The organism is uncultured Methanobrevibacter sp., assembly GCF_937881195.1.
Classification (GTDB): Archaea; Methanobacteriota; Methanobacteria; order Methanobacteriales; family Methanobacteriaceae; genus Methanobinarius.
Genome location: NZ_CALGFC010000012.1, coordinates 1 through 55,006 on the forward strand (window position 1 = coordinate 1; position 55,006 = coordinate 55,006).

Below are 55,006 nucleotides of genomic sequence, written 5' to 3' on the forward strand. Positions count from 1 at the left end.
AATACAAATTACTAGCTATTGACGGATCACTAACAGACCTACCCAACAATAAAAACACTACCCAAAAAGATAGTTCATGGGATCCTTATACTGGAAAAGGAACTCCTAGCTATGAAGATTATAAAAGTGCAGGAGCAGTTAAAGGAGATAATGATGTTTCTTATGAAGAATATCAGGATGCAATGAAAAATTGGAATCCAAATGAAGAGCATATTGGTTAAAAACAAGATATTATTAGGAAATCTACTTTTTCTTTATTTCAAAATATTATTTTTATATTTAGTAAATTTATTACTAAACCCCAACCTAAATCAAAACCTAAAAACTAAATATTAATCTAAAATTAATAAAAAATTTATCTTAAAATTCCAATTTTAAAAACTTTAAATTAAAATCCAAATAATTAAAACTAATTATATCCCATAAAAAACATTCATTAATAATCTTAAAGAATTTATCCATTATACTCCACAATATTTACTAAAAATAATAATTTTCAAAATAAAATTCATACTAATCCCCAAGTTAATCCAGAACCTAATCCCCAACCAATTATATTAAGATATAATTTAGATTCTATATTAAGATATAATGCACATTTCTACCTTTGCCTTTTCTTTCAATTATTCCTAATTTTTCTAATTTAGCTGATTCTTTTCTTGCTGTAACATCTGAAATAGAAAACATTTCCCTAATATCCATATTAGTTATTTTACCTACATCACTAATTTTTTCAATAATAGCTATTTGCCTTTCATCTAAATCAATTTGATCTTTTTCTTTTAAAATTTTAACATTTTTATTTAGACCTATGACTTTATCCTTAAAGGACTCAATATTGAAAACAATACCTTCAGTAAAATACTCTAACCATTTTGTTAGATCTAAAGTATTAGGATCAACTGTTTGAAGTGCATTATAATAATCTTTACGATTCATATCATAATAATCATCTAAGGCAAAAAATCGATTTATATCAAACCCAGATTTGTATAAAATTAAAGTTGCCAAAACACGAGCAGTTCTACCATTACCATCAATAAATGGATGGATTCTAACTAATTCATAATGTGCTAAACCTGCAACAATGACCGGATTAATGTCATCAAAATTAACAGAATTAAGCCAATCAAAAAATTCATTGATTAAAAATAAAACATCTTCTGTTTTAGGAGGTGTAAAAACGATTTTTCCACCAGAACCTACTACATATACTGGTTGATTTCTTAAAGAACCCTCATGTTCAAAATATTCTAAAGTATTTTTAGTCAAAGATTTATGAATTTCAAGTAAAATCTCAAGATTAAATGTATTTTTAGAAAATTCAGGAATTCGCCTTAAAGTAGAAAGATAATTTAAAACTTCTTGTTTATCCTTGTTTTGAGCAATTACATTCTTACCATCAGCTAAATCATTAACTTGATTAAAAGTTAGAGAATTTCCTTCAATTGCAGTTGAAAAATGTGCACTTCTCAAAATGGCTTCTTTCTTTAAATCCACTTCCCATTTAGGAATTAAAGGTGTGTTTAATATAATTACTTTTGATTCAGTGATATTAATTAAATTTTTCACAATTTTATCTGTATACTTAAAATTAGGTTTAAACATGGGAATACCACAGTAAATAAAAAAAATGGCTAGATTAACAGCCAGCACCTATGAAACCTAGCTTTCATAACTATTATTAATTTATATTCTTATTAATATAAATATTTTTTTAATTTAAAATACACAAATTATTTTTTATTATATAATAACTAAAATTCAAAAAAATAAGCAAAATAAAAAGATTAAAAAATAAAATATAAAATAATAGATTAAAAAATAAAAAATAAAATAATATATTAATAAATATATAAAAAAATCCAATTATTTAGCTAAATTCTTTCTTTTCTAAAATTACACTATGACTATAAAAAACCTTAGGCCCATTAAAAACATTGAAATATTGTTTCATTAATTCAATAGACTTTTCAAAATCTTTTTTAGAAACATGGCCTTTTGGTTCTACAATTAAAATCTTACCTTGATCATTTAATAAATCATATAGCTCTTTTAAGGTTTTATTTTGGTTAGGTACTTCATGTAACATGTAAAAAACTAGTATAAAATCAAATTTTTTAGATAAACCAATGCTATCTTTTTTAGTGTTATGAAGTTGTATAATATCTTCAAGATCAGTCCCCTGTATTTTATTTTTCACTTTAGATAACATTTCTTTTTGTAAGTCAGCTCCAACTACTTCTCCATTTGAACCTACTAATTTTGCCATTTCTATTGTGAAAAAACCAGGACCACAACCTAAATCCAGAACTGTCATTCTTTTATCAATATAAGGACCCACTATTTTTTCAGGATTTTGAAATATTTTGCGAATTTTAGAATCAAAGAACCCTGCCATTTTATGAGAACAAACATCATTATTAGCCATAATTAAAACCTTAAGAAAAAAATCATTTGATTAAACTATTTAATTTTGATTAAATTATTTATATATTTTATATTAGACATCCTATAGTTATTTGTTAAAAATATTACTTTTATAAATATCTATGTTAAAAATATTACTTTTATAAATATCTATGTTAAAAATAAAAAAATTAAATTATCAATACCAAATATTAATTTATATATTATAATATTTATTTCCTATTACTTCTACTTCTTTATTATTAAAGTGTTTATCAAATGTAGCTATTTTTTTAATGGCCATTTGATCCATAAGCTCAATATATAAACAATCAAAGAAAGGCAACCTATCAGGGAAATAGCTAATTTGTCTTATTAGTGCATCATCATAAACACTAATATCTTCAACGATACCAAAGGACCCATTATTCATTCTATTATAAATCTCTTCTAATTTTTCTTTAGAAACCTTTAGTTTAATGTTTAATACTGTCATTACTTCTAATATTATTGAATTAGATATTATAAGGTCTTGGTCTTTAATATCTTCGTATATTTTATTGGCTCTTTTATAATATTTATGATTATCAACAAATAAAGCTATTATATAATTTGCATCTAAAAAAATCATAAATATTCATTACTCCCCTTTTCTTACTTCATTAACTGCTTTTACTGGATCAAATCCTTTTGATGCTTTTATACTTCCTACTAAATCATCAATATTTTTAGTAGGATCTGGTTTTACTAGAAATTTAATCTTAGTTTTATTTTCTTTTGGTTCTTTTTCAATAGCTTCTTTTAAATACTCGTTAATTAGTTTTGTTTGTGTTGTTTCTTTATTATTAGCTATTATTTTAATAGTTTTGAATATATTTTCATCTAGATTAATTGTAGTTTTCACAGTTGTCATCTATAATCAACCCCATAATATTATATATGTTTACCATATCCCATATATAATTTTCTAAAAAAAATAAATAAATTAAAATAATTAAATTAAAATAATTAAACTAAAATAATTAATATAAAAGCCATAATAGCTAAATACACTTTATTTTAAAAATAAAGCACATAATTTATTATTATTATTATGTAAATTAATTAATCAATGATTAATACATGGAATATTAATATCCATAATTAAATATTAAAATATGGCATACTAACTCCCAGAACACTCCTATTTATAAATCAAAGTGAGGAGTTTTGTAATACTAATTAAGACAATAGATAATGTTTTTAAAAAGAGTATTTTAAAATTATCTGACATAGTATCACCTCCTTTTTAAATAGGAAAGCAGTCGAGATGTGTATGGACTTCTTCCAAAAATAAATAATTTAACAATCTAAAGAGTTAGTAATACCATAAATAATATTAGTAATAATATATATTTAAATATTACTATTTCCCAAATTTGTAATAAAAATAGAAAAAATTATATATTATTAATACCAAATATTAATTTGTGTATGGACATTAGATTCGATGAAAAAAATTAGTTATCGAATCTCTCTTCTAAATAAAAATACTTATTTTAATATTTATAAATAATAATGCTATAATCTTACTAATATTTTAAAAATAAATAAATAAATGTTAGATAAATATAGCCAAAAACTACACTCCTAAGATATAAATTTTAGCTAATTAATTATTCAAAATTTCAATTAAAAAAAAAAAAACCTAAATCCCATCTAAAATATTATTAGAAGCTCCACAGACTTCAACAAGATATTCTGCTTCAACTATATGTAGCTTAGATGGAATAGCTATACAATGCAAAGGTCCTCCAAAATCAAAATCAATTAATTTCCCAATTTTATCAGCTTTAACAACAACATCTTTAGAACCAACTCTAGCTATTCCTATAGCTAATGTATCTTCATCAATAATAACTTCATTATTTTTACCATCAGCTATTAAATCATCTTTAACTTTCATTAAATATTCTAATCCTTGATTTACAGTCATGTATCTATCATTGTGTGCTTGAATATCTAATAAAACAAGGGTATGAGCATCATTTGATAAGTTATTAGCTATTGCCATATAAGGAGAATGTGGGAAAAAGTTTTCATCTGGAAATGGGATTGTTGTAACTTTTCCAAATTTATAAGCTTGTAAACCTGAAATTCCAGGAGCTGAAGATAGAATAGATGATCCATGAATGACTTCTGTTTCAATTCCCTTTTTTTTAGCTTCTACTAGAAAATCTGTATGAGTAGTAGCTATGAGTGGATCTCCACCTGTTATCAAAGCTACATCATGACCTTCAATAGCTTCTTTCATGAAAACATTTTCTTCTTCTACTTGTTGACGATTTAATACTATTATTTCTTTTCCTATAAGTTCTTCAATAGCTTTAAAGCTAGAACCAAAAAGACGAGAAGTAAAAAATTCTGCATAAACCTTTTCTACAGATTTTAAAGCTCCTAATCCTTTAATTGAAATATCTTTTTCATCAAATAATCCTAATCCTACAAAATATAACATATTTATCTCCCTATAATGACTTATCAAATATGATTTTATTATATTAAAATTTATGAATAGATGAATTATCAAATAAAATCTATTATATTAAAAAATTATTAAATAAATTACTTGTTAAATATGATTTTATTATGTTTAAGTTTCGTAAAATAATATATTCTTTTTAATTATATTAATTTATTTTAGTTATAAGTTTTATTTTAATTATAAATGTTTTAATTAATTTCTATAGCTATTCTCATACATCTTATTTGAATATATATTCTTTTAATTATAATATATTTTATTTTAAATATCCTATTTTAACTCTAATATATCTTATTTGAATATATATTCTTTTAATTATAATATATTTTATTTTAAATATCCTATTTTAACTCTAATATATCTTATTTTAATATATTCTTCTAGTTTCAATATTGTTTCATTAATTATTTATTTTGAAACAATATAGTTAAATAAAAAATTTTTAAATAATTATTAATATAATAAAAATATTTTAAATATTTTTTATATTTTTATATAATAATATATAATTTTTTAAAAAAAATAAATATTTTTTAATTCATATTTATTATATTGTTTCATATAATCATAAAATTTAAATAAATTAAATTAGATATATTTTAACAACAATAGATTTAAGTTGATAATATGATTACAATTTAAATTGATAAAATTAGTAAAATTTAAGTTGATAATATGATTACAATTCAAATTTATAAGATGAGTAAATTTAAGTTGATAAGATGAGTAAATTAAAAATTTTTCTTAGCAGTAATCAAAATGAATTTAAAGTAGAGAGATTATTAATAAAGCAATTTATTGAAAATACTCCAATTTACAGTTCATTATTTGAAGTATTTCTCTTTGAAAACCTTCCTGCAGGTGGTAACTCTTCAAGAGAGACCTATTTATCTGAAGTTGAAAAAAGTGATATATTTATTGGTCTTATTGGAGAAGATTATGGAAGAGTAAATAAAAATGGATTATCTGCAACAGAAGAAGAATTTAACACTTTTCAGAAAACATCTAATAGAAAAAACACATTCATATTTATTAAAGAAGGAATAAAAAAGGATAAAAAAACTTTAAAATTCATAGAGAAAGTCCATAGAGTAACTTATGATAAGTTTAACCAGGAAAATATTTTAATTAAGATACAGAGGACTTTAGAAAAATTTCTTTTTGATAAGGAGTTGATTCAAAATAAAGATTTTGATGAAAGAATTGTTTTAGAATCAGATTTTAAGGATGTTAATCAAGAAAAAGTTAAATATTTCTTAAAAATAGCTAATACCTCAAATATTGGAAACATTACAACTAACATTAAAAACACTTTATTAAATAGATTACATGTTTTAAATAATGAAAAACATTTGACTAATACGGGAATACTATTTTTCTCTAACAATCCAAGTATTTTCATTTCTCAAAATGAAATTAGAATGGGTAGTTTTAAAACAAATGAAAAGGTAGATATTATAGATAAAAATTACATTAATACTACAATATGCCAAGCATTGAAAGAAGTTGAAATTTTTTTCCATAGAAACACTAGAATAGGAAGTGAAATAAAGGGTTTTAGAAGGAAAGATATTCCAGAATATCCTTATGAAGCTATTAGGGAAGCGGTTGTTAATGCAATTGCCCATAGAGATTATACTATAAGGACTTCCCCTATAACATTTTTTATTTTCCCAGATAGAATTGAGATAACAAGCCCTGGGGAACTACCAAACCCATTAACAATAGAGGATTTAGGTGAAAAAACAGCCCATAGAAATAAGAAGATTTGTGAACTTTTACAAATGACAAATTATATGGAAATTATTGGTTCAGGGATTCCAAGAATGAGAGCTAAAATGAGAAAACAGGATCTTCCAGAACCTGAATTTGTTCAAAGTCCTGGTTTTTTCACAGTGATATTTAGAAACTCAAAAAGAATTGATTTAGATACCTCAAAACTAAATAAAAGACAGCAGAAAATTGTAAATTTCTTAAAAGACGAAGGTGGCTCTATTAATATTAATAGTGTTATGGATGTTTTTGAAGTTTCAAAACCAACTGCATCAAGAGATCTAAAAGAACTTACAGAAGAAAAATATCTAAAAAAGATCCCAGTTAATAAAAAACAAAATAAATATATATTAAATCCTAAATCCTATGAATAGTTCTAAAAATTATCCATATTTTCATGATATATTTTATTAGTAGATATATTTTATTAATAGATATATTTCATTAGTAATTCGTATATCAAGATTTATATTAAAATGTTATATTCTATTTAATTTTATAATGAAATTGGAACAATACCTTCTTTTCCATCAAAGTGATTATCAAAAGAAACTATTTGATTTATATTAAGTTTTTTCCTAATTTGAGAAGGAACAACAGTTTGATATCCTTTATATAGTTTAGTTATTTCTCCCATAGTATCACTTGATATTATATTGATTTTTTATAATATACAAATATTAGGTAAAATTATTTTATCAGGTAATTTATAATTTACTAATAAATTTATTTCAACTGATAAAATTTATTTCATTATATAAAATTAATATAAAAAATAATTAAAAAAAATAATTAAAAAAATAATTTAAAATGGTTATAAAATAATTAAAAATAAAATTAATATAAAAAATAATTAAAAAAAATAATTAAAAAATAATTTAAAATAGTTATAAAATAATTAAAAATAAAATTAATATAAAAAATAATTAAAAAAAATAATTAAAAAAAATAATTTAAAAATAATTATAAAAATAAATAAAAGTTTTAAAATTATTAAACAAATTAAATTATCATACTCAATTGTATTCTTCTTCTTTCAACATCAACATCAATAACTTTTACTTCAACTATATCTCCAACACTTACAATATCCAATGGATGATTTACAAACTTATTTTCAACTAATTGAGATATATGAACTAATCCATCTTGATGTACACCAATATCAACAAAAGCACCGAAATCTACAACATTTCTAACTGTTCCTTCTAAAATCATTCCTTCTTCAAGGTCCTCTATCTCAAGAGTATCGCTTCTAAGTATTGGTTGTGGCATTTCTTCTCTTGGATCTCTTCCTGGTTTTTTAAGTTCACTTACAATATCTCTAAGAGTTATATCACCAATATCTAAATCAGTAGCTAATCGTTTAAAATCACTACCATGTAAATTATTTAATTTATCAAAGTGGATTTTTTTAAGGTTTTGAATTGTAGCTTTAAAATCCTTAAGATTATAACCTAAATTCTTAATTAGCTTTTCAGTAGCTTTATATGATTCTGGATGAACTGTGGTAATATCAAGTAAATTATCTGAACCATAAACTTTTAAAAACCCTGCACATTGTTCAAATGCTTTTGGTCCAAGTTTAGCTACTTTAAGAAGTTCTTTTCTACTTTTGAAAATTCCTTCTTCTTCCCTATATTTAACTATATTTTTAGCTACAGCTGAGCTAACCCCTGAAACATAGCTAAGAAGCGCTACTGATGCAGTATTTAAATCAACTCCAACATTATTAACTGCCTTTTCAACCACACTTTTTAAAGACTCTCCTAATTTCTTCTGATTCATATCATGTTGATATTGACCAACACCTATTGATTTTGGATCTATTTTAACAAGTTCTGCTAAAGGATCTTGTAAACGTCTAGCTATTGATACTGCACTTCTTTCGCCTACATTAAAATCTGGAAATTCTTCAGTAGCTAATTTACTGGCAGAATAAACAGATGCTCCTGCTTCATTTACTATAACATAATGAACATTAGTTCCTTTAATTATATCCACAATTATTTGTTCAGATTCTCTTGATGCTGTTCCATTTCCTAAAGCTATAATATCAATATTGTATTCACGAATAAGTTCTAGAACTCTCTTTTTTGACTCTGAAACTTTATTTTGAGGTTCAGTTGGATATATTACATCAGTATCTAATACTTTCCCAAATTCATCGATAACAGCTAATTTACAACCTGTACGAAAAGCTGGATCCCACCCAAGAACAACCTTATTTTGAATAGGTCCCTGCATAAGCAATTGTTCAAGATTCTTTGAAAATACTAAAACTGATTTTTCTTCAGCAATTTCTGTTAAAGAGGCCCTAATTTCCCTTTCAATAGATGGAGCTATAAGCCTTTTATATGAATCTGATACTGATTCCTCAATCAAATCTTTAGTAAATTCATTATACTCAGGTTCTATCTTTTCAAAATTATCTTTTGAATAATCAATAAGCATATGCCTATTTAAATATTCAATAATATCATCAACAGGAGCTTCAATTTTAACTTTTAATAATTTTTCTTTTTCACCACGATTAATAGCAAGAATCCTATGTATAGCTATATTAGATAATTTTTCATTATAATCATAGTACATTTCATATTCTGAGGAGTTTTCTTTATCTTTAGCGCCAATAGCTAAATTTCCAGTTTTAAATGTAATTCCCCTAATAGATCTTCTAAAATCAGCATTGTCAGATATAATTTCAGCTATAATATCTTTTGCACCTTGAATAGCTTCTTCTATTGTGAAAACTTCTTTTTCTTCTGATAAATATTCTTTAGCTATCTCAGAAATTGGAACATCTGTAGTTTGTTCTAATATTAGATTAGCTAATCCTTCAAGACCTTTTTCTTTAGCTATTGTAGCTCTTGTTCTTTTTTTAGGTTTATATGGGCGATATATATCCTCAACTTCAACAAGAGTTTCACACTTTTCTATAGCTATTTTAAGATCTTCAGTTAGCTTTCCTTGTTCTTTAATTGAATTTAGAATTTGTTCTTTTCTTTCCTCTAAATTTCTTAAATATCCTAACCGTTCTCCAAATTTTCTGAGTATTTCCTCATCAAGAGAACCAGTAGCTTCTTTACGATACCTAGCTATAAATGGTATTGTATTTCCTTCATCTATTAATTTTATTGTAGCTTCAGTTTGCCATGGTTTAATATTAAGTTCTTCTGCTAATGTTTTTGTTATCATAAGTATGATTTCTCCTTATTTAAAAAAAGATAGATTAATTCAGAAATAAAAATTATGTCGATTATCAAAAATAAAGATTATGTTTTATAACTAGAAATAATAATTATAACTATCAATAAAAATAAAGATTATGTTTTATAACTAGAAATAAAAGTAATAACTATAATTAGAAATAATAATTATATTACTAAAATAAATAAAAGTTATAGCTATTGATATAACATTTTATGATTTTATATGATCCTAAATGTTATTCTAGCTATTTTTAAACTTAATCTATTTTCTTACCAATATAAAAAACATAACCATAATAATCTTTATATTTATTATACATTTTAGCTTCATGACGTTCGCATGATATAAACTCTTCTACTAATTTATTTCCCTCGTGTTTTTGTAAAAATTTTTCCTGAACTTGAATTTGAGGGCTGTAATAATTTTCAATCCAACAATTCTCATGTAATCTAAAAGCAGCAACTGGTGTATATCCAGATTTTTGCATTATAGCTATATTATCCGACATTGTAGTTATTCCAGGATATTCAGATACCCAAAAATCCTCTATTTCAAAAGGACGATTATTTGTAAACCAAGTTGCATCTGTTACAGCTACATATCCCCCTTTTTTCAAGTATTTTGACCATTCTTTCAATCCACGTTCAAAGCCAATGTTATAAATTGCTCCTTCTGACCATATAAGATCAAATTCTTCCTTTTGAAATGGAAGATCATCCATTGAACCTACAATACCATTTACCCTATCATTTAAACCTAATTTATGAGCATTATTATTGAATATATCTATAAAATCAGGAAAAATATCCATTCCAGTAACATTTCCCATTGTATTTTGACCTAGAACCATTGTTTGCCCACCAGTTCCACACCCAATATCTATAATTTTTGAATTTTTATTAAGATTTCCAATAAAACTCAATGCTTTGATTGTCATTTCAGGACTTCCTGGCCCTTGTCTTTCTAAATTTGAGAAATATTCACAAATTAAAGATAAATCAAAATCATGAATTGAAGCATCTTCATTCTCCATTTTTTCTCTCCATTAACCTTTAATATCTTACCTATTTAATAATTATTAGCTAATTATTAAACACAATTAATACCTATTGTCGAATATTCTAGTTGATTTTTTCTCATTACGTGGCAAATCACCAACATCAACTGGTTTAACATTTACTGTTATTCCTATATCTAATTTGAATTGTTGTTTAATTTCTCTTTCTAATTCATATTTATTAAAATTATCCTTTACTTCAACAAAGAGAGTGCAAATATCTCTCTCATTTAAATGGTCAATCATTAGTTGATATTCACTAGAAGAACCTTTTATTTTAGCTAAAACTTCATCAATTTGACTAGGAAAAATATTTACTCCTTTTACTTTAACCATATCATCTGTTCTACCAACTAAAATATCGATTCGTGGATATTCACTCCCACATTTACATTCTCCAGGAATAATACGAGTAAGATCATGTGTTCTATATCTTATAAGAGGAGCACCTTCTTTTTTTAAAGTTGTTATAACTAATTCTCCTATTTCCCCATCTGGAAGAACTTCACATGTTTTAGGATCGATTATTTCAAAATAAATATAATCATCCCACAAATGCATTCCACACTCATATTCACAGCTAATACCAATACCTGGCCCATAAATTTCAGTTAAACCATATACATCATAAAGTTTAACTCCTAATTCATTAGCTATACGATGACGCATTTTTTCTCCCCATCTTTCAGAACCAATGATCCCTTTTTTAAGATGAATTTGATCATTAATTCCTCTTTTAGCTATTTCTTCAGCTAAAAGTAAAGCATAAGAGGAAGTTGCACATAAAATACTTGATTTTAAATCAATCATCATTTTTAGCTGTTTATCTGTGTTACCTGGACCCATAGGAATAGTCATTGCACCTAATTTCTCAGCCCCGTTTTGAAAACCAATACCTGCTGTCCATAATCCATATCCAGGAGTAATATGCATTATATCTTTATTTGTCACTCCTGCCATTTCATAACATCTTTTAAACATAATAGCCCAATCTTCAATATCTTTAGCAGTATATGGAATTATCACAGGAGTTCCAGTTGTTCCAGAAGAAGAATGGATCCTAACAATCTCTTCATCAGAAACTGCTTGTAAACCAAGAGGATATGCTTCCCTTAAATCATTTTTATCTGTAAAAGGTAATTTTTCAAAATCTTCTTGATTTTCAATTGAGCTAATTTTTCCTAATTTATTTTTATAAAAATTAAATGCATTAGTATTATTTTCTTTTAATCTAGTTATTTGATTATTCACTAATTTTAATTGTTTTTCATTCAATTTCATTATATTATCTCTTATATAGATTCTAAATAAAAGTTATCTGTTTTTTATATGTTATAATTTGTTTTATATATTATAAATAGAAATTAATCATAAATATTAATTAAATAAAATTAATTCTAAAATAAATTAATTCTAAAATAAATTAGTTCTAAAATAAATTAATTATAAAATAAATTAATTGTAGAATTTGAATTAAATAACATAATTATCTATTAAATATCTATTTTTAAGTATTTAATAAATATTATAATAAAAATTATAATTATAATAAAATTTGTAATTATAATAAGTAATTATAATAAAACTTGTAATTATAATAAAAATTTATGATAAAAAATTATAATAAAATTTTATAATAAAAAATTAATTATTATAATTATTTATTATATATATTATAATTAAAATAAATTAAATATAATTAATTAAAACTGATTAATAAAAATTGATTAATTAAAAATTAATTAACTACTAAAATTAATTAACTACTAAAATAAATTAATCAAAATAAATTAACTATTAAAAGTTTATAATTATATTAAAAATATTAATAATTGATTAATTATTAACTCATTAAAACAAAATAAAATTATTTTTAATTAAATAAGGGATAATAATGCTAGCTATAAAAATACAATTAAAGTATATTGAAGAAGTGCGTAAAGTATTGATAGATAAAGAGATTATAGCTAGAAATTACAAAATTCTTACTGAAAATAATTATGGATACATAGCTATAAATCCCAATATAGATCAAATGAAAATTCCAGATGTTGAAAAAAAAATTAGGGGCGAATTAGAATCAAATAACACTAATAATCAAATAGAAATCCAGATAGTTGAAAAAGATTTAGAAGAAGTTAAAAAGAAGCCTAAAAGTCTTAGTGAACAACTTAAAGGAAAATTATCAGAAAAAGAAATTGAAGATTTAAAAACTTCTTTTGATATCATAGGAGATATAGTTATTCTTGAGATACCTGAAGATTTAGAAAATCAAAAAAAAGTTATTGGAAATGCTGCACTTTCATTTACAGGTAGAAAAGCCATTTTCATGAAAAAAAGTGCTGTTGAAGGAGTAACAAGAACACGAAAATTAGAATTTATAGCTGGAGAAGACACTTCAAAAACAATACATAAGGAACATGGAGCTAGACTTAAGTTAGATGTTAAAAAAGTTTATTTCTCACCTAGATTAGCTACTGAAAGAAAAAGAATAGCTAAAGAAGTTAAAGATGGAGAAATTATTTTAGATATGTTTGCAGGAATTGGACCCTTCCCAATTTTAATAGCTAGAGAACATGAAGTAGATATTTATGCTTCAGATATTAATGAAGAAGCTATAAAATATATGAAAGATAATATAAAGCTTAATAAATTAAAAGGAAAAATACATCCTATTTTAGGAGATATAAACAAAATAGCTAAAGAAAAATTTATAAAAAATCAAATAGATTTTGATAGAATCATTATGAATTTACCTGGAACTGCAAAAGATTTTTTAGATTTAGCTATTTTACTTACTAAAAATAATGGAATTATTCATTATTATGAGTTTTCAGATGGATATGAATCAGCTATTAATAGAATAAATAAAATAGCTAAAAAACAAAACAAAAAAGTTGAGATTTTAAATACCCGTAAAGTAAAATCAAGTAGTCCAAAAGAATGGCACATTGTTGTTGATGCTAAAATAATAGAAAATAAATAAATAATAAATATTAGTAAAATTAGTAAAACTATTAAAATATTAAAATTAATAAAACTAGTAAAAATAGTAAAAAATTAATAAAAAAATGAATAGAAGGTTAATGAAAAATAAATAAAATGAATAAAATTTAGTATAGTTATACATTAATGAATTCTAATTACATTATCTTTATTATCAAAATCACTATCAAAAGATAAAATTTCATGAATATCTAATTCTTTCATGGTTTCAATCATTATGGTATCAACTAATGATAAATTCCCATCATATTTTAAATGTGTGATCATTCCTTTATCTAATAAATGATAAGTTTTATATATATTATAATTATCTTTAATATTATGGTATAATGCTGTAGCTATTTTTCCCCCAAATAAGCTTCCAGCTAATGTTATTGATTCCAATAAAACACCATCAGTGACAATTTTTTCCTTATTTTCAATTTTTTTCAAGAATTTTTTAGCTTTTTTGTGATGAATATCTTTTTTATCTAATAAGCTAATAAAAAAATTAGTGTCTATTAAAATCAAGTTTCTCACCTTTATCAATTTTCTTCTGTAATTTCACACTATCGATTGGTTTTTCACTTGATATAATTCCTACAATATCATTTAAATTACTTCTTTTTCTAAAATTAACCCTAATTTGACCATTTTCATCTTCAATCCATTCAACAATATCATTAACTTCTATATTAAATCTTTTTCTAAGTTTAGAGGGAATAGATGTTTGATTGTTATTGTAAACTTTAGTAGTCAACATTAATATCACCAATTTATTATTTATTAATAGTTAAATATAAATTTAACTACTAAAATTTATATTAAAAATTTTATAAAAAAACCTAAAAAAAATAAAATTAATAGAATATAATAAAAAAGAAGAAATTTTAAAAATAAAAATAAGCATGAAAAATAGAAATTAAATATAAATAAAAATTAGATAGAAATAAAATAGAAATAAAATAATATGAAATAATATAAATTAACGAAATTATTATTTCCACTTTAAAAGAAGTGAAGAATATATAACAACCAAAACTGAACCTATATTATGAACTAATGCGCCAGTAATTGGATCTAAAATACCTAATATTGCTAATATTATAGCTACAAAGTTTAAAGCAAGGGATATTGTTATATTAATGTTTATAGTTTGCATTACTTTTTTTGATATTCCTAAAAGATGAGGAATGAATTTAATATCATCTCCAATAAGAGCTATATCTGCAGCATCAACTGCGATGTCACTTCCAATTCCCCCCATAGCTATTCCAACATGGGCTTTTTTAAGTGAAGGAGCATCATTAACTCCATCACCAACCATTGCTACAGGATGATTTTTTATATTCTGATAAGAATCAATAACATTCATTTTTTTCTCAGGAAGGCAATTATAATATAATTCATCAATTCCAACTTTATCAGCCATATGTTTAGCTGGTTTTTCACTATCTCCAGTTAAAAGAACAGTTTCTAAATCAAGTTTTTCTATTGATTTAATAGTATCCTTGGCATCTTCCCTTAGAGAATCTCCCAAAACAACAGCCCCTTTAAAAATATTATTAATAGCTATATAAATGATAGTTGATCCTTTTTCAATAAAAGAAGATAATTTTTCTTTTTGCCATTTTTTATCAATTTTAAAGTTAGCTTCATTTTCTAAAAAATCCATATTTCCAGCTATAACATTATCATTGTTAATTATTCCTTTTACACCCTTTCCAACAATCATTTCAAAGTTATTTACATCATAAAAATCAATTGTAGATTTTTCATCATATTTTTGATTTTTATAATAATTAACAATAGCTTTTCCTAAAGGGTGTTCAGATTTACTTTCTAAAGATGCTACAGTCTTGATTAATGATTTTTTATTATTTATATCATTACTATTACTATTACTATTAGTATTAATATTAATAGTATCATTAAAAATAATAGAATCTTTTAAATTAACAGAATTATTAACAGTATCATCAATATCATTTGGATCATAAGATATTAAATCTAAAACTTTAGGTTTACCATAAGTTAATGTTCCAGTTTTATCAAAAAGAATTTTTTTAACCTCTGAAAGTCTTTCTAAAGCATCTCCTTCTTTAACCAAAATCCCATATCGAGTTAGATTTCCAATAGCTGCAACAATTGCAGTAGGAGTAGCTAATACAAGAGCACAAGGACAAAATACAACTAATACTGTAACAGACCTTATTATTTCACCAGTCAAAAAATAAGTAGCTATTGCTGCTGTTAATGCTATTACAACAATCCAAGTAGCCCATTTATCAGTTAATCTTACAATTTTTGATTTATCTGCATCAGCTGATTCAACCAAATCAATCATTCTTTGAAGAGAGCTATCTTTCCCCACTTTAGTAGCTTCCATTACAAATGAACCAAATTGATTAACTGTCCCACTAAAAACTTCATCCCCTTTTATTTTATCTACAGGAACTGGTTCACCAGTCATTACAGATTGATCTATGGAAGTTTCTCCATCAATAACTTTACCATCAACAGGAACTGTTTCACCAGGCAATATTTTAATTAAATCTCCAGTAACAACCTTTTTTGCATCCACAATTTTCTCATCTGTAGCACTATCTTTTCTTATTATTAGTCTTGCGGTTCTTGGTGTTAAATCAATTAATTTTTCAATTCCTGCTCTAGATCTAGCTACAGTAAACTCTTCTAATAGTCCACCTAATGCCATAATAACTGCAATTTCACCAGCTGCAAATACTTCACCAATGATTATAGCAGCTATAAGTGCTATTGAAACTAAAAGATCTGCTTTTATATCAAATTCAGTGATTAATCCAACAGCAGCATCTTTAATAATTGGAAATCCACATAATAAGACTGCTATCCATGCTAAATCAAAATTTCCAAATTTAAATACACCAAAAAAACTTAATATTAATGCAATTGCTGAAATAAAAAGGAAGATGACCGATATTTTTTCTTCCTTGATAAAACTATTTTCATTCATTTTATTAAACTCCTTATTTAATGGGATTTTATTTTATTGAAATCATATGTATAAAAATCACTTTTATTGAATACACTTTTATTAAATATCAATTACATACGAATAAATATAGGTATAGGGGTATAGGTATAATAAAATATTAAAAAAAATAAAAGACCTTAAAAATATATGATAAATATCTAATATAGATGATAAATATCTAATAATAAGAGATATCTAAGACCTGAAGGAAATCTAAGATATAAAAAAATATCTAGAAAATATTAAAGCCTTGAAAAATATTCTATTGCTTTTGTAAAGTCTTTTATTGTTTTTTCAGAATCACCAGCTTCAAAACCTTCTTTAACACAATGATTAAGGTGTCCTTCAAGAACAATTTGACCAACCTTGTGTAATGCAGATTTTGAAGCATTTATTTGCATGATAATATCTTCACATGGGATATCTTCATCAATCATTCGATCAATAGCATTTAACTGACCAATTATCTTTTTCAACCTTCGATGAAGATTATCAGAATCCATACATTTTTTCATTTTTATTCACCAAATATTTAATAACCAATCTATTTTAATAAACAATATATCTTAATAACCAACCTATTTTAATAAACAATATATCTTAAATTTTAATAAACACCATATCTTAATAACTAATTTATTCTAATAAAAGATATTTTAATTTACTTAATAAAATATTTCTTTTAATAATAATTAAATTTTATTTAAAAATTTTATATTAAATATTAAAACTATAATTAATTATACCCATAGGGGTATTGGTATTTATAATATTTAAATTTTTTCCTAATCTAAAAATTCTTTTAATATTTAAAAAATTTAATATAAAAATTTAATATAGAAATTTAATATAGAAATTTAATATAAAAATTTAATAATGGAAAAATAAATATAAAAAAATATGAATATGAAAATATTACAAGGCTTTGGAATGATAAGTGTTATCTTTTATTTTATACATGTATTCCTAGGACAGGCCCTTTGGAAAAGTTATAATCCAATAACAACAGATATAAGTACACTAACAGCTATAGGGTCACCTAATGCAGAAATAATCGGAATTTTCACATTGATATATGGTATTTGTGCAGTTATATTCGCAATAGGTCTTGTAATAGAATCATTTAATAAAAAATATAATATCATAACTAAATTAGGATTTATATTTTTATTAGCTATGACAATAGTATCCTTTATAGGATATACATTGTTCCCTTTAAATCCAAGTCAAACAGTATCAAGCTTCCAAAATATGATGCATATTATAATAACTGGAATGACAGTACTTCTAACAATCCTATTTTTATTCTTTATAGGAATTGGATTTATAAAAAAAGAAAAATTTAAAAAATTGGGAAAAATATCACTTATAGTAGCAATCTTAGTAATACTTTTTGGAATGCTAAATCCAATTAATTTAGCTTTAGGATTAAATATTTTGGGACTAACTGAAAGACTTGTTATTTTTACATTAGAAATATTTATATTCTTCTTATCAGCTGTATATACTTTTGATATAAGCTATTTTTTATCTATTAATGAGAATAAATAAATAATATTCTTATTTCTAATTTTATTCATATTTTAATTTTTGAAAAAATTCTTTAAAATTATCCAAATCAATTATTCCTTTTTCGGTGATTACTCCAGTAATTAGATCTTTTGGAACAATATCAAATGCAGGATTTCTAACTTCAGTTCCTTTTGGACAAATTCTACATCCACCATAATGAGTCACCTCATCACTTCCCCTTTCTTCTATTTCAGTATCATAAATAGAAATATCGTGGTCAAATGTACTAAGTGGTGCTGCAACATAAAATGGAACATGGAATCTTTTAGCTGCAAGTGCAACCATTAAAGACCCTATTTTATTAGCTATACCATCATGAGCTACTCTATCCGCCCCAATAACAACTTTATTAATCTCTCCTTGTTGCATTAAATATCCTGCAGCTACATCAGGTATTAATTTTACAGGTATTTCTTCTTGTTGCATTTCCCAAACACTTAAACGAGCTCCTTGACCAAGAGGGCGAGTTTCATCACAAATTATATTTATATCTTTTCCTTCATGAAATGCGGACCTAACAACTCCAAGAGCAGTACCATAATCAACACAAGCAAGAGCTCCAGCATTACAATGAGTTAAAATAGTATCCCCATGAGATATAATCTCAGCACCATTTCTACCAATAGCTAAGTTAGTCTCAATATCTTCTTTATACATTTCTAGTGCTTCTTTAAGAGCATTTTCACTTTTAAGAACTCTATCAACTGCCCAAAAAAGATTTATAGCTGTTGGACGAGAAGATTTTATTTCATCAGCTACTTTTTCTAAATTTTCCCCAGCTAAATCTCCAAGAACCATTCCAAAAGCAGCAGCTACTCCAATAGCTGGAGCTCCTCTAACAACCATTGTTTTGATAGCAGTTATTACATCTTCATAAGTCTCACATTCAAAATATGTTAATTCATCAGGTAACTTAGTTTGATCTATAAGTATTAATTTATTATCTTTCCATTCCATAGTTTTCATAGTTAATACCTTAACCTAAAAATGTTCATTGATATGATAAAATATAATAAAATATGATAAAATATAATAAAATATGATAAAATATAATAAAATATAATAAAATATAATAAAATATTAATTGATTTAATATTATTGTTTATATTTGTTATTGTTTATATTAATATAGAGTTTTTACATTATAACTTTTATTAATGATTTTATTATAAATATCTTAATGAGTATATTAATAAATATATCAATAAGGATATTAAGGCATTTAAGGATATTTAATGATGTCTAATGATATTTAATGATATTTAATGGTATTTAATTGTATTTAATGGTATTTATTGGCATTTAATAGACATATTAATTAATATACATAAATTATATAATAAAATATAATATATTATAAAATATATTATAAAATATATGATAAATTATATGTAAAATATATGATAAAATATATGACAAAAAGTAGCTAATTATGAATTAAAATACTATAAAAGACCTGTTTTATTTAATGCTTGTTTTATATCATTTATTAAATCATTTGAATCTTCTAAACCAACACTAAAACGGAGAAAACCATTTTTAAATTCTTTAGGATATAAATATTGTCTTTCATCATCTTCACCAATGAAAACTATCAAGCTTTCATCATGACCTAAAGAAACTGCAGATGTGATAATTTTCAGATTACTAACAAATTCATTATGTTTATCATGATTAGTATTTAGTCCAAAAGATAAAACACCTCCAAAACCATTTTTCATTTGTTTATTTGCAATTTCATGATTTTTATGGGATTCTATTCCAGGATAAGAAACAAAAGTTACAATTTCAAGACTTTCTAAAAATTTAGCCACTTTTAAAGCATTTTTATTATGTTGTTCCATTCTTAAAGGGAGGGTTACAGATCCCCTCATTATAAGCCATGCATTAAATGGACTTATTGTACCTCCAAGATTAATTTGGGAATCCTTCCTGATTGTATCTAAATGTTTGGATTTGCCTGAAATTGATCCTCCCATTGAATCTCCATGTCCATTGATATATTTTGTTAGACTTTCAATTGAAAAATCTGCTCCGAGTTCAATAGGCCGTTGATTATAAGGGGAAGCTAATGTATTATCTACTGAAACAAGGATATTTTTTTCATGAGCTATTTCAGATATTTTTGAAATATCTACAATAGATAGAGTAGGATTTCCAGGAGTTTCAATATGAATCAATTTAGTATTATCTTTTATTTCTGATTTAACATTTTCAATATTAGTAGTATCAACTATGCTTGTTTCAACTTTAAATTTTTTATTAAATAATTCATTTAAAAGTCTATAAACCGCAATATAAGTAACATTAGAAAATATAACATGATCCCCACTTTCAAGAAGTGAGAAAAACAAACCAGATAATGCTGCCACCCCACTTGAGAGTACTATACAATCTTCAGCATTTTCAAGTGAAGCTATCCTCTCTTCTAAGTATTTTTGATTAGAACCACCATTTCGAGTATAAATATTTTCATCAGCACCACTCCAATTTAAAACACTTGGATCATAAGGTAATTTATAGCTATTCGCCATAGTTATTGGTCTTTTTATAGCATTAGTACCTTTATCAATATTATTTCCAACATGGATAACTCTTGTTTGAAAGTCCATATGATTAAATTTTAATCCATTATTTATTATTTTGTCATTCATTTTATCATTCATTTCATAATTTATTATATTTTTAAAAATAATTTAAAAATAATTTTTATAATATAACAATAGTTATATTTTTTATTAAATATATTTTTTGTTTTTATAATACTTAAAAAATAAATTAAAAATACAATTTAAAAAAAAATGAAAAATTTTTAAAAAATATGAAAAAGATAAAAAAAATTTAAAAAAAAAGATAAAAAATAGAATAAAAATAAAAAATTAGAAAAAATAAACTAAAAAATATATAACTAATACATGAAAAATTCAGTATATTAATAATGACTTGCAGGAGTCATTCCTAAATGTTTATCCTCACTTTTTTTACCAGGAATTCCATAAGCATCTGCCCTACACTGAGTACAAGCTCTGAAAACAGGTAAAACTTCTTCAACTTCGTCTCTAACTTTTTCAATCTGAGCACAATTAGGACGAGGATAATCTTTCATTTTATTTAAAGGTATAAGAGGAAGAACATTCATAAGTGAAGCACCACGTTTTTTAACTTCTTTAGCAATTTCCACTATATGTTCATCATTTAATCCAGGAATTAAAACACTATTAACTTTAATAATGACACCAAGATTAGCTAATTTCTCAATTCCATCAAGCTGATTTTTAATTAAAATCTCAGCAGCTTCTTTACCCTTATAAATCTTACCATTATAATTAATAAAAGTATAAATATCTTTAGCTATTTCTGGATCAATAGCATTAACAGTGACAGTAACAGTATTTACACCAAGTTCAGCTACTCTTTCAGCATAATCAGGAAGTAAAAGCCCATTAGTACTCATACATTTTATTAAATCAGGGTTATTTTTACCTAATTTTTCAAAGAATTCAAATGTAGCTTCATTAGCTAAAGAGTCTCCAGGACCTGCAACACCAACAACAGAAATTGGACCTTCTTTAGTTACATTTTCTACATGTTCTATTGCAGAATCAGGATCCATAACACAAGAAGCGACTCCCGGCCTATTCTCATCTTGATTAATGTCCCTTGTACAGAAATTACAATAAATATTACATTTAGGAGCAATAGGAACATGTGCCCTACCTACCTTATCATGCATTTTCTCATTAAAACAAGGATGAGCCTTGGTTACATGAGCAAAACGACTACCTTTAAGTTCTTCCATATTGTCCACCTTATAAACTAATTAATAATAATTTCATGATAAAAAAAATAACATGAAAAATATTATTTAAATAAAATTATAATTTTAAAAATTTATTATAGAAATATAATTATAAATATAATTAATATAAATTAATGTAGATTAATATAAATTAATATAAATTAATTTAAATTGATATAAATTAATACAAATTTATGTAAATTAATATAAGTTAATAATTAATATAAACTAATTCAAACTAATTTAAACTAATTTAAACTAATTTAAACTAATTTAAACTAATTTAAGCATAAATATTAAAAATCATTTTCTACTATATAAACTCTCTCATAAAATAAAATTTCAAATCTATTAATAAAATAATTCATTATTACAATTAATCCAATATACTTATTGTATTAATTTGATAAAAATATATTAGTACAATAGTAACTTCTCAAAAACTATTGAATCAAAATATACAATGAATAAAATATTTTCAAGATTTATAAAAATTTATTATAAAATAATATATATCTTAAATTATTAATAAATATGTTGTAACTATATATTAAACTTTGTTGTAATGAGAACAAACAGACAAAAAATTAAAATTATTAATATAAACTACCCACTACAATACAAAAATAAAATATTAAAATAATAACATATTAGAATAATAAAATAATGAAAAGATAGGTTAATAAACCAATAAATCAAGGAGTTAATTTAAGAAGAAGTTAATTCTTCAACATAACCTAATCCTTTATCTAACCATTCGTCTTTAATAAGTTCATCAGTACAAACTATAGCAATAACATCATCCTTTGAAATGTCCCTAATTATTCTAAATCCTTCAGGAATAATTCTAAATGCTGCATCATATATTCTCTTTTTTAGATTTTCATATGGGTCATCTATAACAAGATTATTCAAATTATCTTCTTTACCTTCAAGAATAAAGCTAAAACGGTCTGGTTGATGAACATTTTCTCTTCCTTTTTCAAGCCACAACTTTTTTAAAATATTTGGAAGATAATTTTCATCACTTACACGAATTATAGTTTTATCTATTTCTTTATCATATTCAATATTAGTTACATCACCTAAAGTAGTAAAATTAGAAGTTTTATCCATTTTAATAGCTAAAATAAATACAACTTCCTTAGGATCAACAAAAACTCTCATATCCTTAACAGAAGGAGATAACTGAAGATCTTGAAATATTTGTTTTATTATCATCTCATAGACTTTTGCACCCTCTGTATCTGTAGATTCAACAAGCATAAACTCACCTAATAAAAAACATGAATAATTTAATTTTATCTATTTTCATAATTTCATTTCATTTCCAATTTTACCTATTTTCTTGTCTTTTACCCATTCCAGAAACTAAAAGTGCAGCACCAACAGCACCGATATGTTGTGAGTACTCAGGAACTATAACATCAATACCTCCAAGAGTATCACTAACTGCTTTAACTAATCCAGATATTAAAGAAGTTCCACCAACTTGTATTAAAGGTTCCCTAATATCAATTTCTTGTAATTGTTGTTCATAAACTTGTTCTGAAACAGAATGACATGCAGCTGCAGCTACATCTGCTTTAGAACCTCCAGCAGCAAGAGTTGTAACTAAATCTTGAATACCGAAAACAATACAATAACTATTCAGCATTGCCTTTTTATAATCTCCTTTCATAGCTAATGGACCAAGTTCAGTAATATCAACATCCAAACGACGTGCAGTCATCTCCAAAAATCTTCCAGAAGCACCAGCACAAATACCACCCATAGTAAAATTATCAGGAATTCCATCATTAACAGTGATTACTTTATTATCCATTCCACCAATATCTAATACTGTTGCATCTCCTTTTTGGTGTCCTGCAAGATAAACAGCCCCTTTAGCATTTACAGACAATTCTTCCTGGATTAACTCTGCCTTCATGTTTTTCCCAATTGTAAGTCGTCCATAACCAGTAGTTCCAATACCTTCAACATCATCAAGCTTATAACCAGTTCCTTCAAAAGCTTCATCAGCCCCTTTATACACTGATTCCATGATATCTTTTGTAGGAGTCCAACCAGTACCAATAACCTTATTATTCTCCATTAAAACCACTTTTGTAGTAGTGGAACCAGAATCAACCCCTAAAGTTAATCCTTCTTGTTTTTCACGAGCCAATATACTTCTTCTAGCAACCGAAGTAGTTAAAGCTTCCATACGGATAAATAACTCATCTGCCTTGGTTCTTTCAGTGAAAGAATAAGTCACAACAGGAATTCTAGTATTTTGCTGAATAAATCTCCTTACTTCATTTCTAACTAATGCCCCTTCTGCACATCTAAAACAAGTAGCTATGAAAACAGCATCCGCTTTACTTTTTCCCTCAACAATTGACATTGCTCTTGCAATCATAAGCTTCAAACTGGAACTTTCAGCAGAAAATCCAAATTTTTTATATGCTTCATCAATATAATCAAGATCAATCTCAGGAATAACAATTTCTGAACCAAAGGTAGTAGCTGCCTTTTCTATCTCTTTTTGAATACCACTATACTCTGTACCGCAAGATATTAAAGCTATTTTAACCATTATTCATCACCATTTAAATCTTTATTTATTGAAACATCAGAATTTTCAGAAGAAGAGAGATTTTCTGAAGAATTCGGAAGAGAATCTAAAAATGTATTTATTTTATTAACCATATTAGTAGTTTCATCTTTATTCTTAGGATATTTCAACTCAAGAGTAGGAATTCCTCTTTTTCTAAGGTTGAATATAGATAATTCATTTGTCCTAGCACAACCAATACATCCAAAACCAAAAGGAGCATCTTCAACAATTATAGCAGCTTCAGCTTCTTCAATTAAAGGCCCAAGAAGAGACATTCTTCCACGTACCCCTGATGGAACCTCAATAGCAGCATATTTTAATCCTTTAATAGGATCCTCTTCAGTAAGATTCATTGGAGGAGAATCAATATCAGGATCTTTAACTTTTTTTCTAACAGCTTTTTGAAGAGCTAATACTTCATGTCCTTTTCTTTCAATTAAATCTGCTAAAATTAATGAATTTGGTGGGAATATAGCTACCTTTACCATTTTATCACATTTTTAATATATTATAATTATCTAACAATTTTAGTTATCCTCATATAAAAATTTTAATTAATCCTTAAAATTTTATAAATTTTAATTAATCTTCATTATTTTATAAATCTTAATTAACCTTTATTATTTTATAAATCTTAATTAACCACTATTATTTTATAAATTTTAATTAATTATTATCATTTTATAATTAATTATAATCTATTTTATAATTACTCATGAACATTTTGATTTCTATTTTTATGTATATTTTTGTCCATATTATCTTCTTTATTCCTAACATTACTATTATTAAGATTTTCTTCTTCTAAACATTGTTCCATTATTTCTTCAAATTCTTCTAAAGGAATACAAGTTTCCTCTTCAAGTGAAACTTCTTTTGGATTTTTCAAAGCATCTGAAACAAAGCCAAGAAGTTTAAATTCCTTTTCCATTTGGTGAAATCCTTCTCTTGCGCCTTTTCTATGGCCCCTGCATCTTCTTGGATCTCCAGGAGGGAAACCCCTGTCTTTTGTAAAAATATTATAAGGATCTAATTTTCGAACTTCCCCAATAGCTCTTAAAACATCCTTTTCTTTACCACTAACCATTGCACCATAACAAGTTTGTTTTATTGTGAGAGGCAAACCTAAGAGATGGATGTGATTTACAACCTCGCTTTCACTAACATTGGCTTTTGGACCCAAAATAATCATTCTTGTGACGACCTCTGGATCAGAATCTTCCCTACCAAGATTTGGATTAATACATACATTTTCTACCATAATATCCCTCTAATCATTATTAATAGAAGATCCATCTTCAATTCTTTTGATATAAAGAGAATCTCCCTCTTTTAAGTCTTCAAGATTTTTTAAATTAGTTGTTATCTTTCCAACAATATTAGTTGCATTAAATGGTTCTGCAGTTGGACCAAATTCATCATTGCTCTCAAACCTAACACCTATCAATCCAACATTTTTCTTAGACATGTTAGTAACACCAATTCTTCCTGCTTCGATACAGCTATTTGGAATGTTTTCAGGAACGAGCCCTTTTGCTTCTTTAGCATCCCCCTCAAAGATAGATATTTTCATACCAGGAAATGCAAAATGTACTTTTAAAATACCAATTGGCTTTTCAATTAACCCAGTAACCTTTTTAAAATACCAAGAAGTTCTTGGAGCCTCATCTCCACCATCATAAACTTTTATCAAAGCTAAATCCTCTTTATTTATACCTTTTGTTTTTACATTTCCTTCTTTTAGTATATCTATAGAAAGATTAGGAGTCTGTTCTACAATTAGTGCATTATCATCAATAACACCAATTCTCTCATGTTTTATGCCAATAGATTTCAAATAATCTTCTGATTCTTTTTGAGTCATAGATAAAGTCATTATTCTTCCAGGTTCAGATTTAATAGTGATTTTATCATTATAACTAGCTATATCAAATAATTCCATACCCTTTTCAACTGAAGCAACATTAGTGTGATTAGGCGATTTAACCCTATCCTCCCTATATACAAATACTTTACCAATGCCTTTACCAGTATTTCTTATTGTAACAGTACCTCTTTTTCTCATAGTTAAATCTTCAGGAGGTTTTCCCAAACCTTGAAGAGAATAAAAACCAACAAAAGAGTTTGATTCATAATCAACAGTAAAATTACCCGATTCAATTAACGAAAATAAATGTTCAGCTGATTCTGGAGAATTTTCATTAGGTTTAAGTAAGACATAAGTGAAAAGCTGATTACCTTCTTCCAAAATAGTGTTTAAATCAGAAACAGAAGCACTATCTGTTACACTACTCCTTTCAATAAGAGGTTCAATAGAAATTAAATTATCATCGGAATTTAAAAGCCTTAAAGTTCGTTTACCCCCCACAATTCTAGCAAAAATCCCTTTATTATGATTAGGAACCCCATAAACAGCAGAATGATCTTCTTTAGCTAAAATTATATGTGTTGACTCATTACTAAATCCAGATAAACTTAATATAACGTCCCCATCTTTATATCTATTTTCATCCATTGTAGGTTCTAATTCCGTTGTAATTGGGCCAATTGCAACCTCATTTGATGAAGTCCATCTAACAGAACATTGCTGAAAATCTTTATATTGATTTTTCCAAACTTCAACAAGTGTTTTAGCTTCTTCTTTATCATCCATCTCAATTATTATGCTTCCTTTTGGAGTTTTTAATTTATATTTGTTTATATTTTTTTCAAATTCCTTTTTACCTTTGATGAGACATATTATACTTCCATCATCATAAGGAGCATTTGAAAAATCAATTGCCTCTTTTATAGTAGACCCAACAGGAAGATCTACATTTTCTCCATTAATTTTTACTAACATAGAAACAACTCAACATAAATTATGAATAGATTTAAACTATTTATTAATAATAATTTTAAATTTAAATCATTTAATTAAAGATTATCTTAGATTAGAGAGTTTAAAACCCCAATTCATATTCCTAATTTAACTTTTAAAACTTAAAAGTTTTCAATTTTAAAAATAGGGTTTTCAACTTGATCAAATAGCACTATTTCTTCATTTTCATCAGATAAAAACAACTTTTTATCTTTAATTACTTCCCCAACAACAGAAGCATTAATAGAAACTTCACCTAATAAATTTATTAATTCTTCAACATTTTTTTCTTTAGCAGTTAAAACAAAGCCAGCACCAGGATATGATTTTAACCATTCTTCCCATTCAACATTATCATTTTTTGGAATTTTATTTAAATCAACTTTTGCTCCAACACCAGATGATTCAAGCAACATCTCCAATGTTCCTAAAGTACCAGGATTACTTATATCTTTTCCACCAGTAACTAATCCTTTTTCTGCAATTTGTTCCATTGCAATTATCTGATCCTGTACAATTTTTTCATCTTTAAAATAGGTTGTATCCCAATTAAGGTTAAAACTAGGATGTTGTCTACCATCCAAATCAATAGCAACAATAATTTTATCCCCAACATCAGCTCCGAAACTAGTTATAATTTTATCTTTTTTAGCTATTCCAACAATCGCAACATCAAGAGCATTATAATCAGAATCGGGATGTAAATGTCCACCAACCATTGGAACATTAAATTTCTTACAACCATCTTTTATTCCATCTAAAAGACCATTAGCTATATCTTCATTATTAATAGAAAGTATATTAACCATTGCAATTGGTTTACCACCCATAGCAGCAATATCGTTGACATTGACTAAAATTGAACAATAACCTGCCCAATAAGGATCTGCATCCATTAATTTTCCCCAAATTCCATCAGCAGCAAGTAATATTACATTTCCATTCCCAATATCAATTGCTGATGCATCATCACCAAAATCAAGTAAAGTTTCGCCAGAAACATTATAAACTTCTTTTAATTTGCTAGTTATGTTCTCTATAGACTCTTTTCTAGAAACGCCTTCAAAATTTTGAAGAGATTTTGCAAGATCTGCTAATTCCAAAACTACACCTCATTATAATCCAATGAAAGAATAATAATTTAAATAAAATAATAATTCAACTATTATAATAATTTAGCTACTATAGTAATTTAGCTACTATAATTAATTTAATTATAATTATTTAAGATATAAAAATTTTTTTTATGAATATACCTTAAATTTTTTTTATGTATATACTTTATTTTCATGATTAAATTATTAAAAACTATTAGAAAATAATATGTTAACAATGCATAATAAAGATGTCGAAATAAAAAAATAAATAAAAAAATGAAAAATTATCCAAAAATAAGACAAACAAACATACTCTAAATAGAAATACCAAAAAGAATACTAAAAAATATGATATCTAAATAAAATATAAAAAACATTATTTTAAATAAGGAGTAAAAAATACTATTTAAAATAATAAAACAAAAAAATATTATTTGAAATAATAGATAAAAAAATATTATTTAAAATAATAGATAAAAAAAATATTATTTACAAATAAATGATAGTGAAAATATTATTTATAAAAATTAGTCATTATTTAATGGAAATTTAATATTATACTCAGGACTTATTTCATTAATAATTTCAAATATTTCATTTTTAAATTCTTTAATTCTATTAGATTTTAATTTATCTTTAAAATCATTATTTGATGTTTTAGTAGAACTAAATTCCAATTTAATGTAATTTTTTGATTTAAAAACATTTTGAAAAATGTATTTTCCAACAATATCATCCTGACCAGGCTTTAATTCAATGATGGTAGATCCCTCAGTAACATAGCCTTTTTGAACAACTTTATCTACATCCCCATCAGTAATACCAATAACAGGTATATTAAACCGGTATAAGATATCAGAAGCTACAAGAGTAGTATCATCTCCAATAGTAACTACAATATCAACATTTTTTAAGCTATAAATATCTTCCGCCGCATGGTCTAAAAAAGCTACTTTAATCCTATTATTTTCAGAACGATTAATATTAATATCTTTAGAATCTTTAATTATTCTAGGATTAGGATTAGTTTTTCTAAGAAGTCCAGTTTTTACAACCGCATTATTAATATCAACAACACCTAATTTTTCTATACCGTGTTTTTTAATTTCTCCACCAATAATATCAACTATTTTGCCATCTTTAGATACTAAAGACAAATTTTCAGAATTAGATTTACCAATTACAACTCCATTGACAAAAATATTCTCATTAGGACTTACCCCATGAATATATCGAACTTCGTCCCCTAATCCATAACAATTATTTAAATTATTATTTTGATCGTTGTTCTCATTATTACTTGGATCATCATCCGGATTATTATCTTGATTATCTTTTAAATTATTAATTAAGTTATTTTTTATATCAGTTTTTAGTTCTCGTTTCATATATTCTTCAATAACCAATTGAGAATCTAAGACATTTAGATTTAATAATTTAGATATTTTTAGATGTAAATCATCATTTGAACCATTCCATAGAATTATAGAACCATCATCTTCTCCAGGCCTTTCAATTTGAATAAATTTTTTATTTAAAGTATTTTCGTCCAAATTTCCAATTCCTGGATTAAAAGCCTTTTTAAAAACTTTATATCCGAAAGTATGACCAGTAACTGAAGATTTACCATAATTAATGAGGAATATAACATCCATACCTTCTTCTAAAAATAATCTAACCGATTCACTAGGAAGTCTTTTAGTAGAAATATCAATCAAATTTTCAAGAGAAGCATCTATAACTGCTGTTCGCCCCATAGTTCCGCCTAACCTACAATAAACCTCCCCAAAACTCTTTAAAATCTCAATAATTTTTAGAGCACATCCAGAATCAATTATATTCGGACCATGTACAACAATACCAATTTTCATTTTATAACCAAATTTACAATAAATTATAATTATTATTAATATTATTATTAGTATTATTAATATTACTATTAATATTATTAATATTACTATTATTATTCTAATTATTTAGATAATAATTAGATAATAATTAGATAATTAATTAATACATTCAAAAAATTAACAAAAACATAGTAGAAAAAATATATACCACAATGCAATATGCAATAAATCTAGTTTAGAATAAATTAACTTAATTTTATCCTTTTTTTAAATATTTTTGAACCACAAATTTCACAAATTTCATCATCATAATCATCAGGATACTCTTTCTTACAACCTTGACAAATTTTCTTCCAATTATATATTCCTTTAATTCCTTCAGTTAAAACACTCCTATAAGGAATATCTAAAATTTTGAGAACATTTTGAATAGAATAATCATCAGTTACAACCATTATATCCTTTTTTTGATTTGAAAAGTCAATAGCTAATGCTAAAAGTTTCTTATCTACATCAGAAAGCCTTAAAGTATCTCCAGATCCAGAAATAACATTGTTCAGCTGATTGATACTTGAGTTATCAGGCTCTTCGATAAAAAGAATATTATCATTTATAGCTTGATCAAAAATCATTTTAGACCTTAAGTCCTTAACTTCCTCACTTATTTCAGATATAGTAAAATTTAAAGAATTATTTAGTTCAAATCCCCCAATAAAAGCAGAAGCATCCAATATATAATAAATATCTTTATTTTCATCCATAATATAATTATGTAATTAAAAATAAATAAAGTTAATTAAAAATAAATAAAGTTAAAGAAAAAATAAATTTATTTAGAAATATAATATTTAATTAATAAATATAAACTAAATAATAAATTAAATAATGAATTAAATAATGAATTAAATAATAAATTAAAAGTAAACATGAAAATTGATAATAATCCATTAAATTAGAGAAATAATTAATAAAAAATGAGTGATAGAAAAAAAGATTATTTAATAAATAAAAAATGTTAGTAAATTAATATCCATTAATAAAAATTATTTTATATAACAATTATTACTAAAAAATAATAAAAATACATAATGTTAATAAAACCTGAATATTCAATATATTATTGTTATAATCCCATAAAATATTATAATAGAAAACATGAACATTAAAATAGTTATTGTTTTTATTTAAATATTTAAACATTATTTAATAAATACAAATATTTAATTGAATTATTAAAATTAATTATAATCATCAAAAGCTAAAAAAAAGATAGAATAAAGAATATAAAACTAAAATAAAGCCTATAATCAATTTTTGATAGTTTACATAACATTTATATGTGAGTAAATATATAATAATATCTTGAAGGGTAGGGTCTTATCTTAACTCTTATTATCATAACAAAAATTGGCATTGAATCCGCCTCCAATCCAATTTTGGTCCCTGCCCTCCTCACTATATCGTACTTTTTTTAAAATGGATTAAACAAGATTTAATAATCTTATTCTAATAAATATTTAAATAACAAAATTTTTTTAAGAAAATAAGAAGATTTTCGTTAATTAACTAACAATAAAACATTATTCATTCTTATAGATTATTTATTGTTAAGAGTGATTGATATTAACTATGTACATGATAATGAAGACACTATAATATTAAATAAGTAGTATATAAATTTATCAGAATAATAAAAAGTAATACTAAAACAAACATATAGTATTATAAAAATGAAAATTTATATAAGATTAAAAAATAATGTTTTTATAAATAGCTAAATTATTGTTAATAATATCAAATTAGAATATCCAAAGTTTTTAATATTAATAATAATTATCTTAACTCCCCTATATTTAATAAATATAACATTTTAATCAGAATATCTAACTTACACTTTTAAAAAAAAAGATATTACAAAAATTTAAAATTTAAATACGTGGAAACATCAACATGAAATTTTATGAAGTCTAAATAACAAGATTAAATAAAATAATATGCCTAAAAACATATGAAAGAATAATTATTTAAAAAATTACACAAAAAAATAATTATAAACAAAAAATAATTATAAACAAAATTAAATAATTTAAATAATATATTACTGATAAAAATAAAATTGATGTTTCATAACATATTTTAATAAGGAGAAATTTGAATGACAAGTGAAACAATGGAAGAACATAAAAAAAAATCACCGATTGAAGTTAATTGTGGAGTTATTACCCTAAGTGATACGAAAACCAAAGACAAAAAAGCAGGAAAAGATACTGATATTTCGGGTAAATTAATAGTTGATGAATTAAGCAAAAAATATAATGTAATTTCTTATGAAATAATCCCTGATGAAAAAGATCAACTATTAAACATTATAGAAAAAATGAAAAGCGAAAAAGTTGATTTTATAATTACTACTGGGGGTACAGGGATTGGGAGTAGAGATATAACAATTGAAACTGTAAAACCTCTTTTTGAAAAAAAAATAAATGGTTTTGGGGAAATATTTAGATTAAAAAGTTACGAAAAACTAGGATCTGGAGCTATGCTATCAAGAGCCGTTGCAGGAACATGCGGAAAATCAATAATATTCTCAATGCCAGGATCTCCGAATGCTGTTAAATTAGGAATATCACTAATTATAAATGAATTAGCTCATCTGAAAAAACATTTAAATGAGTGAATTTTAAATGAGTGAATTAAAAAAATCAAATGAATAGATAAGCGAATTAAAAAAATTCGCTAACAGATATTAAAGGTTCAATAATTATTCCTTCATTTTCTAAAGAAGAAATAGCTCCTTCTTCCCTATCTACAACCACAATAGCTTTTTTTACGATTCCTCCATTTTCTTGAATAGCTTTTATGGCTTTTAATAGAGATCCTCCAGTTGTAGTTACATCTTCAACAACAACTATATTGTCACCCTCATCTAATTCTCCTTCAATAAGTTTTGAAGTTCCATAACCTTTTTTTTCTTTTCTTATCATCAAAAGAGGAATTTCAGATCTTAATGAAACAGCAGTTGCAATCGGAACTGCTCCAAGTGCAGGTCCCGCTACTTTATCAATAGAATCATCTTTTATAGACATATTAATAAGTTCTGAAATAGTTTTAAGAATATTTGGATCGGTTATTGCTTTTTTCATATCAATATAATAATTACTTTCTTTTCCAGATGAAAGTACAAAATTTCCTGTTTTGAAAACATTATTATCTTTTAAAATACTAATTAAATATTCTTTAGAAGTCATTGAATCACCATAAAACAATTATATAAATTTAATCTTGTGAAAACTAAAATGTAATTTTAAAAAACTACCAAAATGGATAAAGATAGCTAAAAATTTCAATATAATTAAAAATTAAAAATATATTTAATATAAACAATTATTAATCTAAAAAATCATTTTAGAATAATATTAAATTCATTGAAATTAATAAAATATAAAATTAACTAAATAATAATTAATAAATTAGTAAATAATACAGCATATTATTTAAAAATTAAAAATAATAAATTAGTTTAGCTAAAAAACTATTTAGTATTAATTTTAATAGATAAAACTAATTTTTTATTCATAATATAAAAGAAATTTAAAGCAAATCTATTTTTATCAAAAAATGTATTTACAAATTAAAAATTATCCTATTACAAAATATCAAAAGCATCTTTTAAAAGAATTTTATCCCCAATTTTACTTATCATATCATAAGGAATTACATTTTCACTTTTAGAAATATTCAAAGTTTCAGAAATTCCTCCTTTTTTTAAGATTAAAGATTCTAATTCTTTTGTTTCATCATTATACTCAACATCAGATACTTTACCAATTAAAACAGCATCAGTATTAACTACTTCTTTTCCAATGATATCTTCAACAACTTTCATATTTATTCCTCTAAATCTTAAATAAATGCATATCTAATAAAAATAAATTATAATAAAATATAACTAGCATATTATTAATATTCTTCATCATAATCTATTTATTAATATAATTTGATATTAAATTATATTAGAATTATATAACTATTATGTTATTCTACTAATAAATAATATAATTATATATATATATTTAAATATTTAATATTTAGTATGAATAAAATATTAGAAATTTATTGATTAAACATAACTAATAAATTAAAAATACTCTAAATAAATAAAAATATTAGAAATAAATAAAAATATTCTAAATAGATAAAAATATTAAAAATTTATTTATTAAAAATATTATATCATAAATGAAAAAAATAATGGAAAATAAAACTATTCATCAGAATAGTTTTCATTATCGCCTTTATTCCAATTTATAATACCATATACTACACATAAAAGAGTAGAGAGTATTACAAGTAAATAACCACTTAAAACCCATGGGTCAGGTATTCCTAGAATCATTTTTACACCTTATTTTAATAAATACCTTATTTTAATAAATAATATTATCCTAAAATATACATTGTCCTAAAGAATAATATTATTTTAATAATCAACTTTAATTAATAATTAATTAGCTTAATTAAAAATTAATCCATTTAATTAAATATCACTTATTATTTAATTAAGAATTATCTTTTTTTAATATTTATAATTAATTTATAATTAAATATATTAATTATTTTTTATTTAATAATTAATATTTAATTTCTAATTAATAATTAATATTAGTTAATCTATTTTCCTTCAACTTTTTTATCTGATTCAAATCCTTTATAACATTTATCAAGTAATTCTTGGTCCATTGGTTTTGTAAGTAAGCTTACAACGATGGTAAAGATAAATGATACTGGAACTGCCACTATTATTGCATCAACTGATGCCCAAGGCATTGCCCCAATTAGCACTGCTTTTCCAGTTAAATATTGACAAATGCCAAGCCCTTCAGCAGTATTCTTAAAGAAGAATATTAACCAGATAAGGCTTGTTACAGTACCTGAAACAATTCCTGCAATAGCTCCTTCTCTTGTAGTTCTTTTCCAAAATAATGCACATATATAAACACTTAAGAATGCAGCTGCACAAATTCCATAGAAAAGTGCTGTTCCTTGAGCTACTACACTACCTGGAAGTATTAAACTAAGTGCAAATGCTAAAACTACAGCTATTAATATTCCAATACGAGTTAATGATATTGATTCAACATCTTTTTTCTTCTTTAATGTTTCATATATATCCCTTCCTAAGGAAGTTCCTTGAGCATGATATTGTGAACTTAAAGTAGACATAGCTGCAGCAAGTAAAGTTAACAAAAATACATATACAAACCATTCAGGAAGAGCAAAGTTAATAAATGTTGGGATGATTTTATCAACATTACCTCCAACAACAGCCACTGAAATTTGACCTAACCTATCAAAGAAATAAACATTAGATAAAGCACCAACAATAAATGCAGTTCCAGTAATAACTGCTATGAAAAGTCCACCCATTAGTACTGCCCTATTCAATTCTTTATCAGAGTCAACAGTCATAAACCTAACAATTAGTTGAGGTTGAGCAAGTACACCAATACCTACACCTAAAATAATTGTAGAAACAAGTGACCACCAGAAAGGACTTCCAAGGGTTGGGAACGTTGTCCAACCAGTACCCCCTATTGCTTGAGCAGCTGCTGGGAAGTGAGGCGCTAAGTTAGTAAGTGCTGTTTGGGATTGAGTGATTCCTCCAAGAGTCCAATAAGTAAATACAAGTAAAAAAATCATACCTACGAACATTATTGTTCCCTGTACGGCCTCTGTATACATTACTCCCCTTATTCCCCCAAATATAACATAAAAAGCAACAAAAATTGATAAAATCAAAAGAGATAAAGTAAAACTAATTGAAAGAGAAGTTTCCATAAACCTTGCAGCACCTATAAGAACCACAGATGCATATATAGGCATGGCAAAAAATATTATTCCTCCACTAAAGTATTGAATAAATCTACTATTAAAACGCCGAGAAAGAAATTCTGGAAAAGTTAAAGAACCTAAATTACGACCCATTTTTCGAGTTCTCTTTCCTAAAAATACAAAAGCTATGAATACTCCTACAAAGACATTTAAAAAAGTTAACCAAAGTAAACTCATACCAAATTGACCTGCAACACCACCAAAACCCACAATAGCGGCAGTACTAATAAAAGTAGCACCATAACTCAAAGCCATTATATATGGATGAGTTTTCCGTCCTGCGACCATGAACTCATCCGAAGATTTTGTGCTTTTCCAAGCCAAATATCCAACATAACCTACTATTAAGAAGTAGACTAAAAAAACTATAGATAAAATTATTAAATCCATATATAAACCTCAAAAATATTATAATCATTATTATAAATACGATAGATATTATAAATAAAAATTAGAACTAAAAAAAGATTTTAAAAGTTTAAATCTAATTTATATATATACAAAAATTCTTTTTGTACATTAGTATTATATAAGCTTTTATACATGAATTTTTGATTATAAATTTATAAAGAATTTCATAATTTAAGCAATTTTTATAATATTATACTTTTTATAATAATTAGCTAATTTATATTAAATAAATTTAAATAAACTTTCAAATATCAAAATATTATTACATAATTATAAATAATTCTTAAAAAAATAGGACATAAAGTAAACATAGAACATTATTAATAAATTAAAAAGTTATAAAATTTATATTAAAAAAGCCAATAATAAAACAAAGAATGTGTTAAACAAATAACAAAATATAAAATAAAATATAAAAAATGTTGACAAATTAATATGAAAAAATATGATAAAAAGATATTATAAAAAATTGTATTTATTAAAAATAATCATTTGTATTTATTATAAAAGGATTATATTTATTATAAAAAGATTATATTAAAATACAATATTACAAAATTAGAAATTATATTCTAAAAATTAATATTATAAAAAATATAATAAAAATATAATTAATTATATCAAGAATAATTGATAAAATACTTATAAAAAAGCATAGGGATACTATGGTATGGGATGAAAAATTAGAATGCATGGAAATAGAAGAAAAAAAAGAATTGCAGCTTGAAAGGTTAAAAGAAACTGTTAAAAAAGCTTATGAAAATGTTCCATTTTATAAAAATAAGCTTGATAAAGCTGGAATAAAACCAAAAGACATTCAAACACTTGAAGACATAAATAAATTACCATTTACAACAAAAACTGATCTTAGAGATGCTTACCCTTTCGGTATGTTCGCAGTTCCAGAAGAAGAAATTATAGAAATCCATACAACTTCTGGAACAACAGGGAAGCCTACAGTTTCAGGATATACTCAAAAAGATTTGGATATTTGGTCAGAAGTAATTGCAAGAGCAATAACAATGGCACTTGGAACACGAGGAGATCGGATTCAAAACTGTTATGGATATGGACTCTTTACTGGAGGCCTTGGAATTCATTATGGAGGACATAAAGTAGGGGCAACAGTCATACCTATTTCTGCAGGAAACACAAAAAGACAAATTGAGGTAATGAAAGATTTTGAAAGTACGATACTTACATGTACTCCATCTTATGCTCTTTATTTGGCAGAAATGCTTGAAAAAGAAGGATTAGCACCTGATGAAATTAGTTTAAAGTCTGGAATCTTTGGAGCAGAGATGTGGACTGAAGAAATGAGAGAAGAACTTGAAAAAAGATTAGGAATTCTTGCACTTAATATTTATGGTCTAACTGAAGTTATTGGTCCAGGAGTGGCTCAAGAATGTGAAGAAAAAGTTGGCCTTCATATATCAGATGATCATTTTTATCCAGAAATTATTGATTCACAAACAATGCAACCTGTAAATGATGGAGAAAAAGGAGAATTAGTTTTAACTACGCTTACTAGAGAAGGTATGCCAGTTATAAGATTCCGTACAAAAGATATAACTTCTATTACACATGAAAAATGTCCCTGTGGTAGAACACTCGCTAGAATGTCTAGAATCGTTGGTCGAAGCGATGATATGCTTAAAATAAGAGGAGTAATAGTATTTCCATCACAAATTGAAAGAGCATTGTTAAAAATTGATGGCCTTACACCAAACTATCAAATCGTAGTTACTAGACCCGGACATTTAGATGAACTTGAAGTTAAAGTGGAAACATCCAAAGAACTATTTTCTGATGAAATGAGAAAAATGGAAGCTATAGAAGAAAAAATATCTAAAATAATACAAAAAGAAATAGGTTTACGTGCAAGTGTAACTTTAGTTGAGCCAGAATCACTTCCAAGAAGCGAAGGAAAGGCAGTTAGAGTCATTGATAAAAGAAATTTTAGTTAAATAATATTAAATGAATGATTACTTATTTAAATAGGTTTATATAAACTAAAAATAAGTTAAAATAATTATATTAATCATATAAAGTTGATTAATTAATAATTACTTAAATTATTGAATTACTTAAATTATGGAGAAATTAACATGAAAAATAAACAAATATCTGTATTTATAGAAAACAAAGAGGGAAGACTTAAAAAGGCAATGGATGTGTTAGCAAAAGAAAATATAAACATTAGGGCCTTATCTATAGCAGATACGACCAAATTTGGAATATTAAGATTAATAGTCTCAGAAACTGAAAAAGCAAAGGAAATTCTCGAAAATAATAACTTTGTTGTAAAGGAAAATGATGTTATTATTGTTGAAGTCCCAGATAAACCAAATGGACTAAACACCATTTTAGGATATCTTGATGATAAAAATGTAAATGTGGAATATATTTATGCATTTGTTAGTAAAAAAAGTGAAGAAGCTATTGTTGTAGTAAGATTAGAAAATATAGATGAAGGAATAAAAATTTTAAAAGAAAATGATGCATATATACTAACTTCTGAAGACATAAAATCCATTTAATTATGTGTGATTATGTAAATTCAGATTTAAGTAATTATTTTTATAAAAAATAAACAAAACATGATAACAATTTACAAAAATAAACAAAATATAGTAGTAATTTACAAAAATAAACAAAATATAGTAGTAATTTACAAAAATAAATAAAATATAGTAGTAATTTACAAAAATATAACTAGTATATTAATAATAATTTATAAAAAATAGCCTTAATATGGCAATTTAGATTAATTCATATTATTCTAAACTTTTTATAAGTTCAGCTACTTCTTCTCTTTTGTAACCTAATTTAACAAAGAGATTAGCAATTGATTCTTTATCATCAAGTGAAGAAATTTCTTTCCATTTTTTAAAATCATTTCTTAATATTGATTTTATCAATAATTGTATTGTTATTAAAGTATCAGTATCAATAGCCACTAAAACATCTTTTTTATCAAAAAATCCATTTGGATCAATTAATTCAAAGCTCTCATCTAGAGCATCTCTTTGAATAATAGCATTTTTAATCTCATAACCCATTTAATCACCATAAATTATCAAAAAATATAGAAGCTCATTAATAATATACTAATAATTATGTTACTAATAATTAATGTTAATAATATAATAACTATAGTATTATATGATATTATATGATTGATACAATATAAATATATTATATTATAATCTCTTTATTAAGTGTTTATTTATAAAACTTTATTCAATAAATCATTATTTATTTTTTACAGCATTATATCCTTTTTCAATAGCATTTAAATTCATTTCATGGAATTTTTGATGCAAATTATTTTTCATTGCTGTAATGATAGATTTTTTCGAAAGAGGAAACGTTTCATTAGCTATAACTGCTCCTAAAAGAACCATATTTAAAGACATGAGACTTCCTGAATCTAAAGCTAATTTTTCTCCATCAATTGGGTAAACAAAATCATAATTTTCATTCAAAGCATTTATTATTTCATTAACATTAGGATAAGTCTGATTAAATTGAGTTAAAGTAGAAGGAACAATTGGAGAAGTGTTAAAAACTATTTTAGTCTGTTTATTCGATTTATCCAAAGCTCTCACAGCTTCTGATGGTTCAAAACTTAAAATCACATCAGCATTAAATTTTTCAATTATTGAACTTTTATAATCTCCAATTTTTAATTCAGTAGAAACAACTCCTCCTCTTTGAGACATTCCATGAATTTCACTCATTAGAACATCTAAACCTTCATTCATTGCAGCTTCGCCAATTATAACAGAAGTTTTGATAATGCCCTGTCCTCCAACACCACAAATATATATATTATAAGAATTTTCTTTGTTAAACATGATTTTCACCTATAAAATTTTGAAAGATAAATTTAAGCTATAAAATTTTGAAAGATAATTTTAAGCTATAAAAAATTTATAATGATGATTGATATTTTTAATCTTCCTTTTTAACCCCAATAGCTTTTTCATCACACATTTGCACACAAACAGTACAACCTTTACAAAGTAAATCATCAATTTCAACTTTATCATCAGTTACAGATATAGCTGGGCAAGCTAAAGTATCTATACAAACCCTACAATCATTACATTTATCCCTTTTTATTGTCATTGGCCTTTTATGTTTAACACCTTTAATAAGTGTACAAGGATATTTAGCTATTATAACAGAAACACCATCATATTCAAGGGCCCTTTTATATGTATCAACAGTCTTATTCAAATTCATCGGGTTAATAGTCTCAACAAACTCACAACCAGTAGCTTTAGCAATTTCCTCAATAGAAATTTCAGGAGCAATATCTCCCATTCCATCAACTGGAATGCCTGGATTTGGTTGACCTCCAGTCATAGCAGTTGTCCGATTATCAAGAACAGTTACAACAAACTTATGCTTATTATGAACACCATTTATAAGAGGAGGTATTCCTCCATGGAAAAAAGTGGAATCTCCAATAAAACTAACAATATGTTGATTAGTTGCAGCAGCAAAACCACAAGCATCACCAATACTAGATCCCATAGAAAGTAGATAATCAGTAGTTTCATAAGGAGGACTTACACCTAAAGTATAACACCCAATATCTGAGGAAAAGATTAAATCCTCATTAGAAATTCCTAATTCTTCAGCAGCTCTTCTAACACCAAAATATGTGGCCCTATGAGAACATCCAGGACATAAAGTAGGCGGACGTGATGGTAGATTATTTTTTATATTATACAATTTTTCATCAATGTCTAATAATGTATTCTCTGATTGATTATTAATAATTAATTCTTCATCATTTTGAGTAATTCCATTATTAATATTTTGATCAAAATCTTGATTAATAATCACATTCAGAGAATTTCTAACTATATCAGAATTAAATTCATATATAAGTGGAAATGTTCCATCTAATTTGCCAAAAACAGGAATATTCAGTCCAACTTCACCAATTGTAGCTAAAATCTGATTCTCCATGATTGGATCAACTTCTTCAACGACAAAAACACCATCCAAACCTTCTATAAAATCTAAAACAAGGTCTTTTGGGAAAGGGTAAGAAAATCCTAATTTCAATATATCAAATGGTAAATCATCTTCATTTACCACATCATATGCATAGTTAAATGCACTACCACTTGCTATTATGCCATAATTTTTATAATTCTTATTTTCATTATTCTTATTTTTAATATTTTCAACATTAGTATCCTTATTTTTAACATTATTTTTTTCAATATAATCAATATTTTCAATTGAAAATTTAAAAATAGAATTTAATTCAGAATTATTTGTTAGATCATTAATAGCAGCTATTTTCAATACAAGCTTTTCATGCATAAGCATTGCATTTTCTGGAACAGGAACAAATTTTTTTGGATTCTTTTTGAAAAATCCTTTTTCCCAATGAACATTATTCTTATTATTAGTATTATTATTAGTATTATTATTAATATTTTTATTATCACCATTATTAAATTCTTCATCCATAAGAACTTTTTCAACATCCCCAAATTCTACAATTCCCCTCATATGAGAAACTCGAGTAGTGGTACGAAGGAGAACAGGAATACTAAACTCTTTAGACACTTCATATCCATATTTCATCATATCTTTAACTTCTTGTGGATTAGAAGGTTCTAAAACAGGACAATTAGCTAATCTAGCATAATGACGATTATCTTGTTCATTTTGAGAAGAAAACATTGAAGGATCATCAGCAGATAAAATAACTAGTCCTCCAGGAGTTCCAGTATAAACAGAAGTTAAAAATGAGTCTGAAGCTACATTTAAACCAACATGCTTCATGAAAGTGAAAGATTTTAAACCACTAGCAGCACTACTGGCTGCCACTTCCATTGCAACTTTTTCATTAGCAGAAAACTCAAAAAACATTCCAGCATCCTTTGCAAGAAGAGACAAAATATTCCCAATTTCAGAAGAAGGAGTACCGGGATATGTAGCAGCAATTGAAACTCCTGCTTCAATAGCTCCTCTAACAGCAGCTTCATTACCCAATAAAAATTCCTTATCTCCTGATTTACCTTTCACTAATTGATTCAAATCCATTATTACGCACCATAAATAACATAAATAGTATAAATAAAATAATTTAAGAAATAAAAGGCCTAAAACTGATAGGAAACAGTTATTAAGCTAATATACATGATAATCAATAATATTTATATAATTAATATAATAAATATATTATAATAAATAAAACAGAAAATTATAATATTAAATTACTATATAGCAGAATTATTTTTAGATAGAATAATAAATATACTTTTTGAATTTATAAAATTAAATCATGAAAATATAATAGATTTAAATTATGACTATTAAATATCTAAATTAACATGAAGCTTATTTAAAAATTATAATTATTACCATATTATCATTTAAATAAAAAAAATGTTATATATAAAAAATATTATTTTATTAAATAAAGATTGTTCAATGAAAAAATTATTAATTTAAAAAACATTTTTAATATTTAAATATTATTAAGTAAAAATTTTTAGTAGAAATATAATTATTAAAATATTCTTACTAAAATATCCTTATTAAAATATTCTTACTAAAGATATCCTTATTAATTAATTTTTGTTATAATAATAGATATTATAATAAGATATATTTATAAAATAAAGGAGTATTTATAAAATAAAGAAGAAATTATAAAAGATTAACATCATATTAATTAATCCTCTTATTATATGAATAAATAGTATAATATTATAAATTAAAATATAAAAATAAAAAAAGGGAAAATGGAGATAAAATGATTGAAATTGAAGTATTACGGTTTGATAAAGAAAAAGACAAAGAGCCCTACTTTGAAAAATATGAAATCGAAAAAAAATATAAGATGAAGATATTAGATGCTTTGATTTCTATCAACGAAAAATATAATAACAATTTAAGTTTTAGAAGCTCTTGTAGAGCTGGACAATGTGGTTCTTGTGCTTTGAAAATGAATGGAAAAGTAGTACTTGCATGTAAAGCTGAAATAGAAGATAATTCCAAGATTGAACCATTAGATTTCCCCATAATAAAAGATTTGATTGTAGATAAATCTGAAGTAGATGAAAAAGTGAATAATATGGATTTATTTTTACAAAAAAATGAGAATGATGAAAAAAAAGAATATGGTGAAAAAAATAAAAATGGAATTAAGATAAATGATGTAGAAGAAAAATTAAGTGTAGATATTTTAAAAGAAGATAAATGTGATTGTCCTTCAATTATTGAAAATGAAGAGTGTATGGATACTAAAAAGGTCAGAAGTTGTATTGAATGTTACTCTTGTCTTTCAGCATGTCCTGTTATTAAAGAAACAGAAAAGTTTGCAGGTCCTTATTTCATGAGATATATATCCAAATTTGATTTTGATCCACGAGATAATGGTAAAAGAACTGAAGAAAGTATTAATGAAGGTTTATATTATTGTACCAGTTGTGGTAAATGTGGAGAAATATGTCCAAAAGAAATTAATAGTTTTGGAGATGCTATAGAAAAATTAAGAGCATTAGCAAATAAAAAAGATTTGGGTCCTCTTGAACAGCACAAAGAGGTAAAAGAAATGATTTTAAAAACTGGAAGATCTGTGGAAGAGCTAGAAGAAAGTTTTATTAAATCAATTTCCAAAGAAAAAAATAAATCAAAACAAAAAATAGCTGTTTTCACAGGATGTATGATTGATTATAGGCTTCAAAATGTTGGATTTGCACTCATAGATGTTTTGAAAAAAAATGGAATTGAAGTCGATGTTCCTGAAGATCAAGTCTGTTGTGGATCCCCAATGTTAAGAACTGGTCAAACCGATATTGTGGAAGGGCTTGTTGAAAAAAATAAAAAAGCTTTATCAGAATATGACACCATAATTACAATGTGTGCAGGTTGTGGAGCTACATTAAAAAATGACTATCCGAAATATGGAGTAAAACTAAATGTAATGGACATAAGTGAATTTTTAGTTAATAATCTTGATACTAGCAAAATGAAAGATTTAAAACTTAAAGTTACTTATCATGATCCTTGTCACCTTATTAGAGGGCAAGGAATAAAAAACGAACCTAGAGAAATACTTAATAAAATAAAAGGTGTTGAATTCGTAGAAATGGAAAGTCCAGACCAATGTTGTGGTGCAGGTGGAGGAGTTAGAGCAGCTAAACCAGAAATTGCATTTGGATTAGGTAAAAAAAAGGCAGAGATGGTTGAAAAGCTTGATGTTGATGCTGTAATAAGCATATGTCCATTTTGTCAATATAATATTCAAGATGCATTAAATAAAGAAGGAATGGATAATATTAAAGTAATGAATATTTTAGAACTTCTAAAAATGGCATATGATATTGAATAAAATAATGTATTAGATAATATAGAATATAAATAAAATATGATATTAGATAAAATAAGATATTAAATAAAATAGATATTAACTAAAAATATATGGAGAAAATTAATATTTATCCAATATGGAGATATAATATCAATTAAGGAGGTGATCAAGTAGGAGATACAGTTTCAGAAGAAGTGGTAGTTATTAAAGAAAATAACACTATTTTAGATAAAGAAAAAGAAAAAAATAATAGTGAATCAAAATCAGCCTCAAAATCAACAGCCAATTCAAAAAATAGAGGTAAAAAACTATCAACTGAAGAAGGAATGAGATTTTCAAAAAATTATGATAGACTTAAGGAAAATATATTCGTAGTTTTTGTAGAGTGTGAATCTTCAGGAAATGTTGGTTTTTTAGCAAGAGCTATGGCAAATTTTGGTTTAGAAAATTTGATACTTATTAACCCCTGTGATTTAAAAGAAGATGCATATTACCAATCTATGCATGCTAAGCATATTGTAAAAAATGCAGCAGCAAATATTTATCCTACTCTTGATGATTTTTTAAAAACAGAAAATATAGATTTTATTATTGGCTCTACGGGTACACCTGGAGGTAGCTATAATCTATCAAGAATCCCTATAAAACCACAAGAATTAGGAGAATCGATAGATTTAAACAAAAAAATTGCACTTATATTTGGAAGAGAGGGCAATGGACTTTATAATGAAGAAATAGAAATGTGTGATATTATAGTTAGTATCCCAACAGACCCAGGATACCCAATTATGAATATATCTCATGCAGCTGCCATTATATTCTATGAATTATTTAAAAACAGAAATGAATTTCCAGTAGAAGGCTTAGAAGAGGCAACAAGAGTTGAAAAAGAATATTTACTTAAAGATATGGAAAATATAATAAAAAAATTAGATATTCCTAAACATAAAGAAAAAACAGGAATCAAATCTTTTAAAAATATAATTAATAGAGCATTCATAACTGGAAGAGAAGCCCATACATTAAAAGGAATCTTTAGAAGAATTTTAATGAAATTTGAGTAGTTAAAATTATTATAAATTATATAAATAGACATTTTCAATAACATTAAAATTCAATATAATTAAGATAAAATAAATAAAAATTAAATAGGATGATTTTAACATATCTTATTATAATAAATTAATATATATGAATTAATTCAACGAAATAATCTATGAATCCCAAAATAAACAATTAAATAATAAAATCTTTTATATTAAATTAGAACTTAATGCATTAGGAGACTAATAAATGGCAATTTTAAGTGATAGAGAAATAAAAGAATATTTGAAAAAAGGAAAAATTACAATAGATCCTTTAGAAGATTTTGAAAGGCAAATACAACCATCATCAGTAGATTTAAGAATTGGAAATGAATTTAAAGGATTTAAAATCATTAAAAAACCATTTATTGATCCAAAAGACCCAGAAGATCTTGATTCATATATGGATTCAATGCATATAGAAAAAGAAGAAGCATTTATAATACATCCAAATGAATTTGCACTAGCTACCACCTATGAAACTGTTAAAATACCAGATAATTTAGTAGCTAGAGTTGAAGGGCGTTCTTCAATGGGAAGACTTGGAATAACTATGCATGTAACTGCAGGATATATTGATCCAGGATTTGAGGGTAAAATAACACTTGAAATTTCAAATATTGGTAAAATGCCCGTTGCATTATATCCTGGACAACGAGCTTGCCAAATAGTCTTTGAAACTATGACTTCTAGTGCACTTAAACCATATGGACACCCCGAAAGAGATAGTAAATACATGGGACAAACTCGTCCAGAAAGTAGTCGTATTAAACAAGACTATGAACTTAAACAAAACCTTTAAATTAATATTAACCCACATATCACAATTAAAAAATCAAATCATATTAGATAATTTATTATTAAATATTTATCTCAAATAATTAACTTAAATAATTATATTATTTAATTAGCTTATTTAATTAGCTTATTTAATTAGCTTATTTAATTAACTTATTTAATTAGTTTATTTAATTAAATTAATAATCTTAAAGATTAAATTAAATAATTTAACCCAAATTAAATCAAAAATATTATTAAAATTAAACTTAAATTCTAATTTTCAATATTGGAGCAATACTAATGAACCATGACAAAATGATAAATATCAGTACTAAAAGAGGATTCCTATGGCCATCATTTGAAATTTATTCTGGAGTTTCTGGATTTACTGATTATGGACCTCTTGGAGCTATTTTAAAAAATAACATTATGCAACTTTGGAGAAAGCAATATATAGCTGGAGAAGGATATTACGAAATAGAAAGTCCCACAGTAACTCCTGAAGAAGTTTTAAAGGCATCCGGACATGTTGATAATTTTACAGATCCTATGACACAATGTGTTGGGTGTAAAGAAGTTTTTAGAGCAGACCATATCATTGAAGAAGTATCTGGCCTAGAAGTGGAAGGTATGACCAATGAAGAGCTTGATGGAATTGTTGAAAAACATAAAGTTGATTGTCCAAATTGTGGAGACAAATTAAGTGAAATATGGAATTATAATCTCATGTTTAAAACTAATATTGGAGCTAAAGGGAATAAAACTGGATATATGCGTCCAGAAACTGCTCAGGGAATATTTATACTTTTCAAAAGACTTTCAAGATTTTTTAAAAATAAATTACCATTTGGAGCAGTACAACTAGGAAAAGCTTATAGAAATGAGATTTCACCTAGGCAGGGAGTTATTAGGCTCAGAGAATTTACACAAGCTGAAGCAGAAATATTTGTTGACCCTAAAAATAAAACACATCCAAAGTTTAAAATGATTGCTAATGAAAAATTAGTTTTAAACTCACAAAAAACCCAAATTGAAGGTAAAAATCCAATAACCATAACAGCCAAAGAAGCACTTGAAACAGGCATTGTAGCTAATGAAATATTGATTTATCAAATATATTTAGCTAAAAAATTTTTAAAAGACCTTGGAATTCCTGATGATGTTTTAAGATTTAGACAACACCTACCAAACGAAATGGCACATTATGCTATTGATTGCTGGGATGTAGAAGTTAAAACAGATCGTTATGGATGGGTAGAAATTATAGGAATAGCCGATAGAGGAGATTATGATTTAAAGTCACACTCAAAACATAGCAATGAAGAATTAAATCTATTCATTCAGTACGAAAATCCTAAAATAATATCTAAAACTATCATAAAACCAAATATGGCAAAATTTGGCCCAGCATTTAAGCAAGATGCAGGAAAAGTTAAATCATTTTTAGAAAATATAGATGAAGAACTTATTGAAGCAGTGCAAAATTCAATAGAAGAACAAGGATTATATAAAGCTTCAATTGATGACAGCTATTTTGAAATCAAAAAAGAACATGTGACTTTTGAAAATATTGAAGAGAAAGTTAAAGGAGAAAAAATTATTCCTCATGTAATTGAACCTTCATTTGGTATTGACAGAATATTATACTCCGTTCTTTTACATTCATTCCATAAAGCAGAAAATGAAGAAGATAAAGATTATTTTAAATTAGCAAATTCTATTGCCCCAATACAAATTGGTGTTTTTCCTTTAATGAATAAAGATAATTTAAACGAATTAGCTACAGAAATAACTTCTTCTCTTAGAAATTCGGGTTTTATGGTAGATTATGATACTTCTGGAACAATTGGGAAGAGATATGCTAGAGCCGATGAGATAGGTGTTCCGATAGCTATTACCATTGATTACGATAGTTTGGAAGACAGTAAAGTGACAATTAGAGATAGAGACACTGAAAAACAGGAAAGAGTCAATATAGAAGATTTAAAAAAGATTGTTGGAAATTACTTTAATTAAGGTATTTTAACTTAATATAATTTATAAATTAAATTATCATACCTTATAAAATTTATAAAATCTTCTAAATTAAATTAAAAATTTTTAAATATTATATATTTATATAATATTGTAAAATTTTAAGAATACAATATACGATTTCTAATTTACGATTTCTAATTTTTAAAATTATACTTAAGCCTTTAAATTAGATCAAATTATAGACTAAAGTATTTTAAAATATCAATTGGTTCCGAATAATTTTTATAATGCTCAAAAACTCCAATACCCCAACTTATTCCTTCTTCAGTCTCATCCAAAATCATTATTGAATCATCATAATAACCATCATGGGAAAATAGCCCTAATGATAAAAAATTATCACATGAGCTAAGAAAAATTTTTATTTCTTTAGATAATTTCCAAATTTTAATAGAATAATCATTATTAAGATTATCTTTATTTTTAGCACTATCTTTTATAAATGATAAAAGTTTTACCCCATACCCATTATCTTTTATAAATTCAAGAATATTTTCACTAACAATTAATTCTAAATTCTCAAAATCATTTAAGCTACTTAATATAGCATCTAAATGAATAGCAGAAAATATTGGCAACAAAACTTTTATATTTTTCGAATTTGAAATTAAGTCTGTATATTCCCTAGAAGTTTTAGCTAGGTCATTATCAGAAGATTTAATAGATTTTGCATTTTGAATTAAATGAATTTTCTTCAGAGAATCTTTAGGAATATCATCTATACAATGATATTTCCAAAAATGAGAATTTTTATTTATAGAATATATATTTTGAATTAATTTAATAACATTAATTGTTAATATTGTCCCATTCGAAGATAAACCATACATTTTTTTATTTTTTTTAATTAAATTCAATTTATCAAGTTCTTTTATTCCATGTAGTATGGAAGTAGAAGGTTTTCCTAAATCATTTCTAAGAGATTTAAGATCTTTTTCACTAGAAAAAAGAGAAATTAATAATCTTGTTCTCATAGTAGATGTTAAAATATGTTTTATATTTTTAAATATTTCAATACCTTCAATTTTCATTTCATTATCATCCAATTTAGTTAAATTAAAATCCATAATTTCAAAATTTTTATTATCAAATTGAGGTAATTTAAAATTAATTAAAGCATAATTATGATTAATGTTTTTGTTTTTATCATCTGAATTCTTTATGCCAACTTTATCTCTTAAATCCTCTTTATTTAATAAATTAATATTATTAGAAGAAATTTTATTATTAGATTCCATAAATACACCATTACCTATATTTCATTAAAATCTTAGTCTTAAAACTGATTATTAAATTAAAAGTTTATTAAAATACTACAAATATAAATTATTCCCTATAGAATTATAATATTCAAATAAGCCATTAGCCCATTTAATCGCCTCTAAATCATTAGAGATCAATAACCTATTTTGATCAAATAAACCATCTTCTTTAAATAATCCAAATGCCATTAAATCATCTGCAATAGTCAAGAAGATTTTAATATCATTATTAGAAGATTTAATTTTAAAATTTTGATTTTTAGATCCATTTTTTACTACTTCAAGATCCATTAATTCAATAAAATTTAGTGTTATTGTTTTTCCACAAAGTAATTCAATATTTGCTCCTTTATCTATCAAATCTTGAAATATTATTGGGTATTCTGGATGAACAAATGGAAAAATAGATTTTATATTGTTAGAACTTTTTAAAATTTTTTTAAATATTGTATGGGGCAAGTAAATATCTGTAGGAATAGATTCAATTAAATAACTAGATTTTAAAGAGTTTAAATCCGTTAATTTATCAAATAAAATAGAGCTGATATCATGATCTAACCACAAATCTAGATAAACATTAATAATACCTACAGATTCATTGAAATCATGAAAATTTAAAAGTTTCATTATAGCAATATTATTCAAACAAAATTTTCCATCATTTGATTTAACATATCCATTATCTTTTAACCGATGAATATTATTTGATATAGCACTATAATTTAGATTAGTATCCTCACACAAAATTTTCATGGTTACCGGTATTTCAGATAAACATTCAAGCAGACTTACCCTAATTTTAGAACTAGTTAAAAATTTAAGCTCATCTTTGACATTTTCATACATATTTAAATAGTTAATTTTATTTTTATTCATATTAACCCTAATCCTAGTTTTAAACTATTTTAATTTATTACTATTTTTTATTAGTTTCCCCCTTTATTCTTAATTAATGGCCTTAAAATTATTCTTAATCAAACAAAAATATATTATGGCCTGAACTAAACACATGAACCAAACAATTTTACAAAGATATTAATTTACACTTAATAGTATATTCTAAAAATAAAATAACAAATCATGTAAAATATACTAAAATTTTATTATATACTAAAAGTTTATAATATGTTTCTTAATTCCCAAATTATGAAAACAATGCAAAAATACTGAAAGTATAAATTAAGAAATTATAATTATTTTTTAGGTATTTAGTTGATTAAGATACAAATTTATTAATAGTAATTATTATTCTAATTTTTATTATTAAAAATTTATTAATAATAATTATTATTGTAATAAATTTATATTTATTTATTTGATACTATTTCTATATAAACTTTACTTTAAAATATTGATAAAAAGTATTAAATATTTAATACATACATATAATATGCCCTATTTTTTAAAAAAAATATATCAAATGTTTAACCTATTAAAACTATTTTACAAATAATTATAAAATTTAGAAATTAAATACAATTTAAATTTGATTTATAAATAATTTTAATCCATAATAATTTAAAATATTATAGATAAAGAATATTTAAAATAAACAAAATGATAAAACGAAAACAATTTTACTTTAAAAAAGTAATAAAATATAATGGTAGGGTTTAATTATTTTTCAAAATATATATCTAAAAAAATAAAAAAGTAATAAAAAATAGTAATAATATAATATAAAAATAATGATATTTTTAATGTTAATTTAATTTTATAAAAATAAAAAAAATAAAAAATATGAAAATTAAATATAGAAATTAGAACTATTAAAATAAAAAATATGAAAATTAAAAATTAAAGAATAGAATATACATACTAAACAAAAATATAAGTCTTAGTTAAAACATATTATATTTTATAATAAAATACTGAATAAATATTAGAAAATATAATAATTGAGGAATAAAATTGATAGACACTCATATACATGCAGATGCAAGAAGTAGTGAAGATTTTGAAAAAATGTTTATTAGTGGGATAAATAGTGCAATTACTTGTGCATTTTATCCATATAAATTAATGGACGAAATAGTTCTTTTAAATCACTTAGAAAGGATACTCAATTATGATACTGAAAGAGCAAAGAAATATGGTATTGATCTTAAAGTAGCTTTAGGAATACATCCTTCGAATATTATTAAATCACCAGAAACAATTTTTGAGAAATTAAAAGAATATATAGAAAACAAATCCATAGTAGCTATTGGAGAAATTGGCTTAGAAGACTTAAATAATGAAGAAAAAAACATATTTAAAAAACAACTAGAAATAGCTAATGAAACAAATACAAAAGTTATTATACATACTCCTAGGAAAAACAAGTTAGAAGTTTTAAAAGAGATAAAAAAAATAGCATTAGAAACAATAGACCCTGATTTAGTTATTATTGATCATATAAACTTGAATGTTATTGATGAAGTAATAAAAGAAGATTTTACACTAGGACTTACAGTTCAGCCAAATAAAATGGAAGTTGATGAAGCAGTTACAATTTTAAAGGAATATGGTTTTGATAATTTTCTGTTAAATAGTGATATAAGCAATATGCCATCTGACCCCCTATCTGTACCTAAAACTGTTAGAACTCTTAAAAAATTAGGATTTGAAAATAAAGATATCGATAAAGTGGCTTTTAAAAATGCTAAAAACTTATTCAATATATAATATTTAAAAAATATAATAAAAATAAATATAATAATTAAAAAATAATATAGGCTAAAAATTATAGAAAAAGATAGTAAATATAAGATTAATACCTTATTCTTTCTTGATTATTTTAATTCTTGGTGGAGTTAGAATAATCATGTTTTTATCTGGTCCTTTACACAGAGAAATTGCTTCTGCTTTATATTCTTTCCTGAGAATTTTAATTTTTTCTCCAGCCATTTGAAATGGATCGGGACCTTCATTTTCAAGAAAAGCTAAATCAACAATAACAGGATTATTTTCTTCTACTATTTGATCAAATACATAATCCATATCATCTACAGTTCTTGGCCTTATTAAAATAATCTCATAAAATGGTTGTTCTGGAGCAATGTAGAAATCATTCTCCAAAATATCATCAGCATATTCACTAGTAACCGGCTCTCTTGTTTCCTCATCAAAACCAAGACTTCTTTTTAAAGTATCAATAAAACTCATATATTATCCACCTTTAAATTTATTTTCCTCTAAGTATCTTAAAATAGAATCTAATAATTTTGAAGCACCCTCATTATAAACATCTGCAGAAGGCAAATTGAATTCTGACTCAAAATCCCCAACATCCATAGTTTCATCTGCATTTCTTAGATTAATTGAAAGACCTACGACTTTTGTTGGCTCAATAGCTTCAATTGCAGTTATTTCCTCTTCAATACCCCTTGGTTGACGATAAGGATGATTAGGCCTATGACAAACTATTGTAGCATTAGGAGAAGCACCTATTAAAATAGCTGCAGATAAACCTCTTGGGTGAGGATTTCCTTTTTCAGTTAAACTAGATTGACCTTCAACAAATATAATATCTGGGTTTTTCTTCTCTTCTAAGTATTTGATTGAACCTAAAATAGCAGATGGAATATCCATTGCAGACAAACTTCCTGCTCTAAAATTTAAGTCAGAAGGTTCTTCTAAGCCCATTTCATCAGTAGATATTACAAGAGAAGTTAATCCCCTACTATTTGCTTCTTTACCTAATAATCGAGTAGTGGTTCTTTTTCCACATTCTTGAGAAGTTCCACCAACAAAAACAACAGGAGCCTTTGGTTCATATGATATTTTTGGAAGTGTTTCACAACATTTCTTAGGAGAAATTCCAAATATATCGTCAATAACATCTAATCTAGGACTTATTTCTTTAATTTTAACTCCTTTTTCATTTGCAAAATTTAAAAGAGAAATGTTATCATTTAATGGTAATGATCTAAAAGAAGAAACTACATTTTTCCCACTGTCAATAGCTTGAACTGCATATTTAAGAGCTGAGCCTTCTGCACCAATTGGAAGCATTATAGCTACACTTTTAGCTTCAACCTCGTTGATTATATTAAGTAAACTTCCAGATACATCTGAACCACAAAAAGTTTTACCATGTTTGTTATTATCATCATCAACGAATCCTACAGTTTCGACACCTTCTAAATTAGAAAATTTTTCTCCACCTCCACCACAGCCAATAACTATAAATGGATTTAGACTTTGAAGTTCCTTAACTGAAACAATAGAATGCAAGAAATCACTCCTAAAATTCAATAAATTGTTATTTTCATAATTAATAATATCTAATTAATTTTTAATTTAAAATATTTTTTTAATTTATAATATTATTTAGTAATCGGTTAATTTATAATATTTTTAGTAAATTGTTGATTTATAATATTTTTAGTAAAATGTTGATTTATAATATTTTTAGTAAAATGTTGATTTATAATATTTTTAGTAAAAT

At 24.9% G+C, this 55,006-nt stretch carries 48 protein-coding genes; 12 read left to right on the top strand and 36 right to left on the bottom strand.

Features of this window, described 5'->3' with window-relative positions; translation table 11 throughout:
- Positions 1-221 (top strand): hypothetical protein (locus Q0087_RS01280; protein ID WP_297897619.1); only part of this gene is annotated, 221 nt, incomplete at its 5' end.
- 355 nt (positions 222-576) lie between these two features.
- On the opposite strand, the gene Q0087_RS01285 is transcribed toward Q0087_RS01280, so the two are convergent.
- From Q0087_RS01285 to dph5, 5 genes are all read right to left on the bottom strand, one after another.
- Entirely contained in the window at positions 577-1,608 is a 1,032-nt protein-coding gene (locus tag Q0087_RS01285) for a Fic family protein (protein WP_297897622.1), read from the bottom strand.
- 265 nt (positions 1,609-1,873) lie between these two features.
- Entirely contained in the window at positions 1,874-2,431 is a 558-nt protein-coding gene (locus Q0087_RS01290) for a class I SAM-dependent methyltransferase (RefSeq protein WP_297897625.1), read from the bottom strand.
- Between the two features lie 195 nt (positions 2,432-2,626).
- The gene (locus Q0087_RS01295; RefSeq protein ID WP_297897628.1) at positions 2,627-3,040 is read right to left on the bottom strand and encodes a type II toxin-antitoxin system VapC family toxin; all 414 of its coding nucleotides are present in this window, start codon (positions 3,038-3,040) and stop codon (positions 2,627-2,629) included.
- A 9-nt stretch (positions 3,041-3,049) separates the two neighbouring features.
- Complete coding sequence (locus tag Q0087_RS01300) at positions 3,050-3,322, bottom strand: DUF6364 family protein (protein ID WP_297897630.1); 273 nt, start codon at positions 3,320-3,322, stop codon at positions 3,050-3,052.
- Between the two features lie 774 nt (positions 3,323-4,096).
- The gene (gene dph5 / locus Q0087_RS01305; RefSeq protein WP_297897632.1) at positions 4,097-4,906 is read right to left on the bottom strand and encodes a diphthine synthase; all 810 of its coding nucleotides are present in this window, start codon (positions 4,904-4,906) and stop codon (positions 4,097-4,099) included.
- 749 nt (positions 4,907-5,655) lie between these two features.
- On the opposite strand from dph5, the gene Q0087_RS01310 reads away from it, so the two are divergent.
- On the top strand, positions 5,656-7,080 hold the full coding sequence (locus tag Q0087_RS01310; protein ID WP_297897633.1) for an ATP-binding protein: 1,425 nt from the start codon (positions 5,656-5,658) through the stop codon (positions 7,078-7,080).
- Between the two features lie 122 nt (positions 7,081-7,202).
- Here Q0087_RS01310 and Q0087_RS01315 read toward each other — a convergent pair whose 3' ends face one another.
- The 4 genes from Q0087_RS01315 to Q0087_RS01330 form a co-directional block, all read right to left on the bottom strand.
- Positions 7,203-7,343, bottom strand: a complete 141-nt coding sequence (locus tag Q0087_RS01315; protein WP_297897634.1) for an AbrB/MazE/SpoVT family DNA-binding domain-containing protein — start codon at positions 7,341-7,343, stop codon at positions 7,203-7,205.
- Between the two features lie 365 nt (positions 7,344-7,708).
- Positions 7,709-9,904, bottom strand: coding sequence for a Tex family protein (locus Q0087_RS01320; protein ID WP_297897636.1), 2,196 nt, complete (start codon positions 9,902-9,904; stop codon positions 7,709-7,711).
- A 271-nt stretch (positions 9,905-10,175) separates the two neighbouring features.
- Positions 10,176-10,952 carry a class I SAM-dependent methyltransferase gene (locus tag Q0087_RS01325; protein ID WP_297897638.1) on the bottom strand — a complete coding sequence of 259 codons (777 nt, stop codon included), beginning with the start codon at positions 10,950-10,952 and terminating at the stop codon, positions 10,176-10,178.
- A 66-nt stretch (positions 10,953-11,018) separates the two neighbouring features.
- Complete coding sequence (locus Q0087_RS01330; protein WP_297897640.1) at positions 11,019-12,257, bottom strand: phenylacetate--CoA ligase family protein; 1,239 nt, start codon at positions 12,255-12,257, stop codon at positions 11,019-11,021.
- A 613-nt stretch (positions 12,258-12,870) separates the two neighbouring features.
- On the opposite strand from Q0087_RS01330, the gene Q0087_RS01335 reads away from it, so the two are divergent.
- Positions 12,871-13,962 (top strand): class I SAM-dependent methyltransferase family protein, encoded by a 1,092-nt coding sequence (locus tag Q0087_RS01335; protein ID WP_297897641.1) that lies wholly within the window; start codon positions 12,871-12,873, stop codon positions 13,960-13,962.
- A gap of 143 nt (positions 13,963-14,105) precedes the next feature.
- Here the strand turns inward: Q0087_RS01335 and Q0087_RS01340 are convergent, their stop codons facing one another.
- The 4 genes from Q0087_RS01340 to Q0087_RS01355 all read right to left on the bottom strand — a co-directional run bounded on the left by Q0087_RS01340 (position 14,106) and on the right by Q0087_RS01355 (position 17,492).
- Complete coding sequence (locus Q0087_RS01340) at positions 14,106-14,492, bottom strand: type II toxin-antitoxin system VapC family toxin (RefSeq protein WP_297897644.1); 387 nt, start codon at positions 14,490-14,492, stop codon at positions 14,106-14,108.
- On the bottom strand, positions 14,473-14,724 hold the full coding sequence (locus Q0087_RS01345; protein ID WP_297897646.1) for an AbrB/MazE/SpoVT family DNA-binding domain-containing protein: 252 nt from the start codon (positions 14,722-14,724) through the stop codon (positions 14,473-14,475). Before Q0087_RS01345 ends, Q0087_RS01340 begins: the two co-directional genes overlap by 20 nt.
- 234 nt (positions 14,725-14,958) lie before the next feature.
- Positions 14,959-16,956: a cation-translocating P-type ATPase gene (locus Q0087_RS01350; RefSeq protein ID WP_297897648.1), complete on the bottom strand. Its 1,998-nt coding sequence runs from the start codon at positions 16,954-16,956 to the stop codon at positions 14,959-14,961.
- 263 nt (positions 16,957-17,219) lie between these two features.
- The gene (locus Q0087_RS01355; RefSeq protein WP_297897651.1) at positions 17,220-17,492 is read right to left on the bottom strand and encodes a metal-sensing transcriptional repressor; all 273 of its coding nucleotides are present in this window, start codon (positions 17,490-17,492) and stop codon (positions 17,220-17,222) included.
- 391 nt (positions 17,493-17,883) lie between these two features.
- On the opposite strand from Q0087_RS01355, the gene Q0087_RS01360 reads away from it, so the two are divergent.
- Complete coding sequence (locus tag Q0087_RS01360; protein WP_297897654.1) at positions 17,884-18,528, top strand: DUF998 domain-containing protein; 645 nt, start codon at positions 17,884-17,886, stop codon at positions 18,526-18,528.
- A gap of 21 nt (positions 18,529-18,549) precedes the next feature.
- On the opposite strand, the gene mtnA is transcribed toward Q0087_RS01360, so the two are convergent.
- The 12 genes from mtnA to Q0087_RS01420 form a co-directional block, all read right to left on the bottom strand.
- Positions 18,550-19,515 (bottom strand): S-methyl-5-thioribose-1-phosphate isomerase, encoded by a 966-nt coding sequence (gene mtnA / locus Q0087_RS01365; protein WP_297897657.1) that lies wholly within the window; start codon positions 19,513-19,515, stop codon positions 18,550-18,552.
- Positions 19,516-19,994: 479 nt separating this feature from the next.
- The gene (locus Q0087_RS01370) at positions 19,995-21,203 is read right to left on the bottom strand and encodes a PLP-dependent aspartate aminotransferase family protein (protein ID WP_297897659.1); all 1,209 of its coding nucleotides are present in this window, start codon (positions 21,201-21,203) and stop codon (positions 19,995-19,997) included.
- A 278-nt stretch (positions 21,204-21,481) separates the two neighbouring features.
- Entirely contained in the window at positions 21,482-22,348 is an 867-nt protein-coding gene (locus Q0087_RS01375) for a radical SAM protein (RefSeq protein WP_297897661.1), read from the bottom strand.
- Positions 22,349-23,056: 708 nt separating this feature from the next.
- Complete coding sequence (locus Q0087_RS01380; protein ID WP_297897662.1) at positions 23,057-23,614, bottom strand: methanogenesis marker 17 protein; 558 nt, start codon at positions 23,612-23,614, stop codon at positions 23,057-23,059.
- Positions 23,615-23,684: 70 nt separating this feature from the next.
- On the bottom strand, positions 23,685-24,926 hold the full coding sequence (locus Q0087_RS01385) for a methanogenesis marker 15 protein (RefSeq protein WP_297897664.1): 1,242 nt from the start codon (positions 24,924-24,926) through the stop codon (positions 23,685-23,687).
- On the bottom strand, positions 24,926-25,435 hold the full coding sequence (locus Q0087_RS01390) for a methanogenesis marker 5 protein (protein ID WP_297897667.1): 510 nt from the start codon (positions 25,433-25,435) through the stop codon (positions 24,926-24,928). The genes Q0087_RS01385 and Q0087_RS01390 overlap by 1 nt, the downstream gene beginning before the upstream one ends.
- 221 nt (positions 25,436-25,656) lie before the next feature.
- Positions 25,657-26,208 (bottom strand): methanogenesis marker 6 protein, encoded by a 552-nt coding sequence (locus tag Q0087_RS01395; protein ID WP_297897670.1) that lies wholly within the window; start codon positions 26,206-26,208, stop codon positions 25,657-25,659.
- A gap of 9 nt (positions 26,209-26,217) precedes the next feature.
- Positions 26,218-27,789 carry a methanogenesis marker 3 protein gene (locus Q0087_RS01400; RefSeq protein ID WP_297897673.1) on the bottom strand — a complete coding sequence of 524 codons (1,572 nt, stop codon included), beginning with the start codon at positions 27,787-27,789 and terminating at the stop codon, positions 26,218-26,220.
- A 140-nt stretch (positions 27,790-27,929) separates the two neighbouring features.
- Positions 27,930-28,910, bottom strand: coding sequence for a methanogenesis marker 2 protein (locus Q0087_RS01405; RefSeq protein WP_297897676.1), 981 nt, complete (start codon positions 28,908-28,910; stop codon positions 27,930-27,932).
- 521 nt (positions 28,911-29,431) lie between these two features.
- Positions 29,432-30,775 carry a DUF2117 domain-containing protein gene (locus tag Q0087_RS01410; protein WP_297897679.1) on the bottom strand — a complete coding sequence of 448 codons (1,344 nt, stop codon included), beginning with the start codon at positions 30,773-30,775 and terminating at the stop codon, positions 29,432-29,434.
- 224 nt (positions 30,776-30,999) lie between these two features.
- Positions 31,000-31,515, bottom strand: coding sequence for a ribonuclease VapC (locus Q0087_RS01415; protein WP_297897681.1), 516 nt, complete (start codon positions 31,513-31,515; stop codon positions 31,000-31,002).
- A 572-nt stretch (positions 31,516-32,087) separates the two neighbouring features.
- Positions 32,088-32,210 carry a hypothetical protein gene (locus tag Q0087_RS01420; RefSeq protein ID WP_297897684.1) on the bottom strand — a complete coding sequence of 41 codons (123 nt, stop codon included), beginning with the start codon at positions 32,208-32,210 and terminating at the stop codon, positions 32,088-32,090.
- Between the two features lie 699 nt (positions 32,211-32,909).
- Between Q0087_RS01420 and Q0087_RS01425 the strand changes: the two genes are divergently transcribed.
- Positions 32,910-33,431 carry a molybdenum cofactor biosynthesis protein B gene (locus Q0087_RS01425; protein ID WP_297897686.1) on the top strand — a complete coding sequence of 174 codons (522 nt, stop codon included), beginning with the start codon at positions 32,910-32,912 and terminating at the stop codon, positions 33,429-33,431.
- A gap of 46 nt (positions 33,432-33,477) precedes the next feature.
- Here Q0087_RS01425 and pyrE read toward each other — a convergent pair whose 3' ends face one another.
- The 4 genes from pyrE to Q0087_RS01445 form a co-directional block, all read right to left on the bottom strand.
- The gene (gene pyrE, locus Q0087_RS01430; RefSeq protein WP_297897689.1) at positions 33,478-34,002 is read right to left on the bottom strand and encodes an orotate phosphoribosyltransferase; all 525 of its coding nucleotides are present in this window, start codon (positions 34,000-34,002) and stop codon (positions 33,478-33,480) included.
- Positions 34,003-34,400: 398 nt separating this feature from the next.
- A complete protein-coding gene (locus Q0087_RS01435; protein WP_297897692.1) occupies positions 34,401-34,640 on the bottom strand; it encodes a PRC-barrel domain-containing protein in 240 nt (79 codons plus the stop codon).
- 378 nt (positions 34,641-35,018) lie between these two features.
- On the bottom strand, positions 35,019-35,150 hold the full coding sequence (locus Q0087_RS01440; RefSeq protein ID WP_297897695.1) for a symporter small accessory protein: 132 nt from the start codon (positions 35,148-35,150) through the stop codon (positions 35,019-35,021).
- Between the two features lie 275 nt (positions 35,151-35,425).
- On the bottom strand, positions 35,426-37,036 hold the full coding sequence (locus Q0087_RS01445; protein WP_297897698.1) for a sodium:solute symporter: 1,611 nt from the start codon (positions 37,034-37,036) through the stop codon (positions 35,426-35,428).
- Positions 37,037-37,722: 686 nt separating this feature from the next.
- Here Q0087_RS01445 and Q0087_RS01450 point away from each other — a divergent pair.
- A complete protein-coding gene (locus Q0087_RS01450) occupies positions 37,723-39,024 on the top strand; it encodes a phenylacetate--CoA ligase family protein (protein ID WP_297897701.1) in 1,302 nt (433 codons plus the stop codon).
- Between the two features lie 141 nt (positions 39,025-39,165).
- Positions 39,166-39,597, top strand: a complete 432-nt coding sequence (locus Q0087_RS01455) for an amino acid-binding protein (RefSeq protein WP_297897739.1) — start codon at positions 39,166-39,168, stop codon at positions 39,595-39,597.
- 237 nt (positions 39,598-39,834) lie between these two features.
- Here Q0087_RS01455 and Q0087_RS01460 read toward each other — a convergent pair whose 3' ends face one another.
- From Q0087_RS01460 to Q0087_RS01470, 3 genes are all read right to left on the bottom strand, one after another.
- Entirely contained in the window at positions 39,835-40,119 is a 285-nt protein-coding gene (locus Q0087_RS01460) for a hypothetical protein (protein ID WP_297897704.1), read from the bottom strand.
- 192 nt (positions 40,120-40,311) lie between these two features.
- Positions 40,312-40,917, bottom strand: a complete 606-nt coding sequence (locus Q0087_RS01465; protein ID WP_297897708.1) for an indolepyruvate oxidoreductase subunit beta — start codon at positions 40,915-40,917, stop codon at positions 40,312-40,314.
- A gap of 97 nt (positions 40,918-41,014) precedes the next feature.
- Positions 41,015-43,135: a thiamine pyrophosphate-dependent enzyme gene (locus tag Q0087_RS01470; RefSeq protein ID WP_297897711.1), complete on the bottom strand. Its 2,121-nt coding sequence runs from the start codon at positions 43,133-43,135 to the stop codon at positions 41,015-41,017.
- Between the two features lie 715 nt (positions 43,136-43,850).
- On the opposite strand from Q0087_RS01470, the gene tfrB reads away from it, so the two are divergent.
- The 4 genes from tfrB to glyS all read left to right on the top strand — a co-directional run bounded on the left by tfrB (position 43,851) and on the right by glyS (position 49,291).
- The gene (tfrB, locus tag Q0087_RS01475; protein WP_297897713.1) at positions 43,851-45,431 is read left to right on the top strand and encodes a fumarate reductase (CoM/CoB) subunit TfrB; all 1,581 of its coding nucleotides are present in this window, start codon (positions 43,851-43,853) and stop codon (positions 45,429-45,431) included.
- A gap of 173 nt (positions 45,432-45,604) precedes the next feature.
- A complete protein-coding gene (locus Q0087_RS01480; protein WP_297897716.1) occupies positions 45,605-46,474 on the top strand; it encodes a TrmJ/YjtD family RNA methyltransferase in 870 nt (289 codons plus the stop codon).
- Between the two features lie 229 nt (positions 46,475-46,703).
- On the top strand, positions 46,704-47,297 hold the full coding sequence (gene dcd, locus Q0087_RS01485; protein ID WP_297897719.1) for a dCTP deaminase: 594 nt from the start codon (positions 46,704-46,706) through the stop codon (positions 47,295-47,297).
- Positions 47,298-47,575: 278 nt separating this feature from the next.
- Positions 47,576-49,291: a glycine--tRNA ligase gene (gene glyS, locus Q0087_RS01490; RefSeq protein ID WP_297897722.1), complete on the top strand. Its 1,716-nt coding sequence runs from the start codon at positions 47,576-47,578 to the stop codon at positions 49,289-49,291.
- 197 nt (positions 49,292-49,488) lie between these two features.
- Here the strand turns inward: glyS and Q0087_RS01495 are convergent, their stop codons facing one another.
- Positions 49,489-50,550: a winged helix-turn-helix domain-containing protein gene (locus tag Q0087_RS01495; RefSeq protein WP_297897725.1), complete on the bottom strand. Its 1,062-nt coding sequence runs from the start codon at positions 50,548-50,550 to the stop codon at positions 49,489-49,491.
- 75 nt (positions 50,551-50,625) lie between these two features.
- Positions 50,626-51,450: a winged helix-turn-helix domain-containing protein gene (locus Q0087_RS01500; protein ID WP_297897727.1), complete on the bottom strand. Its 825-nt coding sequence runs from the start codon at positions 51,448-51,450 to the stop codon at positions 50,626-50,628.
- 1,035 nt (positions 51,451-52,485) lie between these two features.
- On the opposite strand from Q0087_RS01500, the gene Q0087_RS01505 reads away from it, so the two are divergent.
- On the top strand, positions 52,486-53,241 hold the full coding sequence (locus tag Q0087_RS01505; protein ID WP_297897730.1) for a TatD family hydrolase: 756 nt from the start codon (positions 52,486-52,488) through the stop codon (positions 53,239-53,241).
- Positions 53,242-53,334: 93 nt separating this feature from the next.
- Here the strand turns inward: Q0087_RS01505 and Q0087_RS01510 are convergent, their stop codons facing one another.
- Together Q0087_RS01510 and Q0087_RS01515 are read right to left on the bottom strand one after the other, a co-directional pair.
- Positions 53,335-53,721, bottom strand: a complete 387-nt coding sequence (locus tag Q0087_RS01510; protein WP_297897733.1) for a cell division protein SepF — start codon at positions 53,719-53,721, stop codon at positions 53,335-53,337.
- 3 nt (positions 53,722-53,724) lie between these two features.
- Positions 53,725-54,792 (bottom strand): DUF1611 domain-containing protein, encoded by a 1,068-nt coding sequence (locus Q0087_RS01515; protein ID WP_297897736.1) that lies wholly within the window; start codon positions 54,790-54,792, stop codon positions 53,725-53,727.
- Positions 54,793-55,006: the final 214 nt, after the last annotated feature.

Bases quoted from the DNA above. Each gene is read 5' to 3' on its own strand.
- dcd (WP_297897719.1), top strand. From the start codon at position 46,704: ATGGCAATTTTAAGTGATAGAGAAATAAAAGAATATTTGAAAAAAGGA.
- pyrE (WP_297897689.1), bottom strand. From the start codon at position 34,002: ATGACTTCTAAAGAATATTTAATTAGTATTTTAAAAGATAATAATGTT.
- Q0087_RS01500 (WP_297897727.1), bottom strand. From the start codon at position 51,450: ATGAATAAAAATAAAATTAACTATTTAAATATGTATGAAAATGTCAAA.
- Q0087_RS01435 (WP_297897692.1), bottom strand. From the start codon at position 34,640: ATGAAAGTTGTTGAAGATATCATTGGAAAAGAAGTAGTTAATACTGAT.
- Q0087_RS01285 (WP_297897622.1), bottom strand. From the start codon at position 1,608: ATGTTTAAACCTAATTTTAAGTATACAGATAAAATTGTGAAAAATTTA.
- Q0087_RS01375 (WP_297897661.1), bottom strand. From the start codon at position 22,348: ATGGAAGAACTTAAAGGTAGTCGTTTTGCTCATGTAACCAAGGCTCAT.
- Q0087_RS01310 (WP_297897633.1), top strand. From the start codon at position 5,656: ATGAGTAAATTAAAAATTTTTCTTAGCAGTAATCAAAATGAATTTAAA.
- Q0087_RS01330 (WP_297897640.1), bottom strand. From the start codon at position 12,257: ATGAAATTGAATGAAAAACAATTAAAATTAGTGAATAATCAAATAACT.
- Q0087_RS01350 (WP_297897648.1), bottom strand. From the start codon at position 16,956: ATGAATGAAAATAGTTTTATCAAGGAAGAAAAAATATCGGTCATCTTC.
- Q0087_RS01395 (WP_297897670.1), bottom strand. From the start codon at position 26,208: ATGGTAGAAAATGTATGTATTAATCCAAATCTTGGTAGGGAAGATTCT.
- tfrB (WP_297897713.1), top strand. From the start codon at position 43,851: ATGATTGAAATTGAAGTATTACGGTTTGATAAAGAAAAAGACAAAGAG.
- Q0087_RS01290 (WP_297897625.1), bottom strand. From the start codon at position 2,431: ATGGCTAATAATGATGTTTGTTCTCATAAAATGGCAGGGTTCTTTGAT.
- Q0087_RS01470 (WP_297897711.1), bottom strand. From the start codon at position 43,135: ATGGATTTGAATCAATTAGTGAAAGGTAAATCAGGAGATAAGGAATTT.
- Q0087_RS01410 (WP_297897679.1), bottom strand. From the start codon at position 30,775: ATGAAAATTGGTATTGTTGTACATGGTCCGAATATAATTGATTCTGGA.
- Q0087_RS01295 (WP_297897628.1), bottom strand. From the start codon at position 3,040: ATGATTTTTTTAGATGCAAATTATATAATAGCTTTATTTGTTGATAAT.
- Q0087_RS01400 (WP_297897673.1), bottom strand. From the start codon at position 27,789: ATGTTAGTAAAAATTAATGGAGAAAATGTAGATCTTCCTGTTGGGTCT.
- Q0087_RS01380 (WP_297897662.1), bottom strand. From the start codon at position 23,614: ATGCTTGTTGAATCTACAGATACAGAGGGTGCAAAAGTCTATGAGATG.
- Q0087_RS01450 (WP_297897701.1), top strand. From the start codon at position 37,723: ATGGTATGGGATGAAAAATTAGAATGCATGGAAATAGAAGAAAAAAAA.
- Q0087_RS01510 (WP_297897733.1), bottom strand. From the start codon at position 53,721: ATGAGTTTTATTGATACTTTAAAAAGAAGTCTTGGTTTTGATGAGGAA.
- Q0087_RS01455 (WP_297897739.1), top strand. From the start codon at position 39,166: ATGAAAAATAAACAAATATCTGTATTTATAGAAAACAAAGAGGGAAGA.
- Q0087_RS01355 (WP_297897651.1), bottom strand. From the start codon at position 17,492: ATGAAAAAATGTATGGATTCTGATAATCTTCATCGAAGGTTGAAAAAG.
- Q0087_RS01415 (WP_297897681.1), bottom strand. From the start codon at position 31,515: ATGGATGAAAATAAAGATATTTATTATATATTGGATGCTTCTGCTTTT.
- Q0087_RS01345 (WP_297897646.1), bottom strand. From the start codon at position 14,724: ATGTTGACTACTAAAGTTTACAATAACAATCAAACATCTATTCCCTCT.
- Q0087_RS01460 (WP_297897704.1), bottom strand. From the start codon at position 40,119: ATGGGTTATGAGATTAAAAATGCTATTATTCAAAGAGATGCTCTAGAT.
- mtnA (WP_297897657.1), bottom strand. From the start codon at position 19,515: ATGAAAACTATGGAATGGAAAGATAATAAATTAATACTTATAGATCAA.
- Q0087_RS01425 (WP_297897686.1), top strand. From the start codon at position 32,910: ATGACAAGTGAAACAATGGAAGAACATAAAAAAAAATCACCGATTGAA.
- Q0087_RS01370 (WP_297897659.1), bottom strand. From the start codon at position 21,203: ATGAATGACAAAATAATAAATAATGGATTAAAATTTAATCATATGGAC.
- Q0087_RS01320 (WP_297897636.1), bottom strand. From the start codon at position 9,904: ATGATAACAAAAACATTAGCAGAAGAACTTAATATTAAACCATGGCAA.
- Q0087_RS01360 (WP_297897654.1), top strand. From the start codon at position 17,884: ATGAAAATATTACAAGGCTTTGGAATGATAAGTGTTATCTTTTATTTT.
- Q0087_RS01385 (WP_297897664.1), bottom strand. From the start codon at position 24,926: ATGGTTAAAATAGCTTTAATATCTTGCGGTACAGAGTATAGTGGTATT.
- Q0087_RS01300 (WP_297897630.1), bottom strand. From the start codon at position 3,322: ATGACAACTGTGAAAACTACAATTAATCTAGATGAAAATATATTCAAA.
- dph5 (WP_297897632.1), bottom strand. From the start codon at position 4,906: ATGTTATATTTTGTAGGATTAGGATTATTTGATGAAAAAGATATTTCA.
- Q0087_RS01465 (WP_297897708.1), bottom strand. From the start codon at position 40,917: ATGTTTAACAAAGAAAATTCTTATAATATATATATTTGTGGTGTTGGA.
- Q0087_RS01445 (WP_297897698.1), bottom strand. From the start codon at position 37,036: ATGGATTTAATAATTTTATCTATAGTTTTTTTAGTCTACTTCTTAATA.
- Q0087_RS01495 (WP_297897725.1), bottom strand. From the start codon at position 50,550: ATGGAATCTAATAATAAAATTTCTTCTAATAATATTAATTTATTAAAT.
- Q0087_RS01390 (WP_297897667.1), bottom strand. From the start codon at position 25,435: ATGGTAAAGGTAGCTATATTCCCACCAAATTCATTAATTTTAGCAGAT.
- Q0087_RS01315 (WP_297897634.1), bottom strand. From the start codon at position 7,343: ATGGGAGAAATAACTAAACTATATAAAGGATATCAAACTGTTGTTCCT.
- glyS (WP_297897722.1), top strand. From the start codon at position 47,576: ATGAACCATGACAAAATGATAAATATCAGTACTAAAAGAGGATTCCTA.
- Q0087_RS01440 (WP_297897695.1), bottom strand. From the start codon at position 35,150: ATGATTCTAGGAATACCTGACCCATGGGTTTTAAGTGGTTATTTACTT.
- Q0087_RS01335 (WP_297897641.1), top strand. From the start codon at position 12,871: ATGCTAGCTATAAAAATACAATTAAAGTATATTGAAGAAGTGCGTAAA.
- Q0087_RS01325 (WP_297897638.1), bottom strand. From the start codon at position 10,952: ATGGAGAATGAAGATGCTTCAATTCATGATTTTGATTTATCTTTAATT.